The sequence below is a fragment of the Lewinella sp. genome (assembly GCF_050633125.1).
Taxonomy (GTDB): domain Bacteria; phylum Bacteroidota; class Bacteroidia; order Chitinophagales; family Saprospiraceae; genus Lewinella.
On the sequence record NZ_JBOEFX010000038.1, the window covers coordinates 1 to 42,007 of the forward strand.

Here is a 42,007-nt window from a genome sequence, read left to right on the forward strand (position 1 = left end):
AGATTACATTATCGAATAACGATACCAAGAACCAGCTCCAGCAAGTGCTTTCGCCCAGCAAAGACGACGCTGGTGTGTGGGTACACCAAGATGCATGGTTTCACCTGGGCGACCTGGAAAAGGGATGGAGTGGAACATACAACATAAAACACTCAGGCAATGGCGTTTATGCTTTTTTAATTGAAGGAGAAGTTGAAGTAGCCGGGCAACAACTCGGCAAGCGCGATGGCTTCGGCATCTGGGATACGGAAGCCTTTGAGATCAAGGCTACCGCCGATGCTAAATTGTTGTTGATGGATGTACCGATGGAGGTATAGGGGTTTTAGGGGTGTAAGTGAGCTTCTGAGCTTCCCTAAATAACGTTGACAGGTTTATCAATTTCCCAACATCGGCTTTTATAGTCGAAGTTGGGAATTAAATACTATTAAAGACGAATATGAGTCATCTCGAATTTTGATTGTCATCAAAATCCGTGCTGACCAACCGCAAAACTTATCGTTAAAAACGAAACCCCATGATTTCACTAATAGAAATCATGGGGTTTCGTACAAAAAGTCAGATAAATCAGTCTTTTCAGATGTTCAATGACCTTTTCTAAATTAAAATCAGGCTGGATTTTGGCCTTAGCCAAAATTCGGGATGACTCATGTTAGTTTTTCATCCATTGGCACCTTTTTAGTTGATCAACTTTGTAAGTTCCTATAGAATCCAAAGCGTATGATTTCAGCCCTCTTTTTCCACGATCTGCTTGGAGTACATTAAAGTGCAAATGCTCCTCCGTAGTTTGTCCTGTCTTGCCACTCAATGCAATTGGTTGACCAATCCTTACATAATCGCCTACATCAACCAAGCTTCCATGTTGTTTTAAATGACCATACATGGTAAATAAATGAGATGTCGTATCATAAATTATAATTTGATTTCCAAACGACTTCCATTTATCACTCATCCCCCATCCTTTATAACCATCGACAACTCCAATAACATAGCCATCTTGAGCTGAAGTAACTGTATCTCCAACAGTTAATGTAAAGTCAAAAGCATACCTTGATCCTTGATGATTATGTGTGGGATTTGAGTTATTACCCTGTAGCAATTTATAGCTTTTACCGCTTGGATAAGGAAGGCTTCCAATTTGAGTGGAAAGTATAGGAAGTTCAGGATCCCCCCATTTCAAACTTAATCCAATTTTCCCCTTTAGATCACCTTTATCTTTGATGATTATACTCGTATCAGATTTTGCTCCAAGAAGTACAGGAGAAATAGCATTGAGTATTTCATTTACCTCTTCATTTTGGCAGTTTAAAAAAAATCGCAAAGGACAATCTACTGGATTTCTGATGATTAATTGATACTCACCATTGTCATAACTCTCGTCAATATCTATTTCAAAGGCTGACAACCTTTCTGTTGGCAAAGCATAAAACGAGCATTTTTTTAACACTTGAAAAGAAACAAAGATAAGCGCTATCGGTACAACTATTTTTTTGAAACTTAATTTACTCATTGATCGATTTACGAGATTAGGAATATATATTATTTGCATTTTGCATGGCCTTCGGCATACACCCTTACACTTCCCCAACCCTTACACCTTTACACCGGCACCACAACCTCCTCACCTACTGTCAAAACAGCCTCACCGCTGCCTTCCCAGCAAGCGTTCATTCCGAAGACGACTTTGTTGTTCAGGCTGTGCATTTCCGCCAGATTTCTGAATACGCTGGGGTTCTTTTTTGTGGTTTCAGGATCAATGGTAATGACGATACAACGGGAGCAAGGTTTCGGCAAACGGAAAGCTTCTTTACCAATTTGTAAAGCTTGCCAATTGTCTTCCGCAAAAGCGGCAGGGCCCTCCACTACGATATTCGGGCGAAAACGCTGCATATTCAACTCCTCTCCTACCTCTGCGGCCAAAGCATCCAGGGAGGCTTGGTTGGCCACCAGATAAGGATAACCGTCAGCAAAACTCACCCATTCTTCTCCTTTTGCGAAGCGGGGATCAAGCGGCCGATCAAAATCTTCGGGCATATACACCAAGCGGCAAGGAATACCCAAAGCCGCCTTCAAGTCTTCTCCTGAAATCGACTCTACCAGGCAGGCGGAAAATCGATCGTCCCAAACTTGGACTTCTACCAATGGGCCTTCATCCGCGCGGGCTTCTTTGATGCGCAGCTGTTCGCCAGTATCGAGGTGTTCCAAGACCAGGTCTTGCTCATCTGTCCGAGCTTGCCAACGTGCCAATTGAGCATATTCTCGCTGGGAAATGAATCGGCCATTCTCGTCGATCAACATCCAGCGGCGATCATCTAGGAAACCGCGGGCAGCCAAAGTCGCGGATGTCACGGCGTTGCCTGCCATTGATTTTACGGGATAAATCCAAAGTTCTTTGATCTTCATCTTGCTAAATTACGTAGTTTTTTATTGGCGATGGTGCTGGTGTGATGGCAACCAATGCTAGGGATGCACACCGCTGTTCAAATTTAGGGAAATCTTTTATCTCGGTGGTGTACTGTTTGCCTAAGTAAAGGGGGCGAACAGTTCCTTTCCTATTTTTCAAACCTTGGGAATATGCTTGGGGCTCAACACTCTCCCGAAAACATATGAAAGCGTACACTAAAAATCGCTCTACCTCTAGGAGCAACAAAGTCGCTCCGCATCCTTCTACAACCATAGGTAAAATTCCAAAAGTCCAGCTTATCTTCGCCCTCACATGAAAGACCATCGTTACATTATCCGCGAACAAGGCCGTTTTGGGTTTATCGACCGGGAAGGGCAAGTTGTTATTGAACCGCAGTACTTGGCTGCTGAAGACTTCCACAATGGTTTTGCGCTGGTGGAGTTGATCGACCATTGGGTGCCGCTTGACACCTTGGGGAGGCCGCTGCTCAGGCACCTCTTTCGGCATATCTCTCCTTTTGAATCCGAACGGGCCCGGGTGCAGCTGGCTCAAAACTGGGGATTCATTGGCCCCAAAGGGCGTATTCGCATTCCTTGTATCTATGAATTTGCGATGGACTTTAGCGACGGGCTCGCAGCTGTCAAAAGCCAACAATTGTATGGCTTCATTGATCCCGAAGGCGCCGTAGCCATTGATTTCAGTTTCGACTTGGTGGCGCCTTTCCTGCATCAGCGTGCCCCCGCCAAGCTGGGCAACCACTTTGGCTACATCGACACCGCCGGGCAGTGGATGGTAGATCCCGACTACGACCTCACACTGCCGTGGATGGGCCAGGTAGGCGTATATATCGAAGATGGCCGCTGGGGCCTGCTCAACCGTGATGGCGAAGTGGTCACGACGGCACGTTGGCGTTGGTCGCCCGAACATCCGCCTCAATTTACGGAAGGGCTAGCTGCTATTGTGATCAACGACCATTGGGGGTATTTGCAAACCGACGGTGAGTGGCTCGCGAAACCACAGTTTCTGACCGCCGAGGCTTTCCATAATGGTTTTGCTCGCGTGAGTGATGGCATGAAGGTTGGTTTCCTCGATGCGCGGGGGGACTTGGTCATCCCTTGCCGCTATAGTCAGGCGCTCGACTTTGCAGAAGGACTCGCACCCGTACGCGAAAAGGGCCAATGGGGCTTTATTGATGCACGGGGGCAAACGATCATTCCCTTTCAATACGATCATGCACATGGTTTTCAGAATGGCCTCGCCTTGGTAGCCAAAAATGGTAAGTGGTCGTATCTGGATACGGAAGGTGCGGTGGTTTGGCACGAAGAGTAGGCTTTTGAACCACCAAAGGGCGCCAAAGATTATTTTAAACCATATGAGGGATTATAAGAGATTATAAGAAGACGGGATTTGCTAGCGTATACTCATGAATCTAACCAAAGGCGGAGTTTAATCCCTGTATTCAACCTATGTCATTCAGTTGCTAAAACTGACAATTCTTTGATTATCAATAGTTATTTTCGCTATTTTTAAATGGACTAAAATTTTAACGACGCTCTAAGCGCATATTTGTGACTTGTTCGTACTCCGAATCCAGATTTTACGAACCTGACTTCGCTGCAAAATACTCACTTAGCCCNNTCGAATTTCGCAGCTTCGCCAGCCCCCTAAAGCCTTTATTTTCGTGACGAAACCGTCCCAAACATGCGCTAAACATTTCAAGTAATGAAAAATAACTTCTTACCTCTATTCTATTTCACCCTATTCCTTCTTCTCTCGAGCAACACACTTTCTAGCCAACAAATGATTGAGCAAAACAAGCTCTGGTCCTATTATACAGACACTGGCTTAATCGGTAGCTGGCCTGATACTCACCCTACAGGCTACACAACTATATTCACTTTCGGAGCTTCCGAAATGGTAGATAATGAGACCTACTACCGCCTCCAAACCAGCTATCAGTTTGATTACGCAGCATTTTGGGAGGATAGCCCTTTTTTGATGCGAGAAGACAGCTTGGGCAGGGTCTTCTTAAAAGAAGGAGACCTTCCTGAAATTATCATTTATGACTTCTCTTTAGAAGTAGGCGACCTCTTCGAAGACCAAATCAATGGTTGTAGCTATCAACTAACTTCCAAGGATTCCGTTACCCTAATTTCTGGAGGACGCTGGGAACGCTTCAATTTTGATGGTGGAGCCCCCTGGATCAAGGGGCTTGGCAGCACTAGTTTCATCATTCCTAACTGTATCGGCTCTTCTACGGAGCTACTCTGTTTCCAAACGGGGGTAGACATGGAATACATGGTCGATTTGGCCAATGAGGGAATTGATCTATGCTATTTTATTCCTGTAAGTACAGAAGACATAAGCCCTACTGGCATTTCGATATTTCCCAACCCTGTATTCGACGCTTTCACGATCCAGTCGAAAGAAGAACCACTGCAAGGAAAATTGATTATCTACAATTCGATGGGCCAACGGGTGTATCAGGAAGAGGTGCACCAAACACCAAGGAAAGAAATAGATCTAAGTGCATACCCCACAGGAGTTTATTACCTGACATTGGGCAACCTAAAACAAAAGCTCATCAAGACTAATTGANNGCCCCCCTTAATTCCACGTTTTTTTTAACTACATCTCATAAGAGATTAACCAAGCCAAGCACAAGCCTTTCAATATTGTTTCAGTTGGTCTTCCAACTGCTGCAAAACATCGCCTTCTTTTGCGGGCAGACCATAGCAATGCATCAATTGTTCCCTGGCCAGGGAGCAAGATTCTCCCTCTGCGGCACACTTCCCTGCCAAGGCTTTGGCCAAACCTATATTGACGGCCCAGTTTTCAGGGAAGGTTTCTTTTAGGCGGCCAAAATCATCAATGGCATCGTCCCAGTAGCCGCCAGCAAGGCTTCCTTCTGCCAATTCCAACAGTTGATTGTAGTTGCTGGTGCGTTGTTCTTGCATACCTCTCACTATTCCCGCGTGGTACTTATCCACCGTCTCGACCGTCTCTCCCAAAAACTGCCCTGCGAAAAACAGTACAATTAAGCCTGCCGCCACCAATAACGAATAGTACACCCAGCTGGGGTATCCCCTTGCTCTTTCCCGTGGCGCATATCCTCCTTCTCGCACTTTCCCCTGGGTACGCATTTTTTCCTGTACCCATCGTTTACGACGTTCAAACCCTTTGCGGTGTTTAAACTGGGTGCCGCTGTGGCCATCTATTTTCAGTCCGTTCCATCCCATAGTTTTGGTGTCTTTATTTTTGGGCGTGCCCCCTTTGGGGTCGTTACGTTACAGGGCTCGCTATTCGCTCGGCCAGCTCTTTTCAGTCGCTGTCTGGCCCTTCTGCGGCGGGCCACCCTTCCACATCACTCACGCAGGGGCTAGCTTTACTCATCAATTCAAGATAACAATTTCTACCCGCCTATTTATCCTTCTACCTTCTTCATTTGCGTTCGTTGCTATTGGCACCGTATCACCCTTTCCTACTGCCATTAGCCGATCACGAGCAATCGCTTTCTCTACCAAATATTCAAGCACCGCATTCGCTCTGTCTGAAGACAGCTTTTGATTATCCGCCGAGGTACCCACATTGTCCGTATGGCCTTCTATCCTGATCTCCTTATCGGGATGGTCTTCCAGAAAAGCAATCAATTTATTCAACTCACCAAAAGCATCAATTTTCAAGTTAGAGCTATTGGTTTCAAATTGAATATTTTTGGTATTCATGATGCTTGATATCCTATTACAATCTTCACCTATTTTTACCAGCATTGCATCATCAAAGAGATAATAGGCATAGTCGATCCCACCTGGCGCTGCTATTTTTTGCGTTTGTCTGTCCAGGAAGAAATTGCCAATAACAAGGTATTGGTAGCTACTATCCGCACAAATAGTGTCCGAAATCTTAACCCAATCGTTGTCTACACTATTATCCAGCACACCATCAACATTCAACATGGGTTGGTAATCAAAAATGCCTTCTCCAAACCTTTCAATCTTATCCATAGAGAACAGCATCCCGATATTATTAACCTTTATTGAGGTACGAATTGGCTTCGTCCATACTTCAAAGTAATACTTCTCCCCTATTTCCAGATGCTCTTTTAGCGCTACCTGCAAGTACTCTTTACAGTGGTCACCATCATTGCAGCCCACCAGCTTCAAGCCGATCATTACATTACCATTTCTTGGACTATAGGTATCTATATCGACGTTTGGGCGTTCATTCCTCATTCTGCCCAATTCCGGTTTTTGCAAAATATCCGGAGACCCCGAATTCGGAGAAAACCAGTTGATCATCAATTTATTAAACGAAATATCTGATAAGATCCAATTATTAATGGGAGTTACGCAATATTCAAAGCCCGGATTAGGGACTAAATTCTGCCCAAACGCGGCTTGCTTAACAAGGAAGGCAAGGCAAAAAAGGAGGGTGTTTTTCATGGTTTTCTTGGTGTTGTGTGGTTTGAATCCGTTCAGATACTTATACTTTTCATTTAACGATACTCTTATTAGAATACAGCTAAATGGTAATGTATTCTAGTTGCTACGCCAAGCTGCTAATTACTTAGAATATCCATTATTTCAGTCCTCTTAAACCGAATAGCATAATCCAATGGCGTTTCCCCATTATCATCTTCAGCCCCTAAATCAACCAGTCTTTTTTTGATCAAATATTTTGCTAACTCCGTAGAATCATCGTCTCTTATGGCCTGGTGCAGTAAGTTTCTCCCATTTCCGCACAGCGTTGTAATATCAATTTTTCTTTCAATTAACATAAGGAGCATTTCAATACTTTTAATGTTATGCACTGGTAAACATCCAATACTCCCAGTACTGCGCTGACTTGGATTAGCTCCATTATCTAACAAGAATTCCACCAACTCTATATTATCATCCATTATCGAATAAGATAAGAATGATGTATTTTCTTCATCGGCACCATTAACATTACTACCAGTATTCAGAAATTCCTGCGTAATTTCCAATGCATATTCTCCACAGAAAGACACCTCTGTTAAAATATGATCTACATCACAAATCATATTGGGATCAGCTCCGTCAATTAGCAATCGCCTTGTAAGCTCCAAATCACATTCAGTTGCAGCAATACACAAGACGAAATCTTTATTCAATTCACTGACCTCAACATCCAAATATTCGAGATCAAGATCATACATGGATACATCATATCCATCAATTTCAATTACTCTCCCATCACTCAAAATAGCACCGCTACCTTGCCCTATTGTATCGGCGGTAATATTATAAGCTACCTTCGCAGAGGACCTTTCAATACTAGAATTCAGGGGTTTTGCTTCACAATTTACCACGAAGCCTATTGCTAAAACGGTAACATACTTAATCAAAGTCCTCATTATTTTACCTTTTTCACCCGTTAACGATCTTCTCATAAATCTTTGAAAGTTCCATTTATTACTTCTTGACTAAAGCTGATTTTCCGTTCATTTCGTCCTCCAATCCATCCAACGACCGCTCATCTCTATCCGGCAAGCTTCTACAGAATTCCAAATACGCCCTTGCTTCCTCGCAATACTGGCCATTTTCGACACACATTTTGGTGAGGGTCATCGTCAGGCCAGCATTGGCATCCCAGGCGTAGGGGAATAACGCTAATGCACCTTGGTACAATCGCCGTGCGTAGGCGTAATCACCGCTATTCAGGTGTACTTTCCCCAACTTTACCATATTCCAATATTCTACCGACTCGTGCTCATACCTCTCCTCTTGGTACAGTTTGTAGTTTTGCTGTGTTTCCTGCCGTACCGTTGTCGTCAGCAGCTGAGAGAATTGCCAACTTAAGTATATCATCACTGGCAAAACGAGCAATAACAAAACATAGAGCGCTACCCTTCTGCGATTATTACGCTTGCCGAGCCTACCGTCCCACTCCCCTACTCTGTTATTTCCTCCTTTCAGGTTTTTGCGCAGCAATTCCTTTTGCTTCACAAATCCCTTACGGTGCTTAAACTGAGTACCGGTGTGCCCTGGCACTGAACCTGACCATAGTCCCATGTTATTTGAGTTTACTTAATTCCCATAATACTCCTCCAGCATCTCCTGTTTCCGCAAAATTTCTTCGTTTCCGGGCAGTACTTTTAGGCCTTCTTCCAACCAACGGAAGGCCTCGTTCTTATCAAGAATCCGGAAATAATAGCTGGATGCATTCGTAAACACCTCACTGATGGCCATTATCGAAGCTTCTGTCCCGTCATTCAGGGAGGCTATTCTTGGCTTTAGCTCTTCGTAAGCTGCCAAGGCCTCTTCTTCCTGGTTTTCCTGAAAATTTTCAATTACAGGGGCCAGTTCGCTAAACATCAAGAGCTGCCGAAAGCGTTCGTTCTCCTTCAAAAAGGGAAATCTACGGTTTTCTGTTTGCAGGTAATCCATCAAGATGTAGGGGTCTTCTTCATTCGCTTTCTTGTTAATATTACCGAACACCAGATCCCGTAGCATAGACTGTACCTGCAAATGGTCCGGCTGTAGCTGGTAAGCGCTGTCCAGATAAACATAGGCTTGTTCATACCGCTCCAATAAGCCGTGGTGCCGGCCCATTTGTACAAAATGATTGAAATCAAGCCTTGCCTTGGTCTCCGTAGCTGTTGGTAGCAAATGAGTCAAAAAGTATTCCCGCAGTGACATGTACTGGTCTTTCTTATTCGTGGCAATTAGAAGTTGTTCGCTGGCATTGCCATAATTCATGACCAAATCTTCCATCGCTAGCGCTTCGTAATCCGGAAAATATTGCAGCGCAAACAAAGCACGAAAGCTCTCTGGTTCTTCAAAGCGCATGTTGTCTAACTGTAATAAAAGGCTATTACTCCACAACTCTATCTTCATCTCATTATTGGCCAGGTAAACGGCCTTCTCCGCCAACGCTTCCGCCTCTGAGTGGTGCTCTTCATACATAGCCAGTACACCCGCGTTGAAATAGAGGTCACTCAATATGCCCGTTAAATCAATGATCTTGTCTTCCGACTCAATAAAGTCAGCGTAGAGTTGGTCCGCCGTCTTTCGGTCATACTCCGCCTGACTGATCAGCTTTTCAGCCAACAACTCTTTGGCGATATCTTCCTTGTCCAACTCAAAAATACCGGTGCTCGGAGCAGTGCTTTCTACGATCAAGTATTCCCCGGCAGGATCGTAGACCAGGTAAACGTGGGTAGGTAGTTCGTGCAATTCGTAAGGTAAATCCAACTCTTCCAATACCAAAGCATATAAGGCCGAGGCCGTCACACAATTATAGTTACCACTCGTAAAGATATCCGCAAACTGAGCGTCTTCGTCGTACTTCGTCAGCAACCTTTCGTGGACGGTAGCATACAATAGTTTTGCCGCCTTCAAGGGTTTCTTCTTTGTCAGGTTTGCAGCTTCCAGGTCAGCTACAATTTGCTCAATATGCGCCGTCAGGTCGGTAGCTATTGCCTCTGTAGCGGTACTGTCTACGGCTTGCAGAAACCGAACCTTCGACTTTAAATCTGGCAATTTCTCAAAAAAGGTCGCCGCCAAAACTTCCTCTTCCAACTCAGAGTGAAAATCAAGATCCGTATAATCAACAGATTGGCCAATAGACCAAGTCGTGATAAAAAGCAGTATCAGAAGTGCGCAAATACAACGTAACATTTTTTCAGTTTTTAACGTAAGTACTTTTCTGTACCTAAAATATTAAGACCAATCTCTAAAAATAAGTCGATGGCCAATCACTTGTTCAATTCTTGGAACTATCTCATCCGCTTCTTCTAATTTTATCTGTATTTCAAACTCGTGACTATCCTTATTTATATATAAAACAAGGCTATTCCAATTAGAATTGCCCCACTTCCAGGAAAAATCATTCATTATGATCTCCTCATCACCTTGCCGCAAATTCAGTTGAAGTAAATCATTTATCTGAAAATCACTCATTCTATTAAGGTCAATATAGACATTCGTCGACAGTTTAATTTCAGGTTTCTTTATGATGGCCTTCAAGAAGTAATCTACATCCGTAACATAAAACATCCCTTTGTAGCCAATTGTCCCAGTAGTGATTTTTGATAAACAATCATGACACTTTTTCGCCAATAAGCCAACACTCAACTTTTGATGGTCAATAAAACGACATTCAAATAGAATCCGGATAAAATTTGATCCTCCTTCTATCGTCCAACCACTGCCTGAAGACCATCTTCTGTCTTTAATCAATTTGCCACTCTTATTCTTTGCCAATACATATGGGAAAGCTTTTTCTATGTCTTGCTTACTCATAAGGAATATCCCTTCCTCATTTAGAGCTTTTATCACCAAGTCAATCCGTGACAATTTTGCTCTAGTGCTCTTCTTTGGTAACTTTATTATTAGTCGTACTTCCTTTTTGACTAATTCGCCATCAACTGAATACCCTAGATCATCATTCTTCAAGCGATCAACTGGTTTATGACTGTAAAAACTAAAACGTTTGTATACTTTTTCAAGAGCAATCAAATCAGAGATAGAACGACCAGGGCAATCATTAAGATTAAAGCATAACCACTCAACATGAGAATTGAGAGGATAACTATTCTCAATACTTCTATATTGATGAATATCAACTAATTTGAATCCATAGTAGTAAGTTACTTTCTCATTTTTAATAGCCTCCTTGCGGATAGATTTGATAACTGCTACTGTTTTTTCAATTGAATTATTGCTATCAATTGAGTATACCTTATGTGAAAATCCCATTTTCTATCTGAGTATTTTTTTCAACAATTCCTCCCCTCTACCGCACCAAAGTCACCTGCCCCTTCAGTTCTTCCTGCCGGCCAGCTTTCAGCACATCCACTACGATGTGGTAGATATACACCTCCGACGGAGCGGGCTTGCCATTATTAGTACCGTCCCAGCGGGCGAGCGGGCCATTGCCACGGTACACCTCTTGCCCCCAGCGGTTGTAAACCCGGAAGGATTTGATGTTAATCATATCTGTCTGTTCGAGGTCTATTTCGGTGAAGATGCGGAACTCATCATTGATACCGTCGCCGTTGGGTGAGAAGATATTAGGCACAACCAAACTGTCTGAGACTGATTGTACAAAGAAGCGATAAGTGTCTTCATAGCATCCATTTACGTCTTGGATAATCAATTCCAGGTCCACGTCCTCGTTACCTATAACCGTGGGTGGCGGCGAGGGTAGCCAAGTGACGATAAAGAAGGAATCAGGTGCCGGAAGTTCTATCAATAAAGAATCTCCAGGACAAGCGGTCTCGTCGATATCTTGCCAGAGGTAAGGCTCGACAATATTAATCGTCGCCATACTGTTGCTTACGCAGCCAACACTGTCGGTTACCGTTACGCCGTAAGTGGTCGTCTGGACAGGCACCACCAACGGGTTGGCAGCAGTCGCGGGCGAAAGAAACCCGGTCACCGGTGCCCATACCACCTCGGCATTTAAAGGCAAATCCATTAAAGCCAAACGGGCCGTATCCCCCGGACAAATGGTATCTCCTATCGCTTGCGCAAAACTCGGTTGGGTAAACGTAAAGGTCTGGCTCAATTCATTGACACAGCCTAAACCTGTATCTTCTACCGTCAGACTAATGGTATAGGTGCCTGGTTCTACCGTAAATTCAGGTTCAAAATTATTCACCGTGCTACCATCTGGCAACACCCAGCTATAACTATCGGCACCGACTGATTCATTGTTCAGCACATAGGTGCCCGCGCAGAAAAGACTATCACCAGCATCACCCAGCGAAAAGCCAGCTTGCACATCCCGAATCAACAGCGTTTCAGTCACCGATAACTCACAGGCATCACTAGCGCCTAGTAGTGTTAGGGTCACTGGCCGGTTGCCCAATACGGGTACATTTTCATAAGTATAAACCAGCGGATTGACATCGCTGATCACTGTACCATCACCTAGGTCCCAGCTAAAGGAAGTCACATCCATCGTATCCACCAACTCGAAGGTGACGGCCTCTCCTTCACAGATGGCTTGTGGGCCAAAAGTGAAGGTGCCTAATGGGCCCACAATCTCATAATCCTGCTGCAAAGTATCGGCACAACCATAAGTGGTCGTCGACACCAGCGTCACCGTAAACTCCCCTCTATCAAAAGTCGTCACAGGATTGGGGGCAGCAGAGAAGGAGCCATTGCCAAAATTCCATTGATAACTCATCCCACCCGCAGCAGTAGAGGTATTGGTGAATGCAATCTGGGCTGGTGCACAAACAACTTCTTCGTCATCCACGGAGCTATTAAACCCTGCTTGTGGATAGGCTTGCACATTCACGGTAGCTTGCTGTTGTCCGCTACAGCCTGTTGCTATTTCTTCGTAACTCAACGTCAAAGGGTAGCTCCCTGCAGTGAGGTAGGTATTGACCGTATTCATTCCCGCCACCGGAGGATCGCCTACGCCTAAATCCCATTCGTAAGTAAGCGACGAACCACCACCCGTAAACTGGGTAGCGCTGAAATTGATCGTCTCGCCTTCACAAATATTCAAAGGATTGACATCGGTTAGAATTTGTGAAATCGGCGTGTAAGTACTGATCGCCAACGTATCTGTAGTCGTACAACCTTGGGCATCTTCGAGCGTAAGCACCACCATAATTGAATCGGTGAGCACATCTGTATACGTATGGGTAGCCGACAGTGGTGTATTGCTATTACTGTTGTCTCCAAAGTCCCATGTCCATCCCACCAATGTCGTATCCGCTACGGAGAGGTCGGTGAAATTAACCGTCCCCGGCGAACAAATGAACGTATCATCCGCAGTAAAATCAGGGTCAATACTATATACATTAATCAATCTGGAGATGGTATCCTTACAACCGTTGATATCTTTAGCAATAAGCGTCACTCGTTCTTGCCCAGGCACCGTGAATGTAAAAGGCAGAATCGTGTCATTGCCCATTATAGGGCGGCTGTTTTGTTCAAACATCCAGGTAAAACCATAGGCACAAAACTCTCCATTGACATCGACCGTTCCTGATGCATCAAGGTCTATCATTTCGCCAAGACAGGCCCCAAAGGGAATATCAAGATCGGCCTGAAGATCACGAATACAAATCAGCGTACTATCAGTACGCGAGGGGCAATTCGTTGCAGGGTTAAAGGCAGTAACTCGCACCCAGAAATCGCCAGTGACACTGTATTCATGTATCGGGTTCAAGGCATTGGAAGTTACTCCATCACCAAACTCCCACAGCACACTCGTCGCATCGTAAGTTGTGCTGGTAAATTTCACTTCGTAGGGCGATTCACAATCTATTTCATAAGACAATTTCACATCTGGCCCTTCGATGATAATGTCTGGATTAACCGTTTGGCTCAAACAGCCGTTGTAGTAATAGTACAGCGTATCTGGCTCCACAAATTCATACCAATCGACCTCTGGCGGCGGGTTCACAACAATAAACTGTATGGTATCATCCACGCAAACAACGGCATCGTCATAAGTGAAATCAATGTCTAGCGGAGCGCCTACTTCAATGCGTCGAACATAGGAAGTATCGCGGCAACCAGCCTCATTTTCGATATTCAAAACCACCTCATAAACGCCGGGCTGGGTATAGGTATGGGAATGTAGGTCATCATCCGTAAATGTAGCGCTGGTTCCATCTCCATAATCATACATATAACTGATCACCGGCTCAAAACTCTGCGTAGAATCAGCAAAGGTCACTGTCAAAGGAGCACATCCACTACTTACGTCAGGCATAAATAGCGCATTGGGCGTGAAGATCGTATCCGCCCGAATCAAGGTATCCCGGCAACCGCTAGGGTTAGTTGCATAGAGGGTCGTATAATACTGCACCAGTCCGTTGATCGCATACTCCAGCGTATCTACATAAGTATAGGTGTGGGTGACTTGCGGCCCCGCATCAATAACCATATCATAATACCTCCAGGTGAAAAAAGCGCCCGTGGTAGAGCTTGCTGTAAAATCAATGGTCAGCTCGTTCTCACAAGTATAGGTCGGTGAAGCGATAAGCGATTCATCTACATCATCCACATAAATTTGGAAAGTAGAATCTCGCACACAAAAAATGGGCGTATTGGTTTCTGTTCTTACGGTCACCGTCTGCCAGCCGGGTTCGGTAAAGACAATGACAGGCACCATTAAGTCATCAATGGTTTCAATAACATTATCTGGGAAGGTCCAACTTACCCCGTCTGCTACAACAAAATTTTGGTAGTAAACATATTCATTCAGGCATACCGTATCTGGTGCATTCAGCGGCACCTCCCCGTCATAGATCGCCACGAAACGACTACGATTGGCGGTACAACCAAGGCTATCCGTACCTGTCAGAACAACTTCAAAATTGCCGCTATTGATATATGTTTCTGCTGGAGGAACGGCACCGTTAAACGTGTTACCATTCGCAAAATCCCAGGAGAAAGTTAGGCCTGGCACCTGTGGGGTAATGTTGGCGAAAGCTACCGTCAGCGGAGGCTCGCACGCCAAGGCGGGGTTGGGGTTGGTGAAAAAGTTGAGGTTCTGCACCCCGCCGACAGTAATCGCTCCGGGGAAGATCGTCGTCTGGTCACAGCCCTCCTGGTCGGTCACCAGGTTTAGCGACACATCGTAAAGTCCAGGGCTACCATAAGCATGGGTTGGGGTCTCCCCTTGTGTAGACCCACCATCGCCAAACACCCAATTGTAGCTGGTAATCCCTATGCCTGGAGCAATGGTCGAGTTATCGGCAAAATTAAGCACCAATGGTGCACAGCCCCGATTGGTATCTACCGTAAAACCCAGTTCTGGTGGTGAAAAAACGGTAATCGTCACCGTGCCTACCAGGGCTCCACCCTGCCCTTCGCGCAAACTGACCTCATACATCCCCGGCATCGTAAAAATAGCCGAAGGGTTTAAGGTCGTAGAATTTGCACCATTTTGGAACTCCCAAAAGGGGTTACTCGCGCCAGCCGGAGCAGTAAAAGCTACACTCAAAGGAGCACAGCCGGAATTAATATCAGCAGTTTGGGCCTGTAGCCCAAACAAAGAAGAGAAAACAAACAAAAAGAGGCCGAACAGTCGGCTTGAGGTGTAGAAAGTGCGCATTGGGGATTATTTAGATATTTGCGTTTAAATTTACACTATTTCTCCGAAATCCATTTGTCTATACCCACTTTTGACGTTAACTTGTCGGAGATTTATGATGCACTGACAAGTGCTAAACTCGCTCTCCTATGCTAAATCTTACCCCTTCTACTAAGTTTCTTTTTCTTGTTGCCCTTCTTTTGGGCTGCTTCTTTTTTGCCGAATCGCCAACCTTACAGGCACAACGTGCTTTGCTCGACAAGCGGCAATCTACCACCTGCCTTGATCGCGAATTCGTCGTCATGGCCCATTTGGTAAGAGATACTTTTCAGGCCATCAATTCCACTCCTGAAGAAATCGAAGCAGCTTTGGAATTGGTCAATCTTTGGTTTGAACCCATCTGCACCAAATTTGTCCTGCGGCAGGTAGACACAATAGAAAATTTCCAGTACTCCGTCCCCAAGAACTTCAATGTTCTGGACCAACTCTGGGCCAATCACCATGAGAACAATCGCATCAACCTGTACATTGTCAGTGATGTTGGTTTCATCAGCCAAGAACCCGTCTTCAGTACTTTTGAAGGTATCTTACAAAATGAAACCGGCGGTATCCTCATCAATTACCAAGCATTAAATGACGTTCCTGTTTGGCTCCTCCATGCGTTCGGGCACTATTGCGGCTTACTGGACACCAACGAGGATGTCGACAACCAGCTCGTTAATGGTGACAATTGCGAAACTACGGGGGATGAAATTTGTGACACTCCTGCAGACCCTTTTGATCCCGATGACCCAACAACCAGCCTGAGCAGTTTCGTCGACAATGAGTGCCGCTTCATCTACACTGGCCTCGATGCCAACAGTGAATTCTACCTTACCCAAACCGGTAACGCCATGTCTTACTATCCTCCCCATTGCTGGTGTGGCCTCACCTACGGGCAATTTGAGCGCATGGCCGAAGTGATTGGGTGGTCGGGGTTGTGGTAGATTTTTGGGTATTATACCACCAAAGGGTACCCAAGTTATTTTTCTTGTATCCTTTGGTGGTTCAAAAAAACGCTATTTCGTCGGGTAAATTCGTGAATTTACCTTATCAAATCCCCTTATAATCTCTAATATGGTTCACCAAAACCACCTAACTATGATTTGAGTTCAGCGTCGGTTGCACCTACCTCGCCACGATTTTCCCCGACCAGCAACACTATATAATGTGAGGTTTGTCTTTTTTTATTCCTAAAAGGCAAACCTCACGTTATATACCATCACACATCCGAACTTGCCAACATCCATCCCGTCTTTTTTTCGAGGTGTATCCTAAAATCCCCCTGCGCTGTTTTAACCAAAAATTCCGTTGCGGAAAGCGGCTCTACGCCTATGACCATCATCCCCCACCATTCCGCTTGCCAAGCTTCTTCCTGATGCTGAAAGTTGCCATACGAAGAAGCATTATCCGACGTAAAGAGCAATTCCCCCAGTAGCGTATTCAAGCGGTGTACCAGTGATTTCTCCTCAGGTTTGAGTTGTAAATTCTCCTCCCGCAAGAGATACACATCCGGGTCATTGCGCCACATCCGGCCCGCAAGCGGCCAGCGGCCCAGCACCGAACGCATAGCCGCCAAGGTAGAAACCCGCTCGCGATGGCGAAACCAACGCAGCATCCGATGTTCCCATTTCAAATGGATATCGGCTCCAATACGGCAATAATCAAACAAGCCAAAGCCCGAAGCCAGGGGCGTCCCGCACCCCAACAAGTAAGCATCTCCCGCCCACTGGCGCAGGTTTACCAACAACTCGTGCATCACCTGCGCACGGGTCTTCGCTGGCGTCGGAAAGATACAAGCAGCGTAAAGGAAATCCAGTTTAATCAGGCCGTAACCCCAATCTTCTACCACCGTGCGGAAGACATCCCGAAAGTGAGCCTGCCAACCGGGATGTTGGGTGTCCATTGCATAAAACCAACCGCCCCACATAGGGTTATATCCCGCCTTGAGGGGCTTACCTTTCGCATCCTTCAGTATCCATTCCGGGTGATCCTTGAGTAATTGACTGCGCTTATCCACTACCGTAGGCGCCAACCACAGGCCAGGAATTGCCCCAGTCGCGCGAATCTCCTCCGCCATGGCTTTCATCCCCCGAGGGAAGTTGCCTTTTATGGATAACCAATCCCCTACCGCCGTTTGGTAGCCATCATCAATTTGGAAGTAATCCAGTGGCTGCTCCCGGCCTTGAAAAGCCTTGAGGTTATCGCTAATCACCTGCTCAGAAATATTGGTGTAATGCTGGTACCAGCTCGTCCAGCCACGAGCAGGTTGCGCACGTAGAGCAGGCATTTCCAGCGCACTCGCCCAGGCATCGTAGACTTCCTTGACAGCGCCTTGCAATACCAAGAAATCAAGGAGAACAACCGGCTCTGTGACTTCCCAACCACGGCAGTCGCTTTCAACTTTGAGGCAGTTTTTGGCTTGTTGCCACTGAAAACAGGTAAAAGCCGTTGTTTCGTTCAGGGAAGCCAGCAAAATTGGGGTTGCGTCTTTCACGCGCCATTCTGTCCAGCTCCAGCTGTGTAGGTGGCCTTTCTTACGCGAAATCCAGGGGATGTGGTAATCTCCATAGTAGTCCATCAGCGGCTGAGCGATCCGCCTGAGTTGGGGGATGCAATCTTGAGGGTGCCGCCAGTAGCTTTCTGTCCATGACTGGAAGCCATTGCACAAAAGCCAGTCCGCTTGATCGCCCTGCCAGGGGAGTTCCAAGTAGCAAGATTTGATTTGAGTGTGTTTTTCTACCGGACTAAACGTCAAGCGGATCCGATAACCCAAAGGGTGATCTTCCTGCACCAAATTGACTGTCCCGCTAGCAGAAACTTGCTCACCCTGACCTGCTAAGCTTAGGTGTTCTCCCTCCAATTCCAGTAGGGCAGTCCATGCAGTAGATGGTAGCTTCTTTTGAATCATATCTTTTAAAACCAGACAAGGAATTACAAGGGCATTAAAGAATTAAAAAAAGATACTTATATGTCCTTATAATCCCTAATATGGTTCAACAAAATACCCTTTGGTGGTTCAATCAATCCACAAAGATTCTGCTTGCGCTAAAACAACATCACCACGCCGTAATTGATGCACACAATGCTTGTCCTTCAACACCGCTGTTTCGGCCAACACTTCATCATCCAAGGCGGCTTCTGCCTTGTAATGCAGACGAATAAGCTGGGGCGTTTTCTCCCGCAAAACAGCAGAGGGAACACTATCCAACAACAGTCTTAAAAAGTGGGTATTATTGAGGTGCCAGTTAAAATCGAGGTCGTGCCAGCCGACGGTATAACGTAGCTGCTGATCGGCAGCCGTCCAATCGGGCAGCGTGGAGGCCGGGCGAAATAGCGGTTCCTCCCCTGCTGCCTGCGAAGGAATTCTTTCAGGAATCCAGCTGGGGATTCGGGTCGGTCGCCGGTTTTCGATATTGAAGAGTACCCAAGTCGTTGCTGCTTCCACAATCAGTTTCCCCTCAGCGTCGGTTACACGGTAATCACGATAGGTAAACACACGTTCAAAGCCTGAAGGTTGTGTATGAATACTCAGTTGTTCCCCTAATTCAGGGAGGCGATGGATACGAATCTCCAGCCGCAAAAGCACCCAGGCAATCTTGTGCGGCTCCAAGTCCCAAACCGAGAGCTTGAGTGCCAACACGTGCTGCATAGCCACCTCATTGAGCACCCGCAACAAAGCTGGTGCCGTCATGCGCTTATAAGCATCTATATCAAAAGCACCAACGGTGTAGGACTGACGATAATCTGCTAACATCCAACAACTCCCTTTTTAAAGTCAGAAAAATAAGGCAATGCATCTTGGTAATCTTGGCGCTCCGTAACGGGCACCTCTTCATTGGGAACCTCGTTACCTTCGGGGAGTGTCTCCCAGCTGTGCATTTCGAATTCTTTGGTGAGCTGCCGGATTAACACCCCGTTCTGAAAGTAGTATCTATCTTCTTTAGTATAATCGATCGTGTTAGAGGTTTCATCTTCATTCAATGGCCCACCGAATGTCCAGTAACCACTTTCTTCCAGTGTAAAGAAAGGCATTCCACCTTTAAGGTAAACTTGTTTTATTTCCCAACCATGCCCACCGCCCTGATTATGCTGTAGAACCACCAAGTCATCACCTTCATAATAGCGAATTAATTCCCCTTCTGTAGGATCACCCTCGCAGTCAAAGGTCTTGACCTCTTTACGAAGTGTACCATCATCCAGCATTTTTTGAAGGCGAGCATATTCTGCACGAATCGCAGTAATCGCTTCTTTGGTGGAACCATCTTTGGTGGTTTCCTCCGGCATTGCTTCTTTGCTTGGTAGTGGAGCAGGATGAGTCATTTTTTCTTCTACAGGTGAGTCAACGGCTGTTGTTACCTGTTTTACTTTATCTGTAGAAACCTCCTGCGTTTTATCTCCTCCGCAAGAAAGGAGCATTAAAAGTAAGGGAAAAATTAACAGGTAGAATGAGTTCACTTTCATAATCAAAATGCGTGATCAGTTTGTAAGTTAAATGCAATATTATACTTTTCTAGAGTTCTAAGATTGATTTGTATCTTAGATAAATAATTTATTTCTACTTAGATTAATAAAAACTATAAGAAGATGACTGTCTTTGATGTCTTTACACCTTCTTCTCCTGCGACAGGTAAGATATATGTCGAAAGAAGTTATCTGAATAAGCAACTCAAAAAAGCATTATTCACACCGGGGATGCAAATTATTCTTTTTGGGAAATCAGGATCAGGAAAATCTTCTTTTATTCTCAATAAGTACAATTTAAAATTCGACAAAAATGTAAAGTCAATATGCAAAAAAGGAACACTTTTTTCGGAAATGCTTCTTGATGCATTTGATCAGTTGAATAAATATTATCTGAGTGAATATTCTAACGGAGGTAAGGATACTATAACAGGAGAAGCATCTATTTCTTTTTGGAAAGCAATAACTGCAAGCGCAGGAACAGAGTTGACAACGGAATCTAGTAATAACTTTGATAGGGTAGTGAGTTTTCAGTTGAATGAAAGAAATTTATCAAAATTACTTAAGGAAAACAACTGCTGCTGGATAATTGAAGATTTTCATAAAGTAGATAGAAGTGAAAAATCTAAGCTTGCTGACTCGTTAAAGCTTTTTACAGATGATGGGAGTAAAGTAATAGCTATTGGGGCTGTAACTTCTGCTAGTGAAGTTTTAGAGATGAACGAAGATATGGAGAATAGAGTAGCTGAAATACGTGTTTCGACTATGGACGATGAAGAATTACTTGAGATCATTGATAGAGGTTCTAAAGAATTAAATATCAATATAGCTACTGAAGTAAAATCACTTATAGTTCGTTTTTCTTCTGGTTATGCAGCTAAATGTCATCAATTATGTTTGAATCTCTGTGAGTATAAAGATATTTTTGAAAAGCAGAAGAGAAGTATAACACTAGGGATAGATGATTTTAGAGCAGCTTTGTCAGATTTTATATTTAATAAATCCGATACTTTTAGTAATCTTTTGAAAAGAGCAATTATGAAGGATGGAGAGTTTTTCTCTCTGCATGAAGAGATATTAAAAGTATTTCTAAACAATATGGAATATTCCTTAACCCCTATGAGTATAGCGGCAGATTTACGATTTCTAGTAGATGATATAGAAGTAGCATTAGAAGGATTAAGTAGTCATACTCATGGAAGTGTTTTGAGGAAAGAATATAATGAATACAAATATTCGTTTTCAGATCCTTTTTTTCTGTATTACTGCATATCTATCTATAAGAAAACTATAAAAGAGACAAAGTTTACTAAAGAAGACATGGATCTATTATTTTATATGAACACATGTAAAGTTCTTATGTATATTCATGATTATGACGAGTTAAGAGGGATTTAATATATGAAATAGCGTGCAACATTATCTACCCGTCCATACTTTCCGCTACGCTACAGTACGGCGGGTAGCCTTAAGTTAAACGCCGTAAAACATCAAGTAACTACTTAAAGGCGTTTGCCAGTCTTGACCTCGGCAGAGGTCACAAATTGGTAAAACAATCAATCCTACGGGAACGAGAACTATCTCGGTAGAGGTTGAACATCAGCTCAAATTAGATGATCGCAAACCTGCTCGCAACATCTTTAGCCTCGATTTCCGCCAAAGAAAAATGATAATCATTTCTACCGAATCAAAGTTGTCTGCCCACTAAACAACTCCGTACGATCATCCGGGAAACGGACTTCCACCTGCCAGAGGTAGACGCCGCCATTTACGGAATCATCACGGAAATTACCATCCCATCCACGGGTCGGATCATTGACGGGGAAGCCAGCATCTTCAAAGAGCATTTCGCCCCAACGGTCCCAAATACGGTAACTGACCACTTCGATACCCGGCAAACCATGCACCAGTAAGCGGTCGTTTACACCATCGCCATTCGGCGTAAAGCCAGTAGGCACAGCGACAGGGAAATCTTTGCTGACACGAATCTGAATCCAGGCTTTGGAGGTACATCCATTTTCATCTACCACCGTCAGGAAAAGATCACGCTGAACGTTGGTAAATACTTCTTGCGAACCACAATCCGGGCAAGACAACCAGGTGCTATCGTAAGGTGACCATTCTAAAGTAATAATAGGCAGATCACTAGATATATCAGGAGTAACACGGATGGTATCACCAAAACGAACTTCCCGGTTTCCACCTAGGTCAATCATGATTTCAGCGGGTTCTGTAATTTCTGGGTTACCCAACAGCAGCGGACAACCTTCTGCGTCTTCTGCCCAAAGGGTATAGTTGCCAGCACCAAGCGCCAGAAAAGTAGGACTTGGCTGCCAATCGCCATTATCAAGCCGGAAGCGGTAAGGTAGTGTTCCTCCACTCATTTCCCCTTTAATAAAACCATCACGGCCACCATTACAACTCACCATATCTGTGAGGAAGCTACCACTGAGAGCCGTCGGTTCCGCAATATTGAACGACTCTACCAGGGTACAACCAAAATCATCGGTAACTGTCAGCGTATAATCCCCTGCTAGTACGTTCGGTAACGCAGAGGTACTACTGCCATTGCTCCAGCTATACGTATAAGGAGGTTGGCCTCCTTGTACATTGGTCGAAATCCTGCCAGTCGAAGCACCATTACATACTACATCTTCCACCTCACCTACTAAACTCAATGTAGACGCTTGAGCGATAGAAGTACTGTATATTTTACTACACCCTTGCGCATCAGTTACCGTAACCGTATAGCTACCGGCTCCCAAATTCGTAATGTCTTCTGCATTTGCTCCCGTGTTCCAATTGTATGAATACGGAGCAGTACCGCCACTAACACTCAAATCAATTTCTCCGGTTGTTTCTCCGGCGCAGATGACATTGGTTACATTTTCACTGATCGCCAAAGCGGTAGGTTCTGCTACAACTGCCTGAAGGATATCGGTACAGTTATTGGCATCTGTAACCGTCAAAGTATAGTTACCTGCGTTTAACCCCGTCAATGGAGCACTCCATGTGAAAGGTGCGGTCCCCCCTTGCAGGTTGACAGAAATGCTACCATCCGATCCGTCGTTACAACTTGCATCAGTAACAGCAAAATCAAGAATTTCTACTGTTTCCGCTAAAGCTACTGTAGCCGAAGTAGCTAAAAGACAGTTTTGTGCATCTGTAACCGTTACGCTATAAGTACCGGCTGTAAGCCCTGTAGCCGTAGCTGTTTGCTGACCATCTTCCCATAGGTAAGTATAGGGGCCAGTGCCACCAGTAGGCATTACAGAAGCCTCGCCATTGGCGGGGCCGGTACAAGCCTGTTCCTGGCTAGTTGTACTGAGACTCAGCACAGTAGGTTCATCAAGTGTTAGGTTAGCCATAACGGTACAACTATTGGCATCCGTCACTACTACGCTGTAATTGCTTGCCGTAAGGCCAGTCGCAGTATCCGTTGTTTGCATATCGCTCCAGGCATAGGTGTATGGGCCAACACCTCCTGTAGGCGTAGCAACAATGCTGCCATTTGTTTCCTGAAAACAGGTAGGGTCAGTACCACTAAGCATTACCGTAAGTTCCGTTGGTTCATTGACCATAATGTCTGCAACTGCCAAGCAGTTATTGGCATCGCGCACTTCTACACTCGCCATTCCTCCCGGCAAGTTAGTGGCCGTCGGGTCAGTATCCCCATTGCTCCACAGGTACGTATAAGGGCCAGTGCCTCCCGTAGGTGTAGCCGTTGCAGTTCCGTCCGTTCCTTGAAAACAGGAAGTAGCGACCGCGCTAATATCTACAGACACCGCAATTGGAGCATCTAACGTAAAGGCCAAGCTATCGGTACACATATTGGCATCTGTCACCAATACATAGTGATCGCCGGAAGCCAGCGCATTTTCATTATCTCCAGTTATACCCGTATCCCATGTAATGGTATAAGGGCCAGTACCTCCTTGCACTTCTACCGTGGCGTTACCATCCAAAGCGCCTGTACAGGTGGGTTGATTTGTTTGCAAGTTCGTCAATTCCAAAACACCGGGTTCACCAATCTGAATTTCTTCGGTATACGTACAGCCATTGCCATCCGTTACTACCAATTCGTAAGTACCGGCAAACTGGTCAATAACTGTGGCCGTCGTTCCTACAATGGAATTATCTCCAATGTCGCGCCAGCTGTAGGTGTATCCCGGTGTTCCGCCGGAAGGCACAACCATCAAGCTTCCTGAATTGCCGCTATTACAAAGTGCTGGCGTGCTGCTCACCACTGCTGATAATACCGGAGGTTCTTCTACTGTGATTGTGCTGTTAGAAGTACAGCCCATTGCGTCGGTCACTTCTATATTGTAAGTACCGGCGGTTACCAGAAAAGCGGTATCCGTTAATTGGCCATTGTCCCACAAGTAAGTATAAGGGCCAACGCCACCGTCAGGAATTACGCGGGCTTGCCCCGTGTTTTCACCAAAACAATTGACGGAATCAGCTGCTACACTGGTAGAAAGCAGTGCAGGTTCCGTTAGTTCTATTGTCAAAGAAAGTGGGCAATTACCGGCATCTACCAGGTCTACGGTATACATGCCTGCATTGAGGCCCGTCACGATAGAGTCTGTAATCCCACTGCCCCAATCGAAGGTATATGGGCCGTTTCCGTCTGTGATGGCTACCGTGAGGGCACCATCTGTATCACCATTACAATCCAAAGGGTTTTCGATAACCTCTGTAATATTTGGCGAAGGTGGCTCTGCTATCACAAAACTAATATTACCAGGGCAACCATCACCATCTGTGACGACACCTACATAATTATTGGCCGTTAAGCCGGAAAAGGCGCCATTATTATTCGTTACGCCATCCAATTCGTAGGAGAACGGCCCCGTACCTGAGACTACGTTTATTTGTACACTTCCATCACTGCCCCCAAAACAGTTTACATCCACAGGAACGGCGGCTAAGCTAGCAGGCGTACAATTCAAACTCGTACAGGTAATCGTTGACGGAAAACTGGGGCAGGTAGCAATAGCGCGAACCGTAACCTCTACATCTTCCTCTAAGCCAAGCCCTGTCACCAAGTGCTCTAGGCTCCCGGAGGCGGGTACCCAAGGACCACCATTAATACTTACTTCATAACCAGTTGCACCTGCTACTGCTGGCCAAACAACCTGCACCGAACTCGTCGTCAATTCTCCACACTGGAGTGGAGACATGGTCAAAGCTGGCAAAACATCAAAATTGATGGTATCCTGTTTGATACAGCCGTAAGAATCAGAAACAGTGAGGATATAAGTCGTACTGGTATCCGGAGAAGCTATAGGATCTGGACAATCGGTACAGCTCAAACCAGCTGCCGGGCTCCAGGAATACTCTACCTGATAGACAGGGTTGAAACAGATACTCCACGAGAAGAGCGTACCTCCCAAACCTTGCGTATCATCTGTAACCACCAATTGCCAAGTACCGTTGGTACGGTAATTACCATCCCAAAGGTCAGAAAATACACCTTCCGGCAACCATTCTCCCGTAAACGGAACCGCTGAAGCTGGTGCAAACGGGCCAGGAGAATTAATGACCGTAGTTGCATCTATCGTAAAGCAAGTTCCTTCGTAATAATCATAAGCAATCCCGTTGCCGCCTTCGGCACCATTATCTGTTGTTAACTCCAGGAATTGTCCATCCGGACCAACGAGGTAAATATCGAGATCATCAATCCATTGATGTTCAAGACTATCTATACATATCATTTTTATGGCCTCCGGGCCTAATTCTACCGGGAGCACACCAAAGACATCAATTTCCGAGATAAAGGGTACATTCGTTTGATTGATGGAAAGTGGCGTATCGTTTACAAAACGGGGAGGGTCTGGCAAGGCAATCGGTACTGTCCCATCCAACTGCGTTTCATCAGTGGGGCACACGATCAGGTCGGGACCTAAATCAGGGTCCACCAATCGATTATCTTTAATAATAATGGTAAAAGTATCCCGATTACAGGGGTCACGCTGAACGCTAAGTTCAATGGTTTCATCACCTTCTACCAGAAAATCTTCGTAAGCACTTATCGGCAAACGGAACGTACTGTCTCCTTCCGGGATAATGATTGTACTGGGCAAAGTCGGGTAATCTACGCCTGGTGTTGCCGTACCTCCAACAGCAAATTCTACATCGTAATCAGCTTCTACAGGCGACGGTAAATTGAAGACAATTTCACCGGCACCACAACCTTCTGCCAAGCCGCCATCAATGGCCAGGCCTTCAATTTCTACATCCAACGAGCCTGTGCCAAAACTTTTGGCTTCCAGGAATACACCTGAATCAAAAATGGCGTCAAACGCATCAGCAATTACCAACTTAATTGTGTAAGTGCTACAAGGTTCTACAACAGCCTGAGCCACAAAAACATCCGTAAAGCCATCATATACGGGTAATGTATTGCCATTATTGGCATTATAAAATCCGGCGAAAGCCAAAGATCCATCATCACCACTACAGTTGGCTATTGTGCCTCCCGCAGCGCCAGGCATCCCTGGATTTACATTATTGATGGTTACGGGCCGGTCGGTGCCGGGAATGAGGGCAATGTTTTCAGCATTATTGGTGTAAGGGCCATTGATACCGGGGCCACTGATAAAGAAACCAAAAACATCGTTATAATTAGTACAAGCAAATTCCGGGTATTCCTCCGAAGCAAACGCATATGTAAACCTCAAGGTGTCATTTACAGGAATGAACTCAATGGTATAGCTGGTAACGTTACTGATCCCGATATTGGCACCAACAATACCCAGGAGGTCAGCATCCGTGGCGCTACTTCCATTGTTAAAAGAGGCTTGGGCACTTGCCGGAGCATTTACGCCGGTTTGACCAGGGTTAGAAACGGCAGTTCCTGTGGTCATGACGATTCCCCTTTCCATACCGATGGTGGTACTTCCCTGGGTAAACAACCCTACAGCTCCTTGATCACCCGCATAGGTAATACTCACCACCTCTACCCCATCGCCAAGGAAGACGTTAGATATCAAATTTTCCGGTGTAATGGGAGCTGCGTTGGTCACCTCAAGTTGGGCAAAAATCGAAACAGACAGCATGGAGAAAAGAAAGAGTAGAAGGAAACGTGTCATTTCAAGAGAAATTCAGTGGGTGTAGTTTTGAATAAGCCGTACAATAATACGCAAAGGTGAGCTTAAGCAGAAATTTATGATGGTAGAAGACGGCTTACCGTCAGTTTTTAATCTTGCCAGGGAAATGCTTCGTAAAAAACAGCAATGGTTTGCTGGAAAGATTCGGGGATACGCTTCATCACTTCCGCTTCAATCTCTACGGGTACACCTCCATAAAAAGCTTCGGCAATTGCACCGGCTATAGAGGCCATGGTATCAGCATCGCCGCCCAGGGAAATGGCATTACGTACAGCACTTTCCCAGTTATTACTTTCTAAAAATGCAATGATTGATGGAGGCACTGATCCCTGGCAGCTCACATCGAATTGATAACCAGGGCGAATATCATCTAGTCGCTGCTCCATGTCGTAGCCAAAAATACGCTGAACGTGGTCTTTTATCAGGGGTTTACCAAAACCGGAACGGGCAAGGTAAATGACGGCGGCTACTGCCTGGGCACCTTTGATACCCTCGGGGTGGTTGTGAGTAATTTCGGCACTGGCCTTGGCTGCTTTCATTACATCCGACAATTGCTCAAATGCAAAACCTATAGGGCTTACCCGCATAGCAGAACCATTGCCCCAACTGTTGTAAGGACCTGTGATCATGCCCGTCATCCATTTTTTAAAAGTACCACCATAACCCGCCAAAGGATACTGGCGAGCATAACTCCTAACGTTATCTTCGAAAGATTTTTCGGTAAGCAGACTGTCAGCGATTGCGACAGTGAGAACGGTATCGTCGGTAAAGCAAGAGTCTTCCGTAAAGAGTGGAAAACGCATGTCTTTGACCGGATCTTTTTCGTAGATCGAGCCAATGATATCACCGGCAATAGCACCCAGCATAGCCCTAAGTTAGATGGAGTCCTCTTGGTACTCCTGGTTTTTCGTTTTATCCTACCGATGGTCGCATTGCCCGTGCGATTTTCGGATTTTGCTAAGATAGGGAGTTCCCTTAAAATATTAGAAACATCCGAGAATAAAGGGGAGAAAAGCCTTTATTTCAACGGTAAATGGTAGCTACAACAACGACAGCAAGGTTAAAATTGCACTTACAAAAACAGCGGACTTTGTACAAATGACAAAATCCGCTGCTTTTATTTATACTTCGCCAACCCTAGATTGCCGAAGTATAGTTTATTAAGACTTAACGCATAATGACAACGTCGCCTTTGATAATTTCTACATCACCATTTTTGAATTCGATTTCGGCAAACCAAACGTAAACAGCAGCGTTAACGGGTTGGCCACGATAGCTACCATCCCATCCCCAGCGAGGATCATTGGGTTGGCTACCATACACCTCGAAGACCGACTCACCCCAGCGATTAAACACCAGGAAGGATCTAATTTCCTCCACACTATCATCAGAGAAAATGTAGAAGATATCATTGTCACCATTACCATCAGGTGAGAAAGCATTAGGAACGTAGATGTTCCGGTCTTTCTTTACAAAGATGGTCAATAAGTCTCTGGTTGTACAACCATTTTCATCCTCAAGATCGAGGAAAAACTGGGTAGATTCATCAAGGGCAAGATCAAGTTGATATACACAACCCGGGCAAGGAAGATTAGCGAGCGTCTGCCAATCAATGCTCACCAAAGCAGCGGTATCAATACTGATTTCTGGGTATATATCCGCTAATTCGCCTTCTGTAATGTACTGATCAGGCCCTAGCTCCAACGTCAAATCATTACCATCCGGAACTGTAATTGTTGTAAGCAACAAACAACCTGTAGCATCTTCTACGATTACTTCGTAATCCCCGGCAATAAGGTCGTTAAAGTTTGTCGTGGTACCATAAGGCGCGCCACCTACACTGTACGTATAAGGCGGAATACCACCCTGCACGCCTGTCAAAATAATTCCGCCGTCATCATCGCCAGCACATGTTGGGGTGTCGGTAATGAAGTTCAAGACTTCCGGCTGAGCAGGGTTTAATGATATTTCTACCACATCCTGTGCCGTACAATCATTTTCCGTATCGGTAACGATCAAGGTATAAGTACCCGGTGCTTCTGCCGTCAGTTGTAGACTGGTTCCATCGTTTACCGGATTACCATTGAGCAACCATTGGTACGCGTAAGTGCTACCGATTGAGCTTCCTGCACCACTTAACGACGTCGTTGGGAAATTACAATCCAACTCAAAATCATCGCTCGTTTGGGCGGTTGGCAGCGCAGTGTTTTGGCTAACAAAAACAGAATCTATATTGGCACAGCCATTTTGTTCATCCGTTACCAGTAGGTAGTACCATCCTGGTTGATTGGCCGAAGCCACGATGTTATTGTTGTTGCCAACAATCGATCCATCAGGCGTTGTCCAGTCATAGGTAATCTGCCCACCCATCTGCGAATCGCTACCATTAAGCGTCACCACGGGTTCTCCACAGGTGATCAGCTGAGCCAGGCCTGCTTCGGCTACTGGGTACAATTCATTCTCCGTTACTTCAATCATATCAGTATTGTCACACCCTGTGAGCGTATCGATAATACTGAGCGTGTAAAACTGCGCTTCATTGACATCCAATAGTAAGGTGTTTCCTCCTGGAATAGGATTAAGATCTCCATCATACCATTGGTAAATAAACTGAGGACCTCCATCAGAATCACGGGCATCAATCTGGACGGTTGCTGTTGCACAATCCAGAATATCCAGCACTTCCAATACGATTTGTGGCGTATAAGCCAAGTCTGTTATTTCTACTTCCGCAGGTACACTTAAACAGCCGTAGGTTTCGTTCGTAACCTGCAAACTGTAGGTACCTGGTTCGCCAACAGTAGGCGAGAACATATCCTCGTTGGCAGGCGTAATCCCAGGACCCGTCCACTGATAAGTGAACTGATTGCCTGTTGTACTGCCGTTGCCGCCAATACTCACTTCCAGCACATCACAATCTAAGTCTTGTGGGCTACCTGCATCCGCTAATGGCAGCGGTACCGTAGCTACAGCTTGAGCACCAGAAGAGATACAACCATTGGAGTCTGTAACGGTTACGCCTACCGTTCCTCCTGTACTTACTTGCACAGATTGTTGGTCACTACCCACACTCCAATTGTAAGCCGCAAACGCAGGCTGTACGTTCAGTTGGGTAAAGGAATCCACACAGAAATTAGTAGGCCCGACAATCGAGAATACCGGTAGAGCTTGCTCGATGACGGTCGTACTGGTGTTATTGATACAACCGTTGCTATCCTCCACTGTTACAGAATACGCTCCGGGCGTGTTTACCGTAATCATCGGTGTCGGTGCGTTCGTACTCCAGGTATAATTAACATAACCAGGCGTTGCGGATAATTGGGTCGATAAACCAGCACAATAATCCAGGTCACCCGTAATTGCAGGAGTAGGCAAAGCATTTTCAATGACATCAACCATGGCTGTTCCTTCACAACCTCCTGCATCCGTCACGTTAAGGGTATAGGTACCAGGCTCGTCCACTACGATGCTATTGGTCGTCTCTCCGTTTGACCATTCATAGGTTGAAAAACCAGTTCCCGCACTCAGGGTCGTCGAAAGGCCAATACAATAATCACGGTCTCCTGAAATAACGGGTGAAAGTTCCGTCGCTTCATTTACAAACTCTACCGTATTACCGATACAACCGTTAGCATCAGTAACCGTAAGACCAACATTACCAGGCGTGTTTACCGTAACTTCCGGCTGATCACTACCGTCTGACCAACTATAAGTCGAATAAGTAGCACCAGCATTAAGTTGTGTACTGTTTCCTATACAGAAAGTCAAAGACCCTCCAATTTCCGGAGTTGGTAAAGCATATTGCTGAATATTGATAGCCGCTTCCGATGGGCAACCATTATTATCTATTACATCTAGTTCGTAAATACCACCTGTATTGACCGTAATGTCAGCCGTTTGAGCTGAATTCGACCACAGGTATTCCGCATAACCGGGCGTCGCTGACAGATCAGCCGTAAGGCCACTACAGAATCCAACTGGTGCAGTAATCATTGGCGCTGTTACGATGAAGTTGCTAAGGTCAATACTGTTGTTAGTAACACAGCCATTGCCATCTGTTACAACAAGAGAAACGTTCCCTGTTTGCGTAATCGTCACATCAGGAGTGTTCGTTCCATTCGACCAATTGTAGCTAACAAAACCAGCCTCAGCACTCAGGTCTGTACTTTCGCCAGGGCAAAACTGAGGTTCTCCTGAAATACCAGGAATCGCTGTTACGTATTCCTCTACTGCTTGGGTAGCAACACCAACACAGCCATTAGCATCGGTGACCGACAGGCTAAATATTTCGGTTGTTCCTACTTCAATGCTGCTACCACTGGTATTGGTGCTCCAGAGGTAAGAAACAAAACCAGGTTCGGCTGTCAAAACGGTCGTCAAGCCCGGGCAATACCCTGGCTCTCCTAGAATAGTCGTTACCGGTAAAGCATTCTGGACAACAGCCGTAGAAGTCGTGCCTATACAGCCATTATCATCCGTGACTGTCAAGCCGTAGTTGCCAGGGTTATCGACCACTAGAAATTGGTCGGTATCACCTGCTACACTCCAAGTATAGCTGGCGTAACCGTTTCCTCCGTTCAGGGTCGTACTGTCGCCAATACAATAATCTAAGTCCCCTGTAATCGCAGGTGTTGGCAAAGCCAATTCAACTACATCTACCGTAGCTGTTCCCATACAACCAAATTCATCCGCCACCGTAACCGTGTACATACCAGGTGTGGTAACACTGATTTCATTAACCTGTGCACTATTTGACCATTCGTAAGTACTAAAATCATCAGGCACCGTCAGCGTTGTATTCAACCCTGCGCAATAGAAAGGATCTCCATTAATAACAGGGTCTAACTCTGAGTCTTCTATAATCGTTGCAGAAGCTGTATTCTGACAACCATTAGCATCGGTAACCGTCACTGTATAAGTACCAGCTTGATTCAGGAAGATGGTACTTGTCGTTTCCATATTTGACCAAAGGTAGCTGACATAGCCTTCTGTGGCGGTAAGGTTTGTTCCACCCGCAGGGCAGAAACTCAGGCGGCCAGTAATAGCAACGGTAGGTAATGGAAACTCAGTAAGGCTTACGGTATCCGTCGCTGTACAACCATTCTCATCAGTAACCGTAACACTTACATCCATCATGCCTGATGTCGTAACGGTATTGGTGGTCCCTCCGGTAGACCATGCATAGCTGCTAAAGTTATCCGGCACACTGAGTGTTGTTGTTTCCCCCAAACAGAAGTCCAAATCGCCACTAATAACAACGGTAGGAATTATCTCTTCCAGCGTAACACTTGTACTACCTATACAGCCTTCTGCATCGGTAACCGTAACGCCAAAGGTCGTACCATCCATCACATCAAGGGTAGGATCAGTAGTGGTATCGCTCCACAGATAGCTACTGTAAGGTTGATCCAGGCTAAGGGTACTAATTTCATCTTCACAGAGGACCAGGTCACCCGAGATAACAGGTGTTGGATTAGGCACTTCCACAACTTCCACACTGGATTCTCCAGTACAACCGATCGCATCAGTAACCGTAACGGTAACGATACCGGGGCCAACCCCAGTGACTTCATTTGTGTTTCCGCTGACCGTCCAGCTGTAAGTATTATAACCAGAGTCTGCTGTAAGTACTGTTGTACTTCCTGGGCAAACAGTTAGATCACCAGCAATTGCAGGCGTTGGTGACGGTACTTCCGTAACATCAAAATCTAAAAAGCTTTCACAACCGTCACTATCCGTACCTATGACCCAGTAATTACCAGGACTGGTGATGGTAATCGTTTGCGTAGTTTCATTGTTACTCCATAAATAGGAAGCATAACCAGCAGAAGCCATCAACTGACCATCACCGTCGGAACAGATTTGGGCATCACCAACGATATCAATGGGCTCCGCTTCTCCTTCCGGAATGTCGATAGACGCAAAAGCTTCACAACCGTTTTGGTCAATGACCTCGACTTCATAAAGTCCAGGGCCAACAATGTCATAGATGTTAGTACTCGGTCCTCCAATCCACTGAACATTCATGAAGCTACCCGAAATAGATACTTGCCCAAAGGCATTATTACAAAGTGCGTCAGGCCCTTCTATCTCCAATTCAACAGGAATATTGACGACAACATCCACACTCGTCTCTCCTTCACAACCATTATCATCGGTAACGGTAACAGAGTAGGTGTCTGTCTCATCTACATTAAGTTCAAAGTTAGTCGTACCATCCGACCATTCATAGCCACTATAGTTACCTACTACGACTAAGTCTGTATTTTCGCCTTCACAGATGGCCAAATCTCCTGTGATACTAGGGCTAGGAGGCGTTAGCTCATCGACAAAGAAATCGAGAATCTGGGTACAACCATCAACACTCGTGACAGTTACCGTATAATCTCCTTCTACATCAATATCTTGCTCATTCCCACTTAGGCTATTCGACCATTCGTAGGTATCGTAGCCATCTGTAATGGTGAGTTCTGTGCTTTCGCCGGGGCAAAAGAATAAATCTCCTTCAACAAAGGCATCAACGCCTTCGCCTTCGATTACTTCGAAATCGGTTTCTCCTTCACAGCCATTACCGTCGGTAACGGTAACAGTATAAATCCCCGCCGCATCTACTGGTGTCGACTGGGTACTGTAGGAGGTTGACCAGCTGTATCCAGCAAAACTCTCGGTAACCGACAAAGTGATGGTCTCTCCGGGGCATACCGCCTCCGGGCCATCAATTTCGGGTTCCGGCAATGGGTTTTCTTCTACATCTACTTCCGCAGTACCTTCACAGCCTAAATCATCTATAACCGTTACAGAATAAGGGCCCGGTGCATCTACATAAATATCCTGGAAGGTTTCCGTTGTAGACCATTCATAGCTCACAAAACCATTAGACGCTACCAGCGTCGTTCCTTCTCCTTCACAAAATTCTAAATCACCAGAAATTGTAACAACTACAGGAGCAGCTACATTAAGGGTAAAGTTTGTAGTGCCTTCACAGCCATTATCATCGGTAACAGTTACCTCATAGCCTCCGAAATCGGTGACGACAATACTTTGTGTAAACTCGACTGTAGACCACTCATAAGCCGCAAAATCTTCTAGAACTTCCAAAACGGCATCATCTCCGTCACAGATTTCGTCAGGGCCGAAAATTGTGGGTTCTGGATTAGGAAAAGCCTCTACCGTAAAATCGGTAACGCTTTCACAACCTGCAGGGTCACTTACGGTAACAGCGTAAGTTCCTGGGCCAACATTGATATTATCGGCACCAGAACCTGTACTCCAGGATATATCATCAAAGGGGCCGCCGATTAATTCCAAGGTCGTCGTTTCCGTATCACAAACGAAATCGTCTCCGGTAATTTCTACATCTGGACCCTCTCCTACCAAAACTTCTACTTCAACAAAGTCTTCACACCCATATTCATCCGTTACAGTGAGGGTATAAACAATATCGCCTACAAAATCAGGTGGAATATTGACATTAGTCGTTAGTGCAAAAGGATTAGAAAGATAGCTGTCGCCGCCATTGGTAGCTGTCCAAGAGTAACTAGCTCCTGTTGCACCAGGTGCAGTTGCAACCATAGTAAAGCTGTTGCTTCCTGCACAAAACTCATACATATCTTCATTGATTGTCATCATAAAATCGGGACAATCATAGAAACAAGAGCCATCATCGACAATGGCATTGGGGTCAAAATTGATAGCATCAGGATCGGTACATCCACAAAGTACCGGGTTAGGAAAGATATAAGTAATATCAAGCGCAACACCTGAATCGGCTCCTGCATGATCTGAAATACAGATATTTGTAGTAATATCTCCATTGGGTGGAAACAAAGCCCAAAGATCCGCGAAAGAGGTCACTCCAGGAGAACCTAACCCACAGCCATCATCAGCTGTTAGTCCATAATCACCTCCTCCTAATGCCATGCCATTCTCAGGGTCAGGACCTCCGCCATCAGAAAACGTATAGGTAGAGGGGCTACCCGGTGAGCCCAAGTCAGCAGAGTTACCACAAGGGCATCCTCCCGTACAACTTCCGAGTACGCCGGGACGCTGGAAAATATTTAAGTAAGTACCATCTACCTCAATCCACAATGCTAAATCTCCTTGCCAAGTATGCTGGATATCCAGCGACAAACCTGTAGGGAACCCAGTCAAAGCGGGATTGAAAGTAAGGGTGACACAATAAGCATTGTCTAAATCCCCATCCACAGGTACCGAAACATCAGGTAAAGCTACCGTGGGGTTTTCGCATTGCGAATGAAGTAAACTGCTATACAGCATTCCTATAATTAGGAAAATAGAGGTTACAATTGGTAAAATTTTGCTCATAGACGGATAGATTAAAAATACAGTAACACCAATTACTATCAGTATTAATATACTAATAAGGATTGATAACAGAAAGATAGTCTACGAGAGCGCGAGTGAGTTTAAAAAATACAATAACAGCAAGAGGTCTGTCCCTCTTGTCATTTTTTTTGGTCTAATCTACTCCAGCACAGCATTTAATACAAAAAAAACCAGGCTAAAGAAGCAAGACATTAGATGTGCTAATTATTTGGAAATAACCAACATCATCTTCATTTATAGGTTCGCTGTTGTACAAAAGTAGGTTTTTCTTTTAGGAAAAAAAGAAAAACCAAATAAAAATAAAGTCCGGACATTGACGATACTTGCCCTAACAACCAATAATACAAGCCTTTAAGTTTTACCCTTGTAGATCATTTTATTAGTGTGATCTCTCCTTTTTCAATAATTTTCTCTCCACTCTTCAACTCAATCTCTGCAAACCAGACAAAAACGGCGGGGTTTAGTGTCCGTCCAGACTGCTTTCCATCCCATCCCAGCATAGGCACATCTGGTTGAATATTTTTGGTTTCCCAGACCATACTCCCCCATCGTTCAAAAATTTGAAGGGAATTTATCTCTTCAATGGTACTGCCATCTGTCTGTAGATAGAAATAGTCATTATAGCCATCATCGTTAGGAGAAAAAATATTTGGTACGAAAATGCCTTCTCTCTTTTTTACAAAAATAGTCACCTCATCTTTAGCGATGCAGCCATTTTCATCGGTGACCGTTAGGAAAAACTGCGTGGCCTCGAACAGGGTTATACGCGTTTGATTGAGGCATTCAGGACAAAGTAACTCTGCATCTGTTTGCCAAGACAAGGATTGTAATGCCAAAGAATCGATGCTCAATTCAGGGAAAATATCAGCTTGACCACCTGATTCAATCGTTTGATTATCACCTAATTCCACCCATAGATCATTACCATCTTCTAATTCGGCTATTGCTGTCAACTGACAACCGTTGGCATCTTCCAGGACTACCTGATAGCTACCCGCCCCCAAATTCTGGAAATTGGTATTCAAGCTGAAGGGTTGGCCAGCAAAACTATAAACATAAGGACTTAGCCCACCACTAACTCCGCTAATAGAGACACTACCGTCAGTGTCACCTGCACAGGTTGGAGGATCAAATACTAGTTCAAAATCCTGAGGTGCTTCAGGGTCTTCGAGTACCTCTACAGAAGCACTGGCGCTACAATTGTTTTCTGTATTTGTAACCACTAATTCATAAATACCAGGCGCTTCCACCATCAAATTGAGGTTAGTCGCAGTAGGTAGTGGTGTGTTAGCCTGCCACCACTGGTAAGTAAATTGATTCCCCTCACTACTTCCTTGTCCACTGATCGTTACATTGGTATCATTACAGAAGAGGGTCATTACATCACTCGTCACAACCTCGGGAATTACAACATCTTCGACCACTTCCAGGGACTCCGTCGTAACACATCCATTTGTGGTATCTGTTACTGTGAAAAAATACATACCAGGAGCATCTGTCATAATCATTGCCGAAGAAGGGTCACCAATAATATTTCCTCCGGTACTTGTCCATTCTTGAACGATTGTAGTAGTAGCAGAGGTGACAGTCCCTGTAAGACTCACCTCCATGATGGCACAATCAAGCTGTTCTCCTCCAGCAATAGTCACTGCTGGATAGTTGAAATCTTCTAACACCGGTATAGTTCCTTCTGCAACACAAGCCGTGAGCATGTTCGTCACTACAAGCGTATAGATGCCTGGTGTATTTACCTCTAGATTCAAGGAGGTTTCAGCGCTTAATACTTGGCCAGAAGGGTCTAGCCACTCGTAAGAAAACGCTGATCCTGTAGCAGAGCCACTCCCATCCAGCACCACTGTACTGGTAATACAATCCAGGGTATCGGCTATTGCAAGTTCCAATGCTGGTGTTTCGTTCATCAGCAATACCTCAACGCTGTCTATGCCGCTTAAACAACCATTAGCCTCATCTGTTACCTGTAAATAATATAGGCCCGGTTCGCTTACCACTGGTGATAACTCTCCTTGATTACTCATCGTAATCCCAGGCCCCGACCACGTGTAAGATATCGTGTCACCTTGCGAAGTACTCTCACTGCCCAGCAAAACACTGTCTGTATCACAATCTAAAACTTGCCCTTCACCGGCAAAAGCCCAGGGAAGTTCAATTTCAACAACCGAAGACTGGGCTTCGTTTTGGCAGCCGGCATCATCCGTTATCGTAACACTTACATCGCCAGGACTGCTTACTAATGTCGAAAAACCTGTATCTCCGGTACTCCAGAGGTAGGAAGCAAAACCAGTTGATACGGTTAATTCGGTTGAATCTTCTTCACAAAACCTTGTAGGCCCCAAAATAGCTACCGGTGGCACGGCCAACATTTCTACCGTAGCCGAGGCACTAGCCTGGCAACCATTATTATCGGTAAACACCAAGCTATATTCTCCGCCAGCGTTGACCTCAAGCGAAGGTAATGTCTCACCATTACCCCATAAGAACATACCCGCTGATGACGCTTGCGCATCAAGTACCGTACTCAAGTTTTCACAAAAAGAAGTATCTCCGGTTATAGAAACAGATGGAGCAGAAAAGGCTACCACATCCATAGAAATCTCTCCTGTACACCCCGCTTCGTCGGTAACAGATACCGTGTAGGTTCCACCCGCATCTACGATTAACGAATCTCCAGTACTCCCATCTGACCAATTGTAGGTCGCATATTCTTCTGTAACATAAAGTGTCGTAACTTCATCTGGGCAAAGCCCTTGATCACCCGTAATTCCAGGTGTTAAGCCATCCGCTATTGTTAACATCACCCCAGTGCTACCTACACAATTATTGGTATCAACAACGGTAAGGCTCACCGGCCCAGGAGTTCCTACAACGATTGAATCTGTTGTTTCGGTGGTAGACCAAGCATAACTACTATAGGATTCGTTGACACTCAAGGTGGTGGAAAAGCCGTCGCAGAAGCTAAGTTCACCTTCGATGGTTGGTTCGGGAAGGTCATAAACGACAACACCTACAGTACTGCTATAAGTACAACCAAAAGCATCCATTGCACTAACGGATAAAGTATCAGCGGTTAGCACAGTTATTTCACTAGTGGTTTCACCATTGGACCAAATATAACTAACAAAATCACCCGTTACGCTCAGGGTTGCACTTTCATTGGCACAAAAACCTGCGGGAGCAACCACTGCGAGTGTGCCCTCGGGAAAGAGACTCAGATCAGCAATACTACTTGTTATACAACCATTACTATCCGTTACCGTCACACCTGCTGATCCGGGGATATTAAAAGTGGTTGTAGGAGTAGTATCATTATTTGACCATAAATAGGTTTCGAATGAAGGACTTACTGTCAGTTCCGTTGTTGTAGCAACACAAAATTGCAGCTCACCGTTGATTTCTGGATCAATGGTGGCAAATTCGTCAACGATTTCGGCAGTCGTTCCTACACAGCCATTGGAATCAATAACCGTAAGCCTGATAAACCCTTCCGTTGCGACCATCGTCTGTGGGCTTGTATCGCCATTGTCCCAAAAATAAAGGGCGTAAGTATCACTACTTGTAAGAACAGTGGTATCACCGGGGCAAAAGCCTGTTTCTCCAAGAATTTCTGGATTGGGAGAAGGGAAGGTCGTTACTTCTACCATGTCTTCACCAATACAACCATTCCCATCCGTCACCGTAAGCCCATAAAAGCCACCGTTGTTAATGGTTAATAACTGGCCACCATTGGGCAACGTTGACCACTGGTAACTGGTATAGCCCGGACCTCCATTAAGCACCGAGGTTACCCCTTCACAAAAACTTAGGTTTCCGGTAATCATTGGTACAGGTAATGTATCTACTTCTACCTGGATATTAGCGGAAGCAGTACACCCCAAGTCATTGGTGACCGTCAGCGAATAATCTCCGGCATCGCCTACGGTGATGGCGGCTGTTTCTTCTGTTGTAGACCAAAGGTAGCTGCTGAAGGTGCTGTCTGGCATGAGGGTCGTGCTACTGCCTTCACAAAAACTATCATTACCCTCAATACTGAATTGTGGGATAGAAAAACTTACGGCCTGACTAGCCGTTGCTGTACATCCAAAATTATCCGTGACGGTTACCCCATAAACCAATGCATCCGTAACGGTAATAGATTCGGTTTCACTGGCATCAGACCATAGGTAACTGACAAAACCAGGGCTAGCTGTTAACTGCCCATTGCCCCCCACACAGATTTCCGTTACGCCGGATATTTCAACCGAGGGTGCCGACAACTCGGAAAGCGTGAAACTACCGCTCACCCGACAGCCATTACTATCTGTGGCAAACAAAACATAGGTAGCAGCAGAATCTACCGAAATGGCCGCAGTTGTAGCTCCGGTAGACCATAGATAGTCGGTAAATCCAGGTGGCCCGGTGAGGGTGGTCGCCGTTCCGGCACAAATTTCCGAGGGGCCATCAATAACAATGGGTTCTGGTACATAGTTGATCAAAATAACGGTATCCGCACCTACACAACCAGCCGAATTCGTAACCGTTACCTCGTAAGTTCCTGTTTGATCAATAAAAACTTGTGCAGTCGTATCTCCTGTTGACCACTGATAAGTAGCAAAGCCCGAAGCAACTGATAACAAGGTACTATCTCCAATACAGAAAATAGTATCTCCCATGATTTCCGGCATGGGTAATGGTGCATCAAGTACTGTAAATGCAGTCATGCCGGTACAACCTGCCGAATCCACTACCGTTAATTGATAGATCCCCATTGAATCCGTCAATATGGAACTTGTCGTGTCTCCCGTTGACCAGAGGTAATCCACAAAACCAATTGTACTGCTCAACGTAGTTGATTCTCCAGGGCATAAGCTAGCTGCCCCCGTAATCAAGGGGACAGGCAGAGAAAGGGTATCTATTATAAAGGAGGCTTCAGATAAACACATATTACTATCGATGCCCATCAACATGATCGTGTCTGCCTGACTAACTTCGATAGCTAAAGTCGTGTCTCCCGTAGACCAGAGGTAGCTCACAAAGCCAGTTGAAGCTTCTAACACAGCTGTCTCATCAACACAAAAAGAGGCAGGGCCTGTAATCGTGAGCGGTGTGACATCATAGTGTACTAAAGAAAAAGTATCGCGTGCAGTACAACCGTTACTGTCTACAACTTCGAGGGTATATTCCTGTGCCAACTGTACGTTTGTAAAAGGCAACGTATCACCGTTGGACCATTGATAGCTCACAAAGCTGGTATCGGTAAACAGGAGGACACTATCAAGCGCACAAATCGTATCAAGGCCATTAATCATGACCGAAGGTGTGGGGAAAGCGCCCACAACAATCATATCCGTTCCATCGCAAATCCCACCATCACTAACAGTTACACTATAGGTTCCAGCACCAACAAGGAGGGTATCGGTTGTAGCTCCATTGCTCCATAAAATACTTTGAAAAGGGCCACCTTGTAGTACCAAGAGCGTACTGTCCGTGCCACAAACGAAGGGATCGCCAGTGATTTCAACCATCGGCGCTGCTGCAACCGTCAGAAGCGTTGAGGCAAACTCCTGACAATTGTATTCATCAGTAATCGTACAAGTGTAGGTTATATTTCCAGAAAAATTTGCGGGAATAAAAACGCGGGTCGTTGCACTATTCGCATCTTCTAAAAAGCTGTTCCCTATACCTGTTCCAATCCATTCGAAAGTGGGATTACTCGCTAAGGCTGCTGTAACCGAAAGCACGATGGTATCACCAGCGCAGGCATCAATTTGAACCGCAGTATTCATTACATCAAAATCCTGGCATTCATAGAAACAATCACCACTGCTGACACTGGCATCCGGGTTGTAATTGATCGCATTAGGATCCATACAACCACACTCATAAGGATTAGGGAAAATAAAATTAAGGTTAGAAACATAGCCTTGGTGAAGGGTAGCGTGATCGGTAAAGCATATTTCTGCTTCTACCAAGCCCTCGGGGCAATTGCTCCAAAGATCTACGAACGAATTGACTCCTGGTGTTCCTACACCACAGGCATCATCTGCTGTAAGACCAAAGTTGCCGCCAGCTGAGATACCGCCATCTGGCTCGGTACCATTATCGTAAAAAGTAATGATTTCCGGGGCTGATTGAGTACCAATCATAGCACTGCTTCCACAGTCGCCATTAGGTATATCAAATGCACAATCAGGATCACAATTTCCTACGGCTCCGGGGCGCTGTAGAATGTTGAGTCGCTGCCCACAGGCTTCGACAAAAATACCAAGATCACCTTCGTATTCATGCCACAAATCCATTGTAATCCCCGTCGGCCAGCCGGTAATGTCGCTGTCAAAGCGAAAGTAGAAACAATGCGCTTCAGGGTTACTGGCGCTGGATTCCGATACGGGTATTGGTGTATCAAGGAGAGCACCTTCCTGTCCGTCGCATGGTTGCCCCCAGCCAATAACTGGAGCAAGGCCCAAACATAAACATGCGATCAAGACCCCTTTTTTTTGTAGATAGTTGAACATACCTTTCTTCCTTTTTGCTTCCTTAGTATTGCGCAGAAAATAAACTGCAATTCTCTTTAGGTTTTTCAAATAGTTGAAACACTTGAAATGAATCGTTTATTCAACTA

Annotated in this window: 20 protein-coding genes and 1 pseudogene; 5 read left to right on the plus strand and 16 right to left on the minus strand. The window is 45.3% G+C overall.

Annotated features, from left to right (window positions below; all coding sequences use genetic code 11):
- Window positions 1-317 (plus strand): annotated as a pseudogene (locus tag ACRBG0_RS09420) (pirin family protein); the annotation flags it as partial.
- Window positions 318-649: 332 nt separating this feature from the next.
- Here the strand turns inward: ACRBG0_RS09420 and ACRBG0_RS09425 are convergent.
- Both ACRBG0_RS09425 and ACRBG0_RS09430 read right to left on the minus strand, forming a co-directional pair.
- Window positions 650-1,507, minus strand: a complete 858-nt coding sequence (locus tag ACRBG0_RS09425) for a M23 family metallopeptidase (RefSeq protein WP_431486645.1) — start codon at window positions 1,505-1,507, stop codon at window positions 650-652.
- 89 nt (window positions 1,508-1,596) lie between these two features.
- A complete protein-coding gene (locus ACRBG0_RS09430; protein ID WP_431486646.1) occupies window positions 1,597-2,400 on the minus strand; it encodes an MOSC domain-containing protein in 804 nt (267 codons plus the stop codon).
- Window positions 2,401-2,713: 313 nt separating this feature from the next.
- Between ACRBG0_RS09430 and ACRBG0_RS09435 the strand changes: the two genes are divergently transcribed.
- Both ACRBG0_RS09435 and ACRBG0_RS09440 read left to right on the plus strand, forming a co-directional pair.
- Complete coding sequence (locus ACRBG0_RS09435; protein WP_431486647.1) at window positions 2,714-3,730, plus strand: WG repeat-containing protein; 1,017 nt, start codon at window positions 2,714-2,716, stop codon at window positions 3,728-3,730.
- A 393-nt stretch (window positions 3,731-4,123) separates the two neighbouring features.
- Window positions 4,124-4,999, plus strand: coding sequence for a T9SS type A sorting domain-containing protein (locus ACRBG0_RS09440; protein ID WP_431486648.1), 876 nt, complete (start codon window positions 4,124-4,126; stop codon window positions 4,997-4,999).
- A gap of 71 nt (window positions 5,000-5,070) precedes the next feature.
- Here the strand turns inward: ACRBG0_RS09440 and ACRBG0_RS09445 are convergent, their stop codons facing one another.
- The 7 genes from ACRBG0_RS09445 to ACRBG0_RS09475 all read right to left on the minus strand — a co-directional run bounded on the left by ACRBG0_RS09445 (window position 5,071) and on the right by ACRBG0_RS09475 (window position 15,451).
- Window positions 5,071-5,640, minus strand: coding sequence for a hypothetical protein (locus ACRBG0_RS09445; RefSeq protein ID WP_431486649.1), 570 nt, complete (start codon window positions 5,638-5,640; stop codon window positions 5,071-5,073).
- A gap of 153 nt (window positions 5,641-5,793) precedes the next feature.
- Window positions 5,794-6,843, minus strand: a complete 1,050-nt coding sequence (locus tag ACRBG0_RS09450) for an OmpA family protein (protein ID WP_431486650.1) — start codon at window positions 6,841-6,843, stop codon at window positions 5,794-5,796.
- Between the two features lie 116 nt (window positions 6,844-6,959).
- Entirely contained in the window at window positions 6,960-7,814 is an 855-nt protein-coding gene (locus ACRBG0_RS09455) for an ankyrin repeat domain-containing protein (RefSeq protein WP_431486651.1), read from the minus strand.
- A gap of 22 nt (window positions 7,815-7,836) precedes the next feature.
- The gene (locus ACRBG0_RS09460) at window positions 7,837-8,436 is read right to left on the minus strand and encodes a tetratricopeptide repeat protein (protein ID WP_431486652.1); all 600 of its coding nucleotides are present in this window, start codon (window positions 8,434-8,436) and stop codon (window positions 7,837-7,839) included.
- Window positions 8,437-8,451: 15 nt separating this feature from the next.
- The gene (locus ACRBG0_RS09465; RefSeq protein ID WP_431486653.1) at window positions 8,452-10,044 is read right to left on the minus strand and encodes a hypothetical protein; all 1,593 of its coding nucleotides are present in this window, start codon (window positions 10,042-10,044) and stop codon (window positions 8,452-8,454) included.
- 42 nt (window positions 10,045-10,086) lie between these two features.
- Window positions 10,087-11,124, minus strand: coding sequence for a hypothetical protein (locus ACRBG0_RS09470; RefSeq protein WP_431486654.1), 1,038 nt, complete (start codon window positions 11,122-11,124; stop codon window positions 10,087-10,089).
- Window positions 11,125-11,161: 37 nt separating this feature from the next.
- A complete protein-coding gene (locus tag ACRBG0_RS09475; protein ID WP_431486655.1) occupies window positions 11,162-15,451 on the minus strand; it encodes a PKD domain-containing protein in 4,290 nt (1,429 codons plus the stop codon).
- Window positions 15,452-15,579: 128 nt separating this feature from the next.
- On the opposite strand from ACRBG0_RS09475, the gene ACRBG0_RS09480 reads away from it, so the two are divergent.
- The gene (locus ACRBG0_RS09480) at window positions 15,580-16,416 is read left to right on the plus strand and encodes a hypothetical protein (protein ID WP_431486656.1); all 837 of its coding nucleotides are present in this window, start codon (window positions 15,580-15,582) and stop codon (window positions 16,414-16,416) included.
- A 275-nt stretch (window positions 16,417-16,691) separates the two neighbouring features.
- On the opposite strand, the gene ACRBG0_RS09485 is transcribed toward ACRBG0_RS09480, so the two are convergent.
- The 3 genes from ACRBG0_RS09485 to ACRBG0_RS09495 form a co-directional block, all read right to left on the minus strand.
- Complete coding sequence (locus ACRBG0_RS09485) at window positions 16,692-18,380, minus strand: glycoside hydrolase family 36 protein (RefSeq protein ID WP_431486657.1); 1,689 nt, start codon at window positions 18,378-18,380, stop codon at window positions 16,692-16,694.
- A gap of 108 nt (window positions 18,381-18,488) precedes the next feature.
- Entirely contained in the window at window positions 18,489-19,226 is a 738-nt protein-coding gene (locus ACRBG0_RS09490) for an acyl-[acyl-carrier-protein] thioesterase (protein WP_431486658.1), read from the minus strand.
- The gene (locus tag ACRBG0_RS09495; protein ID WP_431486659.1) at window positions 19,220-19,888 is read right to left on the minus strand and encodes a hypothetical protein; all 669 of its coding nucleotides are present in this window, start codon (window positions 19,886-19,888) and stop codon (window positions 19,220-19,222) included. The genes ACRBG0_RS09490 and ACRBG0_RS09495 overlap by 7 nt, the downstream gene beginning before the upstream one ends.
- Before the next feature lie 168 nt (window positions 19,889-20,056).
- On the opposite strand from ACRBG0_RS09495, the gene ACRBG0_RS09500 reads away from it, so the two are divergent.
- Window positions 20,057-21,331 carry a hypothetical protein gene (locus ACRBG0_RS09500; RefSeq protein ID WP_431486660.1) on the plus strand — a complete coding sequence of 425 codons (1,275 nt, stop codon included), beginning with the start codon at window positions 20,057-20,059 and terminating at the stop codon, window positions 21,329-21,331.
- A gap of 281 nt (window positions 21,332-21,612) precedes the next feature.
- On the opposite strand, the gene ACRBG0_RS09505 is transcribed toward ACRBG0_RS09500, so the two are convergent.
- The 4 genes from ACRBG0_RS09505 to ACRBG0_RS09520 all read right to left on the minus strand — a co-directional run bounded on the left by ACRBG0_RS09505 (window position 21,613) and on the right by ACRBG0_RS09520 (window position 41,870).
- Entirely contained in the window at window positions 21,613-27,027 is a 5,415-nt protein-coding gene (locus ACRBG0_RS09505) for a choice-of-anchor L domain-containing protein (protein WP_431486661.1), read from the minus strand.
- A gap of 107 nt (window positions 27,028-27,134) precedes the next feature.
- Window positions 27,135-27,911 carry an ADP-ribosylglycohydrolase family protein gene (locus ACRBG0_RS09510; RefSeq protein WP_431486662.1) on the minus strand — a complete coding sequence of 259 codons (777 nt, stop codon included), beginning with the start codon at window positions 27,909-27,911 and terminating at the stop codon, window positions 27,135-27,137.
- Window positions 27,912-28,212: 301 nt separating this feature from the next.
- Window positions 28,213-35,370: a gliding motility-associated C-terminal domain-containing protein gene (locus ACRBG0_RS09515; RefSeq protein WP_431486663.1), complete on the minus strand. Its 7,158-nt coding sequence runs from the start codon at window positions 35,368-35,370 to the stop codon at window positions 28,213-28,215.
- A 392-nt stretch (window positions 35,371-35,762) separates the two neighbouring features.
- Window positions 35,763-41,870 carry a gliding motility-associated C-terminal domain-containing protein gene (locus tag ACRBG0_RS09520; protein ID WP_431486664.1) on the minus strand — a complete coding sequence of 2,036 codons (6,108 nt, stop codon included), beginning with the start codon at window positions 41,868-41,870 and terminating at the stop codon, window positions 35,763-35,765.
- Window positions 41,871-42,007: the final 137 nt, after the last annotated feature.

What these genes read in the sequence shown, in the direction of transcription:
- ACRBG0_RS09425 (WP_431486645.1), bottom strand. Translation starts at nt 1,507, where the DNA reads ATGAGTAAATTAAGTTTCAAAAAAATAGTTGTACCGATAGCGCTTATC.
- ACRBG0_RS09445 (WP_431486649.1), bottom strand. Translation starts at nt 5,640, where the DNA reads ATGGGATGGAACGGACTGAAAATAGATGGCCACAGCGGCACCCAGTTT.
- ACRBG0_RS09485 (WP_431486657.1), bottom strand. Translation starts at nt 18,380, where the DNA reads ATGATTCAAAAGAAGCTACCATCTACTGCATGGACTGCCCTACTGGAA.
- ACRBG0_RS09460 (WP_431486652.1), bottom strand. Translation starts at nt 8,436, where the DNA reads ATGGGACTATGGTCAGGTTCAGTGCCAGGGCACACCGGTACTCAGTTT.
- ACRBG0_RS09490 (WP_431486658.1), bottom strand. Translation starts at nt 19,226, where the DNA reads ATGTTAGCAGATTATCGTCAGTCCTACACCGTTGGTGCTTTTGATATA.
- ACRBG0_RS09450 (WP_431486650.1), bottom strand. Translation starts at nt 6,843, where the DNA reads ATGAAAAACACCCTCCTTTTTTGCCTTGCCTTCCTTGTTAAGCAAGCC.
- ACRBG0_RS09510 (WP_431486662.1), bottom strand. Translation starts at nt 27,911, where the DNA reads ATGCTGGGTGCTATTGCCGGTGATATCATTGGCTCGATCTACGAAAAA.
- ACRBG0_RS09500 (WP_431486660.1), top strand. Translation starts at nt 20,057, where the DNA reads ATGACTGTCTTTGATGTCTTTACACCTTCTTCTCCTGCGACAGGTAAG.
- ACRBG0_RS09505 (WP_431486661.1), bottom strand. Translation starts at nt 27,027, where the DNA reads ATGACACGTTTCCTTCTACTCTTTCTTTTCTCCATGCTGTCTGTTTCG.
- ACRBG0_RS09455 (WP_431486651.1), bottom strand. Translation starts at nt 7,814, where the DNA reads ATGAGAAGATCGTTAACGGGTGAAAAAGGTAAAATAATGAGGACTTTG.
- ACRBG0_RS09480 (WP_431486656.1), top strand. Translation starts at nt 15,580, where the DNA reads ATGCTAAATCTTACCCCTTCTACTAAGTTTCTTTTTCTTGTTGCCCTT.
- ACRBG0_RS09495 (WP_431486659.1), bottom strand. Translation starts at nt 19,888, where the DNA reads ATGCTCCTTTCTTGCGGAGGAGATAAAACGCAGGAGGTTTCTACAGAT.
- ACRBG0_RS09440 (WP_431486648.1), top strand. Translation starts at nt 4,124, where the DNA reads ATGAAAAATAACTTCTTACCTCTATTCTATTTCACCCTATTCCTTCTT.
- ACRBG0_RS09470 (WP_431486654.1), bottom strand. Translation starts at nt 11,124, where the DNA reads ATGGGATTTTCACATAAGGTATACTCAATTGATAGCAATAATTCAATT.
- ACRBG0_RS09465 (WP_431486653.1), bottom strand. Translation starts at nt 10,044, where the DNA reads ATGTTACGTTGTATTTGCGCACTTCTGATACTGCTTTTTATCACGACT.
- ACRBG0_RS09430 (WP_431486646.1), bottom strand. Translation starts at nt 2,400, where the DNA reads ATGAAGATCAAAGAACTTTGGATTTATCCCGTAAAATCAATGGCAGGC.
- ACRBG0_RS09475 (WP_431486655.1), bottom strand. Translation starts at nt 15,451, where the DNA reads ATGCGCACTTTCTACACCTCAAGCCGACTGTTCGGCCTCTTTTTGTTT.
- ACRBG0_RS09435 (WP_431486647.1), top strand. Translation starts at nt 2,714, where the DNA reads ATGAAAGACCATCGTTACATTATCCGCGAACAAGGCCGTTTTGGGTTT.
- ACRBG0_RS09515 (WP_431486663.1), bottom strand. Translation starts at nt 35,370, where the DNA reads ATGAGCAAAATTTTACCAATTGTAACCTCTATTTTCCTAATTATAGGA.